The sequence below is a fragment of the Brevundimonas sp. FV1ye4L genome (assembly GCF_058681255.1).
In genome coordinates, this window is the sequence record NZ_CM178734.1 from 1,743,977 (window position 1) to 1,800,180 (window position 56,204).

At 68.2% G+C, this 56,204-nt stretch carries 51 protein-coding genes, 1 tRNA gene and 1 riboswitch (2 of these 53 running past the window's edge); of the genes, 30 read left to right on the forward strand and 22 right to left on the reverse strand.

Annotated elements, in window-relative coordinates; translation table 11 throughout:
- From ACW17X_RS08445 to ACW17X_RS08460, 4 genes are all read left to right on the forward strand, one after another.
- Positions 1-674, forward strand: partial view of an ABC transporter ATP-binding protein gene (locus ACW17X_RS08445; protein WP_492096738.1) — the 3' portion only. Its footprint begins 94 nt before the window's first position; 674 of the gene's 768 nt are visible here — the last part of the coding sequence; the start codon falls outside the window, past its left edge; its stop codon occupies positions 672-674.
- Positions 671-1,426: an ABC transporter permease gene (locus ACW17X_RS08450; protein ID WP_492096739.1), complete on the forward strand. Its 756-nt coding sequence runs from the start codon at positions 671-673 to the stop codon at positions 1,424-1,426. The genes ACW17X_RS08445 and ACW17X_RS08450 overlap by 4 nt, the downstream gene beginning before the upstream one ends.
- A 64-nt stretch (positions 1,427-1,490) precedes the next feature.
- Positions 1,491-2,363, forward strand: a complete 873-nt coding sequence (locus ACW17X_RS08455) for a hypothetical protein (protein WP_492096740.1) — start codon at positions 1,491-1,493, stop codon at positions 2,361-2,363.
- Positions 2,360-3,475, forward strand: a complete 1,116-nt coding sequence (locus tag ACW17X_RS08460) for a DUF2336 domain-containing protein (protein WP_492096741.1) — start codon at positions 2,360-2,362, stop codon at positions 3,473-3,475. The genes ACW17X_RS08455 and ACW17X_RS08460 overlap by 4 nt, the downstream gene beginning before the upstream one ends.
- A 229-nt stretch (positions 3,476-3,704) precedes the next feature.
- Here the strand turns inward: ACW17X_RS08460 and ACW17X_RS08465 are convergent, their stop codons facing one another.
- The 5 genes from ACW17X_RS08465 to ACW17X_RS08485 form a co-directional block, all read right to left on the reverse strand.
- Positions 3,705-4,133 carry a Ros/MucR family transcriptional regulator gene (locus tag ACW17X_RS08465; RefSeq protein ID WP_492087890.1) on the reverse strand — a complete coding sequence of 143 codons (429 nt, stop codon included), beginning with the start codon at positions 4,131-4,133 and terminating at the stop codon, positions 3,705-3,707.
- A 148-nt stretch (positions 4,134-4,281) separates the two neighbouring features.
- Complete coding sequence (locus ACW17X_RS08470; RefSeq protein WP_492096742.1) at positions 4,282-5,499, reverse strand: DUF2336 domain-containing protein; 1,218 nt, start codon at positions 5,497-5,499, stop codon at positions 4,282-4,284.
- 52 nt (positions 5,500-5,551) lie between these two features.
- Positions 5,552-6,532, reverse strand: coding sequence for a cysteine synthase A (cysK, locus tag ACW17X_RS08475; protein WP_492087892.1), 981 nt, complete (start codon positions 6,530-6,532; stop codon positions 5,552-5,554).
- Positions 6,533-6,656: 124 nt separating this feature from the next.
- Entirely contained in the window at positions 6,657-6,782 is a 126-nt protein-coding gene (locus tag ACW17X_RS08480) for a hypothetical protein (RefSeq protein WP_492096743.1), read from the reverse strand.
- A gap of 59 nt (positions 6,783-6,841) precedes the next feature.
- Positions 6,842-7,603 carry a LytTR family DNA-binding domain-containing protein gene (locus tag ACW17X_RS08485; RefSeq protein WP_492096744.1) on the reverse strand — a complete coding sequence of 254 codons (762 nt, stop codon included), beginning with the start codon at positions 7,601-7,603 and terminating at the stop codon, positions 6,842-6,844.
- Between the two features lie 161 nt (positions 7,604-7,764).
- Between ACW17X_RS08485 and ACW17X_RS08490 the strand changes: the two genes are divergently transcribed.
- On the forward strand, positions 7,765-8,712 hold the full coding sequence (locus tag ACW17X_RS08490; protein WP_492096745.1) for an alpha/beta hydrolase family protein: 948 nt from the start codon (positions 7,765-7,767) through the stop codon (positions 8,710-8,712).
- A 1-nt stretch (position 8,713) separates the two neighbouring features.
- On the opposite strand, the gene ACW17X_RS08495 is transcribed toward ACW17X_RS08490, so the two are convergent.
- On the reverse strand, positions 8,714-10,627 hold the full coding sequence (locus tag ACW17X_RS08495) for a HAMP domain-containing methyl-accepting chemotaxis protein (protein WP_492096746.1): 1,914 nt from the start codon (positions 10,625-10,627) through the stop codon (positions 8,714-8,716).
- A gap of 147 nt (positions 10,628-10,774) precedes the next feature.
- Between ACW17X_RS08495 and ACW17X_RS08500 the strand changes: the two genes are divergently transcribed.
- Entirely contained in the window at positions 10,775-11,989 is a 1,215-nt protein-coding gene (locus ACW17X_RS08500; protein WP_492096747.1) for a carbohydrate porin, read from the forward strand.
- 4 nt (positions 11,990-11,993) lie between these two features.
- Here ACW17X_RS08500 and ACW17X_RS08505 read toward each other — a convergent pair whose 3' ends face one another.
- Positions 11,994-12,476 (reverse strand): Lrp/AsnC family transcriptional regulator, encoded by a 483-nt coding sequence (locus tag ACW17X_RS08505; RefSeq protein ID WP_492096748.1) that lies wholly within the window; start codon positions 12,474-12,476, stop codon positions 11,994-11,996.
- An 84-nt stretch (positions 12,477-12,560) separates the two neighbouring features.
- Here ACW17X_RS08505 and ACW17X_RS08510 point away from each other — a divergent pair, with 84 nt between their 5' ends.
- From ACW17X_RS08510 to ACW17X_RS08535, 6 genes are all read left to right on the forward strand, one after another.
- Positions 12,561-13,463, forward strand: a complete 903-nt coding sequence (locus ACW17X_RS08510) for an EamA family transporter (RefSeq protein ID WP_492096749.1) — start codon at positions 12,561-12,563, stop codon at positions 13,461-13,463.
- A 94-nt stretch (positions 13,464-13,557) separates the two neighbouring features.
- The gene (locus ACW17X_RS08515) at positions 13,558-15,258 is read left to right on the forward strand and encodes an FAD/NAD(P)-binding protein (RefSeq protein ID WP_492096750.1); all 1,701 of its coding nucleotides are present in this window, start codon (positions 13,558-13,560) and stop codon (positions 15,256-15,258) included.
- Entirely contained in the window at positions 15,258-15,764 is a 507-nt protein-coding gene (locus ACW17X_RS08520) for a DUF1543 domain-containing protein (protein WP_492096751.1), read from the forward strand. The genes ACW17X_RS08515 and ACW17X_RS08520 overlap by 1 nt, the downstream gene beginning before the upstream one ends.
- Positions 15,765-15,858: 94 nt before the next feature.
- On the forward strand, positions 15,859-17,202 hold the full coding sequence (fliI, locus tag ACW17X_RS08525) for a flagellar protein export ATPase FliI (RefSeq protein WP_492096752.1): 1,344 nt from the start codon (positions 15,859-15,861) through the stop codon (positions 17,200-17,202).
- 7 nt (positions 17,203-17,209) lie between these two features.
- Entirely contained in the window at positions 17,210-17,620 is a 411-nt protein-coding gene (locus ACW17X_RS08530; protein ID WP_492087902.1) for a flagellar export protein FliJ, read from the forward strand.
- A 202-nt stretch (positions 17,621-17,822) separates the two neighbouring features.
- Positions 17,823-18,839 carry an endo-1,4-beta-xylanase gene (locus ACW17X_RS08535; protein WP_492096753.1) on the forward strand — a complete coding sequence of 339 codons (1,017 nt, stop codon included), beginning with the start codon at positions 17,823-17,825 and terminating at the stop codon, positions 18,837-18,839.
- Positions 18,840-19,030: 191 nt separating this feature from the next.
- Here the strand turns inward: ACW17X_RS08535 and ctrA are convergent, their stop codons facing one another.
- Positions 19,031-19,732, reverse strand: coding sequence for a response regulator transcription factor CtrA (ctrA, locus tag ACW17X_RS08540; RefSeq protein ID WP_166622771.1), 702 nt, complete (start codon positions 19,730-19,732; stop codon positions 19,031-19,033).
- A 333-nt stretch (positions 19,733-20,065) separates the two neighbouring features.
- Here ctrA and ACW17X_RS08545 point away from each other — a divergent pair, with 333 nt between their 5' ends.
- Positions 20,066-20,455: a chromosomal replication initiator DnaA gene (locus ACW17X_RS08545; RefSeq protein ID WP_492096754.1), complete on the forward strand. Its 390-nt coding sequence runs from the start codon at positions 20,066-20,068 to the stop codon at positions 20,453-20,455.
- Between the two features lie 72 nt (positions 20,456-20,527).
- Positions 20,528-21,166: a DUF6456 domain-containing protein gene (locus ACW17X_RS08550; protein WP_492096755.1), complete on the forward strand. Its 639-nt coding sequence runs from the start codon at positions 20,528-20,530 to the stop codon at positions 21,164-21,166.
- A gap of 12 nt (positions 21,167-21,178) precedes the next feature.
- On the opposite strand, the gene ACW17X_RS08555 is transcribed toward ACW17X_RS08550, so the two are convergent.
- Complete coding sequence (locus ACW17X_RS08555) at positions 21,179-21,631, reverse strand: SufE family protein (RefSeq protein ID WP_492096756.1); 453 nt, start codon at positions 21,629-21,631, stop codon at positions 21,179-21,181.
- A gap of 240 nt (positions 21,632-21,871) precedes the next feature.
- Between ACW17X_RS08555 and ACW17X_RS08560 the strand changes: the two genes are divergently transcribed.
- Positions 21,872-23,488 carry a sensor histidine kinase gene (locus ACW17X_RS08560; RefSeq protein ID WP_492096757.1) on the forward strand — a complete coding sequence of 539 codons (1,617 nt, stop codon included), beginning with the start codon at positions 21,872-21,874 and terminating at the stop codon, positions 23,486-23,488.
- 63 nt (positions 23,489-23,551) lie between these two features.
- Positions 23,552-24,196, forward strand: a complete 645-nt coding sequence (locus tag ACW17X_RS08565; RefSeq protein ID WP_492096758.1) for a TrmH family RNA methyltransferase — start codon at positions 23,552-23,554, stop codon at positions 24,194-24,196.
- 39 nt (positions 24,197-24,235) lie between these two features.
- On the opposite strand, the gene ACW17X_RS08570 is transcribed toward ACW17X_RS08565, so the two are convergent.
- Complete coding sequence (locus tag ACW17X_RS08570) at positions 24,236-25,093, reverse strand: hypothetical protein (RefSeq protein ID WP_492096759.1); 858 nt, start codon at positions 25,091-25,093, stop codon at positions 24,236-24,238.
- A 56-nt stretch (positions 25,094-25,149) separates the two neighbouring features.
- Between ACW17X_RS08570 and ACW17X_RS08575 the strand changes: the two genes are divergently transcribed.
- Both ACW17X_RS08575 and ACW17X_RS08580 read left to right on the forward strand, forming a co-directional pair.
- A complete protein-coding gene (locus ACW17X_RS08575; protein ID WP_492096760.1) occupies positions 25,150-25,479 on the forward strand; it encodes a DUF1491 family protein in 330 nt (109 codons plus the stop codon).
- A gap of 104 nt (positions 25,480-25,583) precedes the next feature.
- Positions 25,584-26,144 (forward strand): phosphatase domain-containing protein, encoded by a 561-nt coding sequence (locus ACW17X_RS08580; RefSeq protein WP_492096761.1) that lies wholly within the window; start codon positions 25,584-25,586, stop codon positions 26,142-26,144.
- 8 nt (positions 26,145-26,152) lie between these two features.
- Here the strand turns inward: ACW17X_RS08580 and ACW17X_RS08585 are convergent, their stop codons facing one another.
- Positions 26,153-26,557 carry a winged helix-turn-helix transcriptional regulator gene (locus tag ACW17X_RS08585; RefSeq protein ID WP_492096762.1) on the reverse strand — a complete coding sequence of 135 codons (405 nt, stop codon included), beginning with the start codon at positions 26,555-26,557 and terminating at the stop codon, positions 26,153-26,155.
- A 111-nt stretch (positions 26,558-26,668) separates the two neighbouring features.
- On the opposite strand from ACW17X_RS08585, the gene ACW17X_RS08590 reads away from it, so the two are divergent.
- Positions 26,669-27,415 carry an SDR family oxidoreductase gene (locus ACW17X_RS08590; protein WP_492096763.1) on the forward strand — a complete coding sequence of 249 codons (747 nt, stop codon included), beginning with the start codon at positions 26,669-26,671 and terminating at the stop codon, positions 27,413-27,415.
- Between the two features lie 176 nt (positions 27,416-27,591).
- On the opposite strand, the gene ACW17X_RS08595 is transcribed toward ACW17X_RS08590, so the two are convergent.
- Positions 27,592-28,539, reverse strand: a complete 948-nt coding sequence (locus ACW17X_RS08595; protein ID WP_492096764.1) for an aspartyl protease family protein — start codon at positions 28,537-28,539, stop codon at positions 27,592-27,594.
- Between the two features lie 190 nt (positions 28,540-28,729).
- On the opposite strand from ACW17X_RS08595, the gene thrC reads away from it, so the two are divergent.
- Positions 28,730-30,106: a threonine synthase gene (thrC, locus tag ACW17X_RS08600; RefSeq protein WP_492096765.1), complete on the forward strand. Its 1,377-nt coding sequence runs from the start codon at positions 28,730-28,732 to the stop codon at positions 30,104-30,106.
- A gap of 131 nt (positions 30,107-30,237) precedes the next feature.
- Here the strand turns inward: thrC and ACW17X_RS08605 are convergent, their stop codons facing one another.
- A complete protein-coding gene (locus ACW17X_RS08605) occupies positions 30,238-30,546 on the reverse strand; it encodes a CsbD family protein (RefSeq protein WP_183196147.1) in 309 nt (102 codons plus the stop codon).
- A 213-nt stretch (positions 30,547-30,759) separates the two neighbouring features.
- On the opposite strand from ACW17X_RS08605, the gene ACW17X_RS08610 reads away from it, so the two are divergent.
- On the forward strand, positions 30,760-31,524 hold the full coding sequence (locus tag ACW17X_RS08610; protein WP_492096766.1) for an SDR family oxidoreductase: 765 nt from the start codon (positions 30,760-30,762) through the stop codon (positions 31,522-31,524).
- A gap of 166 nt (positions 31,525-31,690) precedes the next feature.
- Here ACW17X_RS08610 and thrB read toward each other — a convergent pair whose 3' ends face one another.
- The 3 genes from thrB to ACW17X_RS08625 form a co-directional block, all read right to left on the reverse strand.
- On the reverse strand, positions 31,691-32,647 hold the full coding sequence (thrB, locus tag ACW17X_RS08615; protein WP_492096767.1) for a homoserine kinase: 957 nt from the start codon (positions 32,645-32,647) through the stop codon (positions 31,691-31,693).
- Between the two features lie 3 nt (positions 32,648-32,650).
- Positions 32,651-34,387, reverse strand: coding sequence for an amino acid kinase family protein (locus tag ACW17X_RS08620; RefSeq protein WP_492096768.1), 1,737 nt, complete (start codon positions 34,385-34,387; stop codon positions 32,651-32,653).
- A 102-nt stretch (positions 34,388-34,489) separates the two neighbouring features.
- Complete coding sequence (locus tag ACW17X_RS08625; RefSeq protein ID WP_492087922.1) at positions 34,490-34,651, reverse strand: hypothetical protein; 162 nt, start codon at positions 34,649-34,651, stop codon at positions 34,490-34,492.
- A 169-nt stretch (positions 34,652-34,820) separates the two neighbouring features.
- Positions 34,821-34,933: riboswitch (SAM riboswitch) on the forward strand.
- 79 nt (positions 34,934-35,012) lie between these two features.
- Between ACW17X_RS08625 and metX the strand changes: the two genes are divergently transcribed.
- The 4 genes from metX (at position 35,013) to ACW17X_RS08645 (ending at position 37,834) form a co-directional block, all read left to right on the forward strand.
- On the forward strand, positions 35,013-36,053 hold the full coding sequence (gene metX / locus ACW17X_RS08630; protein WP_492096769.1) for a homoserine O-succinyltransferase MetX: 1,041 nt from the start codon (positions 35,013-35,015) through the stop codon (positions 36,051-36,053).
- A complete protein-coding gene (metB, locus tag ACW17X_RS08635; RefSeq protein ID WP_492096770.1) occupies positions 36,050-37,228 on the forward strand; it encodes a cystathionine gamma-synthase in 1,179 nt (392 codons plus the stop codon). Before metX ends, metB begins: the two co-directional genes overlap by 4 nt.
- 52 nt (positions 37,229-37,280) lie before the next feature.
- Positions 37,281-37,355, forward strand: a tRNA-Glu gene (locus tag ACW17X_RS08640).
- Positions 37,356-37,567: 212 nt separating this feature from the next.
- Positions 37,568-37,834 (forward strand): hypothetical protein, encoded by a 267-nt coding sequence (locus tag ACW17X_RS08645; protein WP_492096771.1) that lies wholly within the window; start codon positions 37,568-37,570, stop codon positions 37,832-37,834.
- Between the two features lie 4 nt (positions 37,835-37,838).
- Here ACW17X_RS08645 and ACW17X_RS08650 read toward each other — a convergent pair whose 3' ends face one another.
- From ACW17X_RS08650 to ACW17X_RS08665, 4 genes are all read right to left on the reverse strand, one after another.
- Complete coding sequence (locus tag ACW17X_RS08650) at positions 37,839-38,783, reverse strand: hypothetical protein (protein WP_492096772.1); 945 nt, start codon at positions 38,781-38,783, stop codon at positions 37,839-37,841.
- Positions 38,784-38,787: 4 nt separating this feature from the next.
- Positions 38,788-39,948, reverse strand: a complete 1,161-nt coding sequence (carA, locus tag ACW17X_RS08655) for a glutamine-hydrolyzing carbamoyl-phosphate synthase small subunit (RefSeq protein ID WP_492096773.1) — start codon at positions 39,946-39,948, stop codon at positions 38,788-38,790.
- Between the two features lie 100 nt (positions 39,949-40,048).
- On the reverse strand, positions 40,049-42,268 hold the full coding sequence (locus ACW17X_RS08660) for a glycoside hydrolase family 3 N-terminal domain-containing protein (RefSeq protein ID WP_492096774.1): 2,220 nt from the start codon (positions 42,266-42,268) through the stop codon (positions 40,049-40,051).
- Between the two features lie 231 nt (positions 42,269-42,499).
- Positions 42,500-43,279 (reverse strand): ZIP family metal transporter, encoded by a 780-nt coding sequence (locus ACW17X_RS08665; RefSeq protein ID WP_492096775.1) that lies wholly within the window; start codon positions 43,277-43,279, stop codon positions 42,500-42,502.
- Positions 43,280-43,346: 67 nt separating this feature from the next.
- Between ACW17X_RS08665 and proB the strand changes: the two genes are divergently transcribed.
- Together proB and ACW17X_RS08675 are read left to right on the forward strand one after the other, a co-directional pair.
- Positions 43,347-44,516, forward strand: coding sequence for a glutamate 5-kinase (gene proB / locus ACW17X_RS08670; RefSeq protein WP_492096776.1), 1,170 nt, complete (start codon positions 43,347-43,349; stop codon positions 44,514-44,516).
- On the forward strand, positions 44,513-45,775 hold the full coding sequence (locus ACW17X_RS08675; RefSeq protein WP_492096777.1) for a glutamate-5-semialdehyde dehydrogenase: 1,263 nt from the start codon (positions 44,513-44,515) through the stop codon (positions 45,773-45,775). Before proB ends, ACW17X_RS08675 begins: the two co-directional genes overlap by 4 nt.
- A gap of 97 nt (positions 45,776-45,872) precedes the next feature.
- Here ACW17X_RS08675 and ACW17X_RS08680 read toward each other — a convergent pair whose 3' ends face one another.
- A complete protein-coding gene (locus tag ACW17X_RS08680; RefSeq protein WP_492096778.1) occupies positions 45,873-48,305 on the reverse strand; it encodes a membrane-bound PQQ-dependent dehydrogenase, glucose/quinate/shikimate family in 2,433 nt (810 codons plus the stop codon).
- A 230-nt stretch (positions 48,306-48,535) separates the two neighbouring features.
- Between ACW17X_RS08680 and ACW17X_RS08685 the strand changes: the two genes are divergently transcribed.
- From ACW17X_RS08685 to ACW17X_RS08695, 3 genes are read left to right on the forward strand one after another with little or no spacing between them, the layout of a single operon-like run.
- Positions 48,536-49,963 (forward strand): NAD(P)-dependent oxidoreductase, encoded by a 1,428-nt coding sequence (locus ACW17X_RS08685; RefSeq protein ID WP_492100456.1) that lies wholly within the window; start codon positions 48,536-48,538, stop codon positions 49,961-49,963.
- A complete protein-coding gene (gene gltB / locus ACW17X_RS08690; RefSeq protein WP_492096779.1) occupies positions 49,960-54,471 on the forward strand; it encodes a glutamate synthase large subunit in 4,512 nt (1,503 codons plus the stop codon). Before ACW17X_RS08685 ends, gltB begins: the two co-directional genes overlap by 4 nt.
- A gap of 35 nt (positions 54,472-54,506) precedes the next feature.
- On the forward strand, positions 54,507-55,814 hold the full coding sequence (locus ACW17X_RS08695) for an ammonium transporter (RefSeq protein ID WP_492096780.1): 1,308 nt from the start codon (positions 54,507-54,509) through the stop codon (positions 55,812-55,814).
- Positions 55,815-55,882: 68 nt separating this feature from the next.
- Here ACW17X_RS08695 and ACW17X_RS08700 read toward each other — a convergent pair whose 3' ends face one another.
- Positions 55,883-56,204: the final stretch of an RNA methyltransferase gene (locus tag ACW17X_RS08700; RefSeq protein WP_492096781.1), read on the reverse strand. 488 nt of this gene lie beyond the right edge of the window; 322 of the gene's 810 nt are visible here — the last part of the coding sequence; its start codon lies off the right edge, out of view; it ends in the stop codon at positions 55,883-55,885.

A 56,204-nucleotide genomic window follows, 5' to 3' on the forward strand; every position in this document is an offset into this window, starting at 1 on the left:
AAATCCTGGCCCTGGTCGGCGCCTCAGGCGCGGGCAAGTCCACCACCCTGCGGCTGCTGGCCGGGCTTCAGCCCGCGAGCGCGGGCGAGGTGTCCCGCACGGCCGGCGCCGCCCGCACCGGTTTCGTCTTCCAGAGCCCGACCCTGATGCCCTGGGCCGACGCTCTGTCCAACGTCGCCCTGCCGCTGGAACTGGCGGGCATGGTCCGGTCCCAGGCCCGCGACCGCGCCGGCGCAGCCCTGGCGGCCGTCGGCCTGGGCGAGCGGCTGGACGCCCGCCCGTCCCAACTGTCGGGCGGCATGGCCATGCGCGTCGCCCTGGCCCGCGCCCTGGTCACCGGCCCCGACCTGCTGCTGCTGGACGAGCCCTTCGCCGCCCTGGACAGCGTCACCCGTCGTCGCCTGATCGAGGATCTGCACGCGCTTTGGGCCACGGCCGATCCACGCCCCGCCGTCGTCTTCGTCACCCATGACGTAGAAGAGGCCGTCTATCTGGCCCAGCGGGTCGTCGTGCTGGACGCGGCGACCGGGCGGCCCGTCGCCGACCTGCCGACGCCGGGCGCCCTGCCACGCCCCTCGCGCTGGCGCGCCGATCCCGCCTATCGCCAGATGGTCGAGGCGGCGGCGGACGCGCTGGAGGCAGCCATGGCCCCCCAGGCTGAGACGGCGGCATGAGACGCCTCGCCGATCTCGTCCCGCCCCTGATCCTGGCCGTCCTGCTGCTGACGGCCTGGGAGGCTGCTTGCCGCCTCGCGGACCTGCCCGTCTATTTTCTGCCGCCGCCCAGCGCCGTGGCCGTCGCCCTGATCCAGGCGGGACCGCGCCTGGCCGCCTCGGCCTGGATCACCTTCGGCATGGCGGTTCAGGCCCTGGTCCTGGCCGGTCTGGTCGGCGGCGGCCTGGCCCTGGCGGTGTCGCTGCACCCGGCGGCGGAACGGGCCATGCGTCCCCTCGCCGTGGCGCTTCAGGTCACGCCGGTCGTCGCCGTCGCCCCCCTGGTGCTGATCTGGGCCGGCCTGGATCACGCCGATCGGGCGGTCGTGGCTCTGGCGGCCATTGTCGCCTTCTTCCCGCTGTTCTCGGGGATTCTGACCGGGCTGAAATCGGCCGATCCGGACCTGGAGCGGCTATTCGACCTCTATGGCGCCACGCCCCTGCAACGGCTGTGGCGACTGCGCCTGCCCTCGGCCCTGCCCTTTGCGCTGGAAGGCCTGCGGGTCGCGGCGGGTCTGGCCGTCATAGGCGCCGTGGTGGCCGAATTCGTCTCGGGCTCGGGCGCGACACAGGGTCTGGCCTGGCGGTTGTTGGAGGCCGGCAACAGGCTGCGCACCGCCGAAATGCTGGCCGGGGTCCTGTGCCTGACCCTGCTGGGCCTGGTTCTGAACGCCGCCGTCGGCGGGATTGGGCGATTCCTGCTGCGCCGTTAGCGGCGGGTTAAGCGATGACCGCCTAGCGTGTGGGCTGTCTATCAATCGCGTGAGAACCGCTCCTTTGCGACGCGTCCTGATCCTGTCGAGTGTCCTGTTCGCCGCCTCTGCGACGTCGGGCGCCGCCATGGCTCAAGCCCAAGGTCAAGCGCAGACCACGGCCAATGGCCTGCGCTACCTGTCCTGGCCGGGCAAGGTTATGACCGGACAGGCTGCCGCCCCGCGCGCTGCGGCGCCTTCGCCGACCCCGGTCGTTCGGTCGATTCCCCTGCCCCGGATCGCCACGCCGGCGCCGGCCGTCTCCTCGACCCGTCGCGGCCTGACCCCAGCCAGCGACTGGACGACGCCGCCAGCCGCCGCATCCAGCGCGACGCTCCAGCCCTATGTTCCGTCGCGCGAGCCAGCGGCCCATGCGCCGACGCCGCCCGTCCACGCCCAGACCGCCACCGCCCCTTCTCCTGCCCCCAGCGCCCTTCCGGAACAGGTTCTGGTAGAGGCCCAAGGTCAGGCCGAGGTCGCATCGGCCGCCGCCGCCTTCGACCCGATGGCCCCTCGACGCGACGCGCCGATCTTCCGGCTGCAGGCGCAAGCGCAGCCGACCGTAGAAGCCCCGCGCCCGACCGTATCCGAGACGTCTGGCTCCAGTTCGGCTCCCGCGCCTGCCCAAACCGGCGCCCAGCCGCAGGTCGTCCAGGCCGCGCTGTCTTCCGCCCCCGTCCTGGGCGCACGCTTCTATTCCGTCCACCGTCAGGCCGGCCGCAAACCCGACCCGATCGCCCCGGCTCAGCCCGTCTATCTGGACGCTCTGCCGGTCGAGATGACCCAGACCCCGTCGTCCGCTGACCTCGCTCGACCCGACGGCCCGCCGGCCCTGCTGCGCAACAACGACGGCACGGTCCGCGCCGCACCCCAGACCCAGGAGGACGATCTGCCGTGACTGACGCCTCCTCTTCCGAACAAGAAATCATTCAGGCCTCGCGCCTGCCCGACCTCATCGCCCTCGCCAACGAGACCTCCAGCGAGAAGCGTCGGCTGCTGCTGCGTGAACTGTCCGACCACTTCCTGGGTGGGATAGAGCATAGCGCCGCCGAGACCGAGCTCTACGGCTCGGTGTTGGAAACCCTGTCCGACGAGATGGAGACGGCCGTCCGCGCCGAATTGGCCGCCCGGTTCGCCACCGCGCCCAATGCTCCAGCCAACCTGATCCGACGCCTCGCCGAGGACGACATCGAGGTCGCCGGACCGGTGCTGCGCGGCTCCACCCTGTTGACGGACGCCGACCTGATTGGCGTGGTCAGCCGCCAGGGCCAGGACCATATGCGCGCCGTCTCCGGCCGGATCGAAGTTTCCGAGGCCGTATCCGAAATCATCGTCGAGCGCGGCGACGATCAGACCCTGGGCGTCCTGCTCCGCAACGACGGCGCCCAACTGTCCCGCGCGGCGTCCGAAACCGCCGTCGAACGGGCCAAGAGCAATCCCGAGCTTCACGCCCCCGCTGTCGAACGCAAGGGCCTGCCCGCCGACCTGCTGAACGACATGTATTTCGTCGTCGAGGCCCGGCTGCGTCAGCAGATCCTCGAACAGAACGCCCAGATGGATCCGGAGCTGCTGGAGGCGGCCCTGGCCGCCGGCCGCACCCGCGTGGCCACCGACGACGGCGCCCTGCCGCCCGACTACGCCGACAGCCAGGCCTATGTCGAAGAGCTTTACGCCGCCGGCCAGCTGACGCCGCAGATGCTGATCCGCTTCCTGCGCTCTAAGGGCCGCACCCCGTTTCTGATCGCCCTGTCGCGCCTGTCGGACGTGGATTTCCACACCGCGCGCAGCATCGTTGATCGTCGCGACCTGGACGCCCTGTCGATCATCTGCAAGGCGGCCGATATCGACCGGGCCATCTTCCTGACCTATGCGGTGTCGCTGCTGGGCGCCGACTCCAACCCCATGGGCAAGGCCGCCGCCTATGGCCGGATGTACGGCGAACTGACCCGCGAGGCCGCCATGCGCACCCTGCGCTTCTGGCGCATGCGCCGCCTCGCACAGGCGGCTTAAGGCGGATCTCCCTCCCCTTCATGGAGAGGGGCGGGGCGCAGCGACGGGGTGGGGCCCGAAGGGGCGCGAGCGGGCGCCTGTTTCTACCTACAAAAACGATCAGCGCGCCTCTGACGGCCCCACCCGGGCTGCGCTTCGCTTCGCCGTCCCTCCCCATACAGGGGAGGGAGAACAAAGACGCCCGCCTCCTTGCGGAAGCGGGCGTCTTCTTACCGGTAAAGACCGGGTCTTACTTCTTGGCGCGCGCGGTGCGGGCGGGTTTGCGGCCGCCCTGACCCAGGCCCATCTGCTTGGCCAGTTCCGAACGGGCCTTGGCGTAGTTGGGCGCGACCATCGGATAGTCTTTCGGCAGACCCCATTTGGCGCGGTAATCTTCGGGGCTCATGTCGTACTTGGTGCGCAGGTGACGCTTCAGCGACTTGAACTTGCGACCGTCTTCCAGGCAGATCAGGAAGTCCGCATTGATCGACTTGCGGATCGGCACAGCCGGCTCTTTGGGCTCGGGCTCGACCTCAACGGGACCATTCGAAACGCCCGACAGCGCGGCGTGAATATTGGCGATCAGCGCCGGCAGGGCTTCAGCCGTGACGGTATTGTTGCCGACATAGGCCGACACGATGTCGGCGGTCATTTCGAGCAGTTCGGGCTTCTCTTCCATTCGCGGCGTCTCTTTCGTGATCTATTTCATTCGACTGAAACGCCAGTCGAACTTTGACGTCGGGTCTTAGGGTTGTTTGGCATCAAAAGCAATCCAGCGAAATACGGGCATTTCGCATCAGTGTCGCAACACTTCCTGTGGTGCTGATCTAACGCCCGAAGTCTTCGGCCAAGGCCATCATGGCCGCTCGCTCAGGCGCCGAATATTCATCAACCGCGTCATCCTCGCCCTCGCGGATCGCGCGCAAGAGATTTGGAGTCAGCGCTGACGACAGAGACCAGTTCCAGTAACGCAATACGGTCTGCGCCCGATCCACCGCCAGAATTTCATAGGTGATCTGCACTCGATCCAGATCCGGGTGCACCGTGCCTTCGGCCGTCGTCTCGGGCCGACGCATCGAGCGCCAGAGGTTGAGCAGATCGACACGCGATAGCCCCGTGGCCTTGCACAGGATTGCCAGGGGCTCGCCACCCGGGTCGCCCAGGATCTTGGCTCCCGTCAGCGGCTTCACCCCCGCCAGGAAGGCGATCTCCGACGCCACCTCGCGCGACAGCCCGTCCTGAGCGGCGACGGCGATGGCGTGCTCCAGTCCGTCATACGGGCTTTTCTCGATCGCGGCGCGGTTGCGTTGCCTCCGTTCGATGAACTGCAGCGCCTTGCGCGACACCGGGTCCGACCAGGCCTCGTCCGCCGCCATGGCGAAGACGTCCTCGGACACCTCCTGCATCAACTCCCGCGACACGGCGAAACGCTGCAGGATGACGCGTCGATCCTCAGCCCCGCACCACCAGAACATCACATAGGCGCCCGACGGCCTCAGCTCGGGCCGTTTCAGCAGCAGGCCGCACAGCCGCGGCTGTTTACGGCTCAGCGCGACCACCGACTCTATTCCCACCTGGGACAGTCGCGCGCTGGAATTGCGCAGGACCGCCTCGATGGTCTCGACCTCGCCGAAGCTGAACAGAGTCTCGGTGACGATTTCGGACAGGCCGCGACGACCAGCCATGATCAGCCGATGTTCGGGCCCGGCGTCCCGTGCGCAGCCGACCAGATCGGCGTCGCTCAGGGCGGCGCACTGCTCGATCAGCAGGCCCGCGATCTCGGGCGCATCGCGCAGCAGCAGCCGCGCCACACTGTCGGGCAGCTCGGCCAATGGCGTCAGCCGCGCCGCGACGCGCCGACGCTCCTGCGGCGAGGCCTGACGCAACATCTCAACCAGCAGATCGCCGGTGACGGCCCGTTCGAAGGCGTTGATCCGGCTGGCCGGAAGAGACACGACGTCGGCCAGGCGTTTCAGCAGGGCGTGCCGCGCCTTCAGCGCCGGCGGCGCCGCCTCGTCGTCATCCAGGGCTGTCGCCTCGTTCATGGCTCCAGACTAGGGCGGCGCGGGTTAACCCGGCGTATCGCCGCCACGGCCGTCAAAGGCCTTCGAACAGGGCCGTGGACAGATAACGTTCGGCGAAGGACGGGATGATCACCACAATGGTCTTGCCCGCATTCTCGTCGCGCGCCGCCAGGCGGAAGGCGGCGGTCAGGGCCGCGCCCGAGCTGATGCCGACAGGAACGCCCTCAACGCGGGCGACCTTTCGCGCCATGTCGAAAGCGTCGTCGTTAGAGACCTGCTCCACCCCATCGACCACCGAACCATCATAGATGGCGGGGACAAAGCCGGCGCCTATGCCCTGAATCTTGTGCGGCCCCGGCGCCCCGCCCGACAGGACCGGCGAGGCCTCGGGCTCGACCGCGATCATCTGGATCGAAGCCTTGCGGGCCTTTAGCGCCTGGCCGACGCCCGAGATGGTGCCGCCAGTCCCGACGCCGGCCACGATCATGTCCACGGCGCCGTCCGTGTCGTTCCAGATTTCCTCGGCCGTGGTCGCGCGGTGAATGGCCGGATTGGCCAGGTTCTCGAACTGCGACGGGCTGACGGCGTTCGGCGTCGAGGCCAGCAGCTCCTCCGCCCGGGCGATGGCGCCCTTCATCCCCTTCTCGGCCGGCGTCAGCTCCAGCTGCGCACCCAGAAGGGCCAGCATCTTGCGCCGCTCGATGGACATACTCTCCGGCATGCACAGGATCAGCTTCAGCCCCTTGGCGGCCGCCACGAAGGCCAGGGCGATGCCGGTGTTGCCGCTTGTCGGTTCGATCAGCACCGTATCGGCCTTGATCTTGCCCGCGTCTTCCAAAGCCTCGACCATGGCCACCCCGATCCGGTCCTTGACCGAGGCGATGGGGTTGAAGAACTCCAGCTTGGCCAGCACCGTCGCCTTCGCTCCATACTCAGCCGACAGACGCGGCAACCGCACAATGGGCGTGTCGCCGATGGTGTCGATGATCGAATCATACACCTTGCCCCGCCCCTTCTTCAGATGGCGGGACGCGTCGTAGCTGAAGTCGGACATGGGGGCTCCGGTCGGTTCGGGTTGTTCAGGGTGCGTAACAGATAGGCGGCGAAGTCGATCCGCAAGGGGGCGACGGCGATGATTTCTATCCGCCCCGCCCAGATCCGGCGCCGCCAAGGCCCGCCTAGCCGAAGAAGACGCCGGACAGGGCGATCCCGAACAGCACCACGATACTGACAAACGAAACCCCGGCGGCGACTGCGCCGAGCCCGAGCACGATCATCAACAAGCGGTCGCCCTTATTGGCCATTGGCCCAGCCTAGCGGCGAGATACCGAAGCGTCGAGCGCGCGCGCCGATCCGGCGCCCCCTAAAACCACCCCTCCGCCCGCAGCGCCGCCACCCGCGCCCGCGACACCGGCGCCGTCAGGCCGCCCTTCAGCCTCAGGCTCAGATTGCGGCCGTTCTCCGCCGCGCCGACGACGGCCGCCCGCGCAACCCACCAGGACCGATGGGTCTGACGCCCCTCGACACCCGTCAGCCCTGCCATGGCCTGTGACAACGACATCAGCACGAGGTCAGACCCCAGGGGCGTGTGTACGCGCACATAGTGATCCTCCATCTGCAGACAGATCACCTCGCGCCCCAGATGGACGGGCAGTCGGTCGCGCGGATCGGCCGACAGCGGCGCTGCCGCGGCCGTCCCGGCGGCGGCGGGCGGGCGGGACATCAGCCATACGATGGCTCCGGTCGCCACGGCGCTGACGATCAGGCTCTGGCCGAACCATTCCAGCAGCCCGACCTCGAAAGTGCGGCCCCAGACCATCTGCGCCAGGGCGCGACTGATCAGCGTCATCGGAGCCGCCAGCAGCACGACCGAAGGCGGCGCCCACAGCCACGGCGACAGCCCCCGCCGCATCGCCTGTCTGGCTAGCAGGGGCAGGGTCAGGCCGAACAAGACCCAGCCGGCCCAGAGGCAGGCCACCCAATACAGTATCCGCGCCGGCGCCGCGCCGTTCATATAGGAGCCGAAAGGCCCGACCAGACCCAGCAGCACGCCAAGACCGGTGGCGACGGCCAGCCCCAGCCGCGCCGCCCGTCCGACGCCCCATCGCGAATCCCCGATCGTCATCCCTCGCTTCTAGCCGTTCGGCGGCCGCTGCGGAATCGCCTCGGCTCTCCTCCGTTCGCCGGATCGCGAACCCGTTCGCCCATTGGCGCAAACCCGGTGGCGCGCCGGGTTCGGCGCACGGCAGGAAGACGGCTCCCGCCCCCCCGACAAACGAGGCTTCCATGTCCCTGACCGCCGCCCTCAATCTCGCCCTGGCCGCCCTGAACCTTCAGGCCGCGCCGCTGCCTGTCGCCCTCCCGGCGTCGCCGGTCGTCGCCGCCCAGACCGTGGACTTCGCCCGGCTGGAGATCCCGGACGGCGCCGGCCCCGCCATAGAAGCCGGGGTCTGGACGCCCCCCTCGAAGGCCGGGACCCGCCGGCCGCTGATCGTCATCTCCCACGGCAACGGCGGCGATTTCCGCAGCCACGAAGCCACCGCGCGCGCCCTGGCCCAGGCCGGGTTCACGGTCGCCGCCCTGACCCACACCGGCGACAACTGGCGCGATCAGAGCCAGGCCACGAACGTCGCCCAGCGTCCGCGCCAGCTTCACGTCCTGATCGATTATCTGGTGAAGGACTGGACGGGGCGCGACGCCATAGATCCGGCTCGCGTCGGCGCCTTCGGCTTCTCCTCCGGCGGCTTCACCGTTCTGACGGCCGCAGGCGGCGAACCCGATCTGGGACGCGTCCTCGATCACTGCCGCGCCCATCCCGAATTCTACGACTGCGGCCTGGTATCGTCGCACGGCGCGCCGCCGTCTGTCATGGACCAGACCTGGGTGCACGACGCGCGGATCAAGTCGGTCGTGGCCGCCGCCCCGGCCCTGGGCTTCACCTTCACGCGCCAAGGTCTGTCCGGCGTGACCCAGCCGGTCCAGCTATGGCGCGCCGAGGGCGACCATGTCCTGCCCAGCCCCTTCTACGCCGAGCCGGTGCGCGACGCCCTGCCTCGCCCGCCCGAGTATCACTCGGTTCCGGTCGCCGACCATTTCGACTTCCTGCCGCCCTGCTCGTCCCGTTTGGCCGCGCTCGCGCCGGTGATCTGCACGCCGACGCCCGGCTTCGACCGGGCGGCTTTCCAGACCGACTTCAACCGGCAAGTCATCGCCTTCTTCAGCCGGACCCTGTGATCTAAAAGGACTCCCACCCGTCAGCGTCCGGGGCGGAAGCCGGCGCCGGCGCTGCGCCGCCCCTGCCGACCGTCTTCAGGGCGGCGACAGGCCGGTGCGTGGGCGCAGCCACGACGCGGGCCGGCTTGGCGGCGCCGCCCACCTGGAACCGGGACACGGCGGCGGCCAGCCCGTCGGCTTCCTGCGACAGCGAGTGGCTGGCGGCGGTGGATTCCTCGACCATCGCCGCATTCTGCTGCGTCATCTGGTCCATCTGGTTGACCGCCGTATTGACCTGCTGAAGACCCGTCGCCTGTTCGGCGGCCGAGGACGAGATCTCCGTCACCAGACCTTCGATCTGGGCGACATGGGCCACGATCCGGTCCAGCGCCTGTCCGGTCTCCGTCACCAGCTTCACACCCGATCCGACCTGCACCGTCGACTGGCTGATCAGGGCCTTGATCTCCTTGGCGGCGTCGGCGGACCGTTCCGCCAGGGCCCGCACTTCCGAGGCGACGACCGCGAAACCGCGACCGGATTCGCCGGCCCGCGCGGCCTCGACGCCCGCGTTCAGGGCCAGAAGATTGGTCTGGAAAGCGATCTCGTCGATCACTCCGATGATCTGGTTGATCTGGGCCGACGAGCGTTCGATCTCGCCCATGGCGGTGACGGCGTCGCGGACCACCGCGCCGCTCTTGTCGGCGTCCGTGCGCGCCGCCTGGACCACGCCGGCCGCCTGGACCGCGCCCGAGGCGGTGGCGCGGACCGTGGCCGTGACCTCTTCCAGGGCGGCGGCGGTTTCCTCAAGGCTGGCGGCCTGTTGTTCGGTGCGACGCGACAGCTCGTCGGCGGCCTTGGCGATCTCGGCGGCGCCGGCGTTGATCGCGCCCGTATTGGCGGCGATGGTGCCTATGGCCTCCTGCAGCCCCTCGACGGCGGCGTTGAAATTGGTCCGCAGCTGTTCGTAGACGGGCGAGAAGGCGTCGGTGATGCGCACCGTCAGATCGGCCTGCGCCAGGGCGTCCAGCCCCCGGGTCAGACCGGAGACGACGACGGCCTGCTCGCGCGCGGCGGCCTCGCGCGACTGATCGCCGACGGCGCGGTCCTGCTCTTCCTTCGTCCGACGTCGGTCCGCTTCCGCCGCCTCGGCCTGGGCGCGGGCGACGATCAGGGCTTGGATATCAACCACGGCGCGGGCGATGTCGCCAACCTCGTCCTGGCGGCGCGCCTCGCCCTGCTTCACATCGGTCTGGCCCTGGGCCATGGCCCGCAGGTCGACGGTCAAGCGTCGGATCGGGGCGACCACGCCGCGCGACCCGGCGACCATCACGCCGATGCTTATGGCCAAGGCGGCCAGAATGGCGGCCATCATCACCAGTCGGCCGGTCTCCGCTGCAGCGTCGGCGGCGATGCGGTTCTTGTCCGCCGTGGCCTCGATCTTGTCGGCCGCCGTGCTCATGGCGGTTTCCAGAGCCGTGAACTGGACCTGAAAATCCGCCATCTTTCCCTGGGCCGCGACGACGTCGCTCTCGGCCAGTTCGACGATCTCGCTCGCCGCCGCGATATAGGTGTTCAGCGGCGCCTCGACCGCGCCCAGCGCCGCCTGCATCTCGGGGTCCGTCGCCAGCGCCCTGTTCTCGGTCAAGGATTTCTCAAAGCTTTCGCGATGTTCGGCCAGGTCGGCCTTCACCGCCTCGATCGAAACCCCATTGGCGGGGTTCGGCGCCAGCATGGCGCCGAACACATCCGACCTCAGGGCGTCATGCATCATGTCGGCCTGCATGTGATTACGCAGAATCGCAGATGAAATTGACGCGCGGTGCAGGGCGTCGCCCAACTGCTGGTTCATGACCAGGCCGACGCTCGCCGTGCCGACCGACAGCAGTAATACGGCGATTCCGGTCGCCGCCACCTTATTGCTGATCGTCAAACGCATGCCGCCGCCCCCCCTCGACCTTATCCGAACACCGGTAGGCGAACAGGGTTAACGCGACGTTTGCACACGCCTACGTCGTTTCCCCACGCCACCCTAAGGACGATTTTCACGGGTCGGAACTAGCTTTGCCGTGGAACAGGACGGACCATGGCCATGCAGAACGCTCAGCCGGAAAAACTGAAATCTCTCACCGCCGCCATCATCGGCGCGACCCTATTCATTCTACCGGCCGTGGCGCGGGCGGCGGATGCCGAGCCGACCTGGACGGTGTCAGCGGAATATACGTCCGACGTCTCGGGCGTCGTTTCGGGCGGGACCAAACGGGCCGGCCGCTATCTGGACAATCTGAGCGTCGAACTGGACGGCGACCTGGAACAGGCCTGGGGCTGGCGCGGCGCGCGGCTGCATATGTCGGGCCTCTACAACGGCGGGGGCGAGCCCAACGGCCTGGCCGGCACCCTGCAAGGCGTCGACAATATCGAGGTCGGGGCCCAGGGCGCCCGCCTGTTCGAGGCCTGGATCGAACAGGATCTGGGCCGATCCGCCACGCTTCTGGCCGGCCTGTACGACCTCAACAGCGAATTCTACGCCACCGAGGCCTCGGGCCTGCTGATCTCGCCGCCGTTCGGCATCGGCTCCGAACTGGCCTCGACCGGCCCCAACGGCCCGGCCATCTTCCCCTCCTCGTCCCTGGCGGCGCGTCTGCGGGTCGGCGACACGGGCAAGACCTATGCCCAGGTCGCCGTCGTCAACGCCGACGCCCGCACCTTCGGCGATCATGGCGGGGTGGACACGGACCTGGATCACGGCGTCCTGGCCATCGCCGAGTTCGGCAGCCGCGCTCCGGTCGGCGCCGCCCCCATTCGCTACGCCTTCGGGGTCTGGCGCTACAACCAGCGTCAGGATGACATCCGCGACCTGACCCCCGCCGGCGACCCCGATCGCAGCATCGCCCAAGGCGCATACGCCCTGGCCGAAGGTCAGATCTGGGGCGCCGCCGCCCCCGAGGGCGCCCAGGTCGACGCCTTCGCCCGCCTGGGCGTGTCCGACGGCGACACCACCGACTTCAAGGGCGGCTGGCAGGCCGGGATCCTGGTGCGCCAGGTCTTCGCCGCCCGCCCCGACAGCCAGCTGTCCTTCGGCGTCCACCAGGGCTGGCTGTCCGACAAGGCCCGCGCCAACCTGGCCGATACGCCCGCCGACCCTGCCCGCTACGAAGAAGGTCTGGAACTGACCTACGCCGACCGCATCGGCCGTTTCACGATCCAGCCCGACATCCAGCTGATCCGCTACCCCGGCGGCCTGAAGGACGCCGACGACGTGGTGGTGGTGTCCCTGCGCGTGATCACGCCGCTGTTCTGACCCTCTAGCGTTGCAGCGCCACGCGAGCGGGATCGAAGCCCACGACTTCACGGATCACGATCATGCTCTTGAAACCGCGCACGCCCTTTTCAGGGATCAGTTCGCGGATGCCGAAGGTCTCGTAGTCCTGCATCAAACGGACGGCGACGGTCAGCAGATAGTCGGTCTCGCCCGTGACGTCCCAGGCGCCCTGGACCTCGGGACTGGCCCTCATGGCGCGCTGGAAAGCGTCCATCACCTTGCGGTCCTGGGTGTTCATCTCGACCTGGACATGCAGGACGATGCGCGGCTCTACGCGGGCGGGATCGATCACGGCGACATCGGCGGCGATGACGCCCTCGGCGCGCAGCCGACGCAGGCGGCGCAGCACGGCGGATTCCGACAGGCCGACCGCCTCGGCCGTCACCCGCGCCGGCTCCAGATTGTTGCGCCGGACCCGCGCCAGCAGCCGATGGTCAAAATCGTCCAGAGTGACGAAATTCGTCATTACGTGCCCTTTCATGACGATTTCAGGCGCACTCAAGCGGAAATTCTCCGGGAAGCGCAAGCCGGATTATATTAGGTTCACGCCATGACCGCCGTGGCCCTGAAACAGCACCTGACCTCGCCGCTCGCCATGCGCCTCATCCCCTATCTGGCGCTGTTCGCCGGCATGGTCACGCTGGCCGGCGGCACCTCTTTCGCCAAGACCCTGTTCCCGGTCATCGGAGCGGAGGGGACGTCGGCCTATCGCGTCGGGATCTCCGCGGTGCTGCTGGTGGCCGTGTTCCGGCCATGGCGGTTCCGGCTGAGCCGCGCGGACCTGGGGGCCATCGCGCTTTACGGCGTCGTGCTGGGGGCGATGAATCTCAGCTTCTACATGTCGCTGCGGACCATTCCGCTGGGCCTGGCCATCGCCATCGAGTTCATGGGGCCGCTGACCTTGGCCCTGATCCATTCCAGAAAGCCGATCCATTTCGTCTGCGTCGGTTTCGCAGTTCTGGGCCTGGGCCTTCTGCTGCCGCTGAAATCCGGAGCGGGGGCGCTGGATCCGGTCGGCATGGCCTTGGCCGCATTCGCCGGCCTGTGCTGGGCGCTGTACATCGTGTTCGGCAAGCGGCTGTCGCATATCCATGCGGGCCAGTCGGTGGCTTTGGGCATGAGCGTGGCGGCCATGGTCGTCGTGCCTTTCGGCGTGGCCCATGCCGGTGCAGCCCTGCTGAACCCCGCCATAATCCTGGCCGGCCTGGCGGTGGCGATCTTCTCCAGCGCCCTGCCGTATTCGCTGGAGATGGTGGCCTTGCGCGGCATTCCCAAGCGCACCTTCGGCGTGGTGCTCAGCGCCGAGCCCGCGGTCGGCGCCCTGGCGGGTCTGATCGTGCTGCACGAACACCTGACCGGCCAGCAGTGGCTCGCCATCGCCGCCATCGTCGTCGCCTCGGTGGGCGCCATCGCGACGACGCGGGAAGAACGGGTTCGTCTCGAGCCGGCCTGAGGTTTCCTCAAACGGATCCGGCTCCTGGGTCCGCCGATTTGAAATAAAACACGACGGCTGCGGCGCCATATTCGGGCAAGCGCATTTGGCTCGAATGACGTTATCGATTGCGTTCGTCGGCGCCGGTCCGACCACCCTCTACACCTTGGCGGCGCTACTGACTGCGGCCCGGCCCGGACTGGCGATCACGGTCTTTGAAGAGGCGGCGACGGCCGGGTTCGGCAGCCCCTATCGTCCCGGCTGGAACGACGCCGCCATGCTGTCGAACATCGCCAGCATCGAAATCCCTCCCGTCGGTGAAACCCTGCTGTCCTGGCTGCGTCGTTTACCCCGGCTCGAGTGCGACGCTCTCGGCCTGGACCCCGACACGGCCGATGAGCGGACCTTTGTCCCGCGCGTGGCCCTGGGCGCCTATTTCCGCGACCAGTTCGCCGTCTTGGTCGAGGGACTGCGGGCGCGAGGCGCTGAGGTCGAGGTTTTGACGGGGGCCCGCGTCATCGACGCCGCCATCCTCGAGGCCGGGATCCGCCTGACGGTCGCTACGCCTCAGTCGCCCGCCCAAGACCGCGTATTCGATTACGCCGTTCTCGCGACAGGTCATCAGTGGCCCAGCCGCCAGCAAGCGCGACCGGGCTATTTCACCAGCCCCTGGCCCGCCGCCGGCTTGTCGGAGATCGGTCCTGTCGCCGTCGGCGTCCGCGGCTCGTCATTGACCGCCATCGACGCCGCCGTCGCGGTCGCCGCCGCCCACGGACGGTTCGAACGTAGCGGCGACCGTCTGGTCTATACGTCCAAGGCGGGCGCCGAGGGTTTCGGCGTCACCATGATGTCCCGAAAGGGACTGCTGCCCGAAGCCGACTTCTTCTTCCCCCTGCCGCATGCGCCGCTGTCAATCCTGACGCGCCAGGCGGTCGGCGCCCTGACGGCCCAGGCCGACGAAAGACTGCTGGATCGGGCCTTCGATCTGTTCAAGCGCGAGCTGATGTGGGCGGACCCCGCCTATGCCAGGGACATCGGCCTGCCCGACGCGGATCTCGAAACCTTCGCCGAACGCTATTTCCAACGCCGAACCGCCGTCGATCCTTTCCGGTGGGCCGAGGCGAACCTGGAGGAGGCGCGGTTCAACCACGCGAACCGCATCACCGTGGCCTGGCGCGACGCTATCTTGCGCATGCACGAGGTGATGGCCGCCATCGCGCCGCATCTGACCGGCGTCGCCTTCGAGCGGTTCAACAGCCACCTGAAGCCGGTCTTCGTCGACAACTACAGTTCGGTTCCCCATGAATCGATCGAGCGTATGCTGGCGCTCCACCGCGCCGGTCGGCTGGAGGTCCTGGCTCTGGGCGACGACCACCATATCGACACCCGCCCGTCCGAAGGCGGCGCCGTGCTGACGCGGGGCGACGGCGAGAGACGACACTTCCCGGCCTTCATCGAGGCCACCGGCCAAAGGGCGCTGTCCGGCCTGCAATTCCCTTTCCTAACCTTGCTCCAACAGGGCGTGGTCCAGGACCAGGTCGAGGACGAGGGCGCGCCGGCGACGCGGGGGATCCGCATCGACGCCCAGTTCCATCCCGTCGCGGAGTCGGGGTCTGTCGACCGCCTGTTCTGCCTGAGCCTGCCCTTCATCATGGGCCGTCATCCCTTCGTTCAGGGCGTCACCAGTTCGCATCACATCGGCCGTATCGTCGGGGCGACGCTGACTGCGATCGTTGCTGGGATGGAGGCTAAACGTGAAATTGAGATCGGGGCCGAAATTGGCGCATCGGGCCCCCTCACGGTAGAGGCGGCCTGATGAAACTGTTTGCGATCTACATCGGCGGCGAACATCCCGGCGCCAATATCGAGGTCCACGACATGCGGTTCGTGGTCGCCCAATCCATTGAAGACACCTACGACGCCCTGCGGCGCCAGTGGTGGGGAAAACCGGGCAGCCTCCACATCGACTGCTGGTCCGAAATCAGCCACGCCGACGGCTATGAGGTCACCTTACGCTCCACGCCGTTTCAGGGGGACGCCCGCCTCTACTACGTCAATCTGGGCGGCTATGACGGGATCGATTTTGCGGAGAAGCACCGCAATGTCTTCGTCGTCGCCGACACCCTGGCGAACGCTAAGACCCGCGCGATCAAACGGGCCAAGGGTTGGGACGCCCCTCACCGTGACGAGATGTTCGAGGCGGAACAGGCCTTCGCCCTGGACAACGCCGCCGCCGCCGAACGGCTGTACATCCACCTGACCCCCGCCGCCCTGACGCAGGACCCGCCCTTCACCTGCCGTTACACCCCGATCCGGGCCTAGGCGTGTTTCCATCGCCGGCGCGGTCTTTGGCCTGCGTCAACACGCCGTTAACCATGATGCCCCATTTGGTTAACACCTGTTCCTGGGGTCCGTCTTGCACAATCTCGTCGCCGCCGTCGAAGCGATCGACCCGTTGGTCGTCACCGGCAAGGTCGCGGGCGTCTCGGGCCTGCTGATCGAGTCGCGCGGCGGCCTGTCGCGTCTGGCCGTCGGGGCGCGGGCCGAGATCAGCCGGCGCGGGCTGGCGGCCCTGCCGGCCGAGGTCGTGGGATTCCGCGATGCCAAGGCCCTGCTGATGCCGTTCGGTCCGGTCGAGGGCGTGGCCCCCGGCGCCGAGATCCGCATCATCGACCAGGCCGCCAGCGTCCGCCCGACCACGGCCTGGCTGGGCCGGATCATCGACGCCTTCGGCCAGCCCATCGACGGCAAGGGCCCCCTGCCCCAGGGCCAGGCCCCCTATCCGCTGCGCGCGCCCCCGCCCCCGGCCCATTCGCGCGGCCGGGTGGGGGAGCGGCTGGACCTGGGGGTGCGGGCCATGGACGTCTTCACCACCACCTGCCGGGGCCAGCGCCTGGGCATTTTCGCCGGTTCGGGCGTGGGCAAGTCGGTGCTTCTGTCCATGCTGGCCAAACAGGCCACCTGCGACGCCGTGGTGGTGGGCCTGATCGGCGAACGGGGCCGCGAGGTGCGCGAGTTCGTGGAAGAGACCCTGGGCGAAGAGGGACTGAAACGCGCCGTCGTCGTGGTCGCCACCTCGGACGAGCCGGCCCTGAAACGCCGCCAGTCGGCCTATATGACCATGGCCATCGCCGAGTTCCTGCGCGACCAGGACCTGGAGGTCCTGTGCCTGATGGACAGCGTCACCCGCTTCGCCATGGCCCAGCGCGAGATCGGCCTGGCGGCGGGCGAACCCCCGACGACCAAGGGCTATACCCCCACTGTCTTCACTGAACTACCCAAACTGCTGGAGCGGGCGGGGCCGGGTCCTGTGCGGCCCGACGGCACGACGGCGGCGCCCATCACCGCCCTGTTCACCGTCCTGGTGGACGGCGGCGACCATGACGAGCCCATCGCCGACGCCGTGCGCGGTATTCTGGACGGCCATATCGTGATGGACCGCAAGATCGCCGAGCGCGGCCGCTTCCCCGCCATCGACGTGTTGAAATCTGTCAGCCGCACCATGCCCGCCTGCCAGACCCCGCCCGAGCGCGAACTGAACAAGCGCGCCCGCCAGTCGCTGTCGGCCTATGCGAACATGGAAGAGCTGATCAAGATCGGCGCCTATCGCACCGGGGCCGACCCCATCGTGGACCGCGCCATCGCGCTGAACCCCGCGCTGGAAGATTTTTTGACCCAGGACAAGGACGACGCCACGCGTCTTACCGATTCCTTTACCCGGCTCGAGCAAATCCTGAACCAAGGCATGATCAGGGAGTGAATACGAAATGACCGCTTGGGCCCAATCCCTGATCCGCATCTCCAACTATGAGGTCGAGACGCTGCAAAAGCGCCTGGCCGAGATCACCGCCCGTCGCGCCACCGCCGAGATGCGTCTCGCCGTGCTAGACGCCGAGGTCGAGATCGAACGCGAGCGCGCCCGCACCGACGCTGACGCCGGCATGATGCTGGCCGCCTATCTGAACGGCTGGAAGGCCCGCAAGGCCGCCGCCGAGGGTGATCTGACCGTGGTCGACGCCGAAGAGGCCGGCGCCCGCGACGCCCTGACCGGCGCCTTCGAAGAGCTGAAGAAGTTCGAACACGTCGCCGAAACCACCCGCCTGAACACCCTGCTCGCCATCGCCAAGCGCGAAACCGCCGCCTTCGACGAGCTGGGCCTGCGGAAACGGGCCGTTTGATCCTCTTCCTTCTCCCCTTGCGGGAGAAGGTGGCCCGAAGGGCCGGATGAGGGGTCACACTGCGGCCAACGGGAAAACTCGAGTGACGAAGACAACCCCTCATCCGTCTCGCTTCGCTCGCCACCTTCTCCCGCAAGGGGAGAAGGCGTGGTCCCGCCGCACCCTCCTCGCCTCAGGCCTCGCCCTTCCTCTGGCCGCGCCCTTGGCCGCCTGCGACCGCACCTCGGCCGAACCCGCGCCCCTTAACGTCCCCCCGCTGAAATCCGCCGCCCCCTGCCCTTTCGGCACGGCGATCAAGGCGATCCAGCTCGACGCCCCCGACTGGGTCGCCCTGGCCCGCGCCAATGTCTCCCAACTGACGCCCGAGTGGGAGATGAAGATGGAATATGTCCTGGCCGACGGCCTGGACCGACCCCGCTTCGACCGCACCGACCGCATCGCCGCCTTCGCCGCCACCAACGGCATGGCCCTGCACGGCCACACCCTGATCTGGTACGCGCAAGGCAAGGAAGCGTTCGAGGGCCTGTCCGGCGCCGCCTTCGACCGCGCTTTCGACGGCTATATCGCCGCCATGGCTGGCCGGTATCGCGGCAAGGTCCGCAGCTGGGACGTGGTCAATGAGCCGATCCTGGACGACGGCTCGGCCCTGCGCGACTGTCACTGGAGCGCCCGTTACGGCCAGGACGGCTATATCCTGCGCGCCTTCGAGAAAGCCCGGATCGCCGACCCCGACGCCGTCCTGTTCCTCAACGAATACAATCAGGAATCCGTGCCGGCCAAGGGCGCCCAGTTCCTGAAACTGGTCGAACGCCTGCTGAAGGCCGGCTGCCCGCTCGAGGGGCTGGGGCTTCAGTCCCACCTATGGATCGACGTAAAGGAAGGCGTCATCGCCGCCTTCATGCGCGAGGCGGCCCAGTTCGGCCTGCCGATCCACGTCTCCGAACTGGATTGCACCCTGCGCACCGAAAACCGGCTGGATCTGCGCAATCAGGCCGACCGCCTGGCCCTCCAGACCGCCCGCGTCGCCGAGCTGGCCGAGGCCTTCATGACCCTGCCCCCGGCCCAGCGCTTCGCCTTCACCGTCTGGGGCCTGCGCGACACCGACAGCTGGTATCGCCAGGGCGAGAAGGACGACGGCCGCGACAAGCCCCTGGCCTTCGACAGCTTCAGCCGCCCCAATCCGATGGCGGCGGCGTTGGCGGCGGCGTTCTCCAACTAATCTCCCTCCCCCGCAGGGGGAGGGACGGCGAGGCGCAGCCGAGCCCGGGTGGGGCCGTCAGAACCTCGCTCACGCCCCTTCGAACGCCACCCCGATCGCTGCGCGATCGCCCCTCCCCATGAAGGGGAGGGAGAAAACGAAAACGCCCGCCGTTTCCGGCGGGCGTTTCAAACTTGCAGAACCTCGAAAGATCAGGCGGCGACGCTGTTGCCGGCCTCGGCCGGGTCGCGCAGCACATAGCCGCGGCCCCAGACGGTCTCGATATAGTGTTTGCCGTCGGCGGCGGTGGCCAGCTTCTTGCGCAGCTTGCAGATGAAGACGTCGATGATCTTCAGCTCGGGCTCGTCCATGCCGCCGTACAGGTGGTTCAGGAACATTTCCTTGGTCAGGGTCGTGCCCTTGCGGAGCGAGAGCAGCTCCAGCATCTGGTATTCCTTGCCCGTCAGGTGCACGCGGTGACCGTTCACCTCGACCGTCTTGGCGTCCAGGTTCACAGCGATCTCGCCGGTGTGGATGATCGCCTGGGCGTGACCCTTGGAGCGACGGACCACGGCGTGGGTGCGCGCGATCAGTTCGTCTTTGTGGAAAGGCTTGGTCAGGTAGTCGTCGGCGCCGCCGCCGAAGGTCTTGACCTTAGTTTCGATCTCGTGGCTGCCAGACAGGATCATGACAGGCGTATTGATCTTGCCGACGCGCAGCTGGCGCAGAACCTCAAGGCCGCTCATGTCCGGCAGGTTCAGGTCCAGCAGAATGAGGTCGTAGTCATAGATCTTACCCAGATCGATGCCTTCTTCGCCCAGGTCGGTCGTATAGACATTGAAGCCTTCCGACTTAAGCATCAGCTCGATGCTTTGGGCAGTTGCGTGATCGTCTTCAATCAACAGGACGCGCATTCGTGCCCCTCCAGGCAAAAGCTTTGCGGTAACCACCCAGCCGCACGACCGGGTAACCTTGTTCGCAGGTTAAGACCCGAAAACCTTAAGAAGGGTTAACGCCGGGCGATTGAGTCGTTCCTAAGCTGATTTGCGAATCGCCGTCGAGAGTCCGGAGTCAATGATTCGAAATTTATTAACCATGTTCGCCGCCCGCCGCTCCTGACCGCCTCCCGGTCCGGCCCGGCCAGCGCTCAGACTCCCCGATCACAACCTCAAGCCCGCAAAGGCCGCACGACCGCTTCTGACGTTTGTTAGGACAATATTCCTATCACAGGCGCCCACCGACCTAGGATGGCGCATCGGAAGTTTGTGACGGGAGGCAAGGAGATGCTGGAGGAATACAGGGCGCCGGTCGGCGACGACGATCGGCGCAAGGCGGGGCTGGCCATCCATCTGGTGGCCGTCCGCACAGGGGCGCTGCCCGAGCGGATGACGGCGCGTGGGCGGCTGGACCCGCTCAGCTCCCGCGCCCGGCGCATGGCCATGTACCTGTCCCATGTCGCCTTCGGCTGGACGCTGGAGCGGGTGGGCCATGTCTTCGGCGTCAACCGCGCCACCGCCGGCATCGCCTGCCGCTGGGCCGAAGACGAGCGCGACGCGCGCGAGGTCGATGACCTGCTGAACCAGCTCGAGGCCTGTATCTCTGGCCTCTACGCCGCGCGCGCGGAGCCCCGGCCATGAGCCGGTCCGTCGAACGCGCCCGCGCCCTCCTGGACCGATCCGGGGCCTGGCTGGCGGCCGAGAACGGGGTCTATGCGCTTCGACTGGGCCCCCGATCGACGCGGCCGCGTCAGCCTGACCCTGGCCGAGCCCGAGTTCCGCGCCCTGATCAACCGCCCCGGCCTGCGTCCCCGCCCCCAAGGCGGATGGACCGCTCGCCCCACCGCGCCCGATCCCGTCGTCAGCCCGCCGCCGGGCCGCCCCGGCGTCATCGACGGCCAACGCGAACTGGTCGGCCCCGACGGTCGCATGATCCGCCACGCCGCCAATCTGGGCGAAAGCCCGATCGCCTGGCTGGCCCGCCGCAAGGACGCCATGGGCCGCCCCTGGCTGACCCCGGCCCAGGTCGCCGCCGGCGAACGCCTGCGGGCAGAGGTCGAACAGGCCCGGTCCGGCCCCTCCCTGACCATGCGCTGGGACGCCCTGCCCCGCGCAGGGTCCGGATCGGCCGAACGGTTCGAGCCCGGCGACCGCACCCTGAGCGCCGCCCGCCGCGTGGAAGAAGCCCTGCGTGCCGTCGGCCCCCGCCTGCGCCCGATGCTGACCCGGATCTGCATCCACGGCGACAGTCTGACACTGGCCGAAACCGGCCTCGGCCTGCGCCGCCGCCAGGGCAAGACTCTCCTCAGACAGGCGCTGGAAGCCCTGGCCGAGCACTATGGGATCGGGTGAAAGGCCCGCCAGTCACCCGGCCGTCGTGCCATTCGCCTCCATCGCCGCCTCGCGGATCCGGCCCACCATGCTGTTCAGACCGTTGGCGCGTTGGCGGGTCAGGGCCGAGGGCAGGCCCAGTCGGTCCAGGGCGGCCTTGGCGTCGAACGCCAGGATCTCGGTCGGGGTGCGGCCGGAATAGAGTTTCAGCAGCAGGGCGATATTGCCTTTGGACAGAGCGCTGTCGCTGTCTGCAGTGAACCACAAACGCCCCCCGTCCGACGCGGTCGCCAGCCAGACCTGGGCCGCGCAGCCCGGCACCTTGTTGGTTTCAATCCTGTCGGCGTCGTCCAGCGGGACCAACCCCCTGCCCAGTTCGATCACATATTCGATCCGCTGTTCCCAGTCGCCCAGCAGGTCGAAGTCCTCGGCCAGCTCCGCCAGAGTCTGGTCCAGATTTTCGGTCGGAGGCGTGCGATCGGTCATGACCGCCAGATAGGCCGCGCCGCCGTTAACGACAACCGGCCGTTTTGTCCCCCGATATTCATGGTGAACGCCGATCAGGATATCCCCTGAAACGGGAGCGGCCTCGCGCCAGCTTGCCCTGGAGGCTAGAGTCTGGGCCAGAAAAACGGCTTCACGCGCTTGCACGTCCACAACCAACAACCTCGGCAAAGCCTGCCCACGACGGACGCCCCGCATCCGTCGACGGCGCCGCCGTCGCCGTTGGCCCCGGCCTTACTGGCCATGTGGCACGCCTGTTGGGCGGTGGCGGTCTGTATCACGGCCTTCGTCGGCGAAAGCCTCGGCGGTCTGCAGGGCGAGGTTCTGGCCGCGCTGTTGATCATGACCCTGCCCGGCGTCGGCGGGGTGGCTCTGATGCTGCGGGATTCCGTCGGCCTGCGCTTCACCCTGATGGCGGCCTGGCTGCTGGCCTCGGTGGCGGCGGCGGGTCTGACGGGCGGCGCGACCGGCGCGGTCCCGGGCCTGCTGGTCATGCCGCTGGCGGCGGGGATCGCACTGGATCATCCCCGTATCGGCGACGGTCGTCTGACCAAGGTGGGAATCGCCGCCCTGACCCTGCCGCTCGCGTCGGGTCTGATCTCGGCCCTGCTGAACGGCGCTGATCCCCAGCCCCCGGTTCTGGCGGCCCTGTCAGGCCTTCTGGCCCTGGCCGCGACCGCCGCCGCCATCCGCCTGACCTGGGGTCAGCGCCAGCTTCGACTGACCGCCGCCGAGGCGAGCAGCGACCGTGTCGAGGCGGTGCTGAACGCCCAGCCCGGCCTCACCCTGCTGCTCGATCCCGCCGGCCGCGCCGTCGCAGCCTGGGGAACGCCACCCCCATCCCTGTCGGTCGAGGCCCTGTTCGACCAGGGTCTGATCGCCGCCGTCCACGCCCCAGACCGTCCCGCCGTCGGCGCCGCCTTGCAACGCGCCCTGGCCGGCCAGCCCGCCGAGATCCTGTTCAGCCCCCGCGTCGCCCTGGACCGTCGCGTGGTCATGATCCTGCGCCGCTTCGACCATGCGGGGGACCGGCCCCAGTTGATCGCCCAGGCCTTCGACGGCACGGCCCAGTTCGCCCGCGAACTGGGGCTGGAGAGCGCCCGCGTCGAGGCCGAGGCCCAAAGCGCCGGCAAGACCCGCTTCCTGGCCAATATGAGCCATGAATTGCGCACCCCGCTGAACGCCGTGATCGGTTTCGCCGACATCATGCGCGAGCGACTGTTCGGCCCCCTGCCCGACCGCTACGCCGGCTACGCCGACTCGATCCACCAGGCCGGCGGCCACCTGCTGGACCTGATCAACGACGTTCTGGACCTGTCGAAGATCGAGGCCGAACGCTACGAACTGTCGCTGGAAAACCTGGACTCGCGCGACCCCGTCTCGGCCGCGGTGGCCCTGATCCGCGTCCAGGCCGACGAAAAGGGCGTCGACCTGGCCCCGGTCCTGCCGCCCACCCCCCTGATGGTTCAGGCCGACGCCCGCGCCCTGAAGCAGATGGCCCTGAACCTGCTGTCCAATGCGCTGAAGTTCACCCCGTCGGGCGGCTCCGTCACCCTGACCCTGGACGGGGTCGGGCCGTACCTCGAGCTGGTGGTGTCCGACACCGGCGTCGGCATCGCCCCGGAAGACCTGCAACGCATCGGTCGCCCGTTCGAACAGGCCGGCGACGCCGACCAGAAGGCGCGCGGCACGGGCCTGGGCCTGTCGCTGGTCCGCTCCCTGACCGAACTCCACGGCGGCCGCATGACCATCGACAGCACCCTGGGCGAAGGCACAGCCGTCATGATCCGCCTGCCGGTGATCCCGGTGGTTCCGGCCGTCGACGAGGCTCAGATCTGAGATTTCAAAGGAGCAGCTTAATAGAGGTGGCAACTCGACATTGAGCAGCGGTAAGAAGTTCGGATGGAAGAAGCAGCTCAATCAAAGAGGTCGGTTCGGGCGCGCGCCGATGCGATCAAACCGTTTCGATGCAAGAACCTCATCGCTGTGATCGAAAATCCGACCGACGTGAAAAACATCGGCACAGTGATCCGAAACGTAAACGCCTTAGGCGTTGAGAAGGTCTATGTGGTCGATAGTCGAGGTTCCTTGCCGGATGACTGGCAAGAATTACGCGATGCCAAAGCTGTGTCAAAGACCTCCGTATCGGCGGTAAAATGGACGTTTGTGAAACGGTTCGACAGCACGGATGCCTGTTTCGACTACCTTGAATCCAAGAATTTCACGTCAATCGTCACGTCCCCTCACGTCAAAGGAAAAACGTCCATATACTTGAATGAAGGCGACTACACGGTTCACCACAAACTCGCTGTTTGGTTTGGAAGCGAGGCCGTAGGAATCAGCGACCGAGCGGTCGAACGGAGCGAAATGTGCGTCAGCATTCCGATGTTCGGCATGATCGAAAGCCTTAACCTCGGCACCAGTTCAGGAATTGTCCTTTACGAGGTCGCCAAGCAAAGACGCGAATATCAAAGCAAATATAGGTGGCGCGATCAGAGGGGAGAGCGCCCGATCCCTTTGCCGACAGTCATGCTTCCGAGCGACTAGAGACGCATCCGTCGTTGATCATCTGAACGGACTGCCGACCTAAGTCCGCCCCATCGACAAAAACGCGCGGCCGGCGGCGAAGTCGCCGGTCTCGAAGCTCGAACGGGCCACGCTGCCGTCGCGGAACAGGAATTCGACGACGAATATCTCGCGCGGATCCAGGGCCGAGACGGCGTCCGCCGCCGCAGCGGGGAACAGCCAGACCTGCCCAGCCTTGCGTCCCTCGACCAGCAGGCCGGCGTCAGCCGCCTCAACCCCCGCCGCCCAGATCGAGCGACGCTGCGAAACCGGCGGAAGTTCGCGCGCCAGCCAGGGCCGGGTCGCCACATTGGCGTCGCGCAGGATGATCCGCACTGCGGTCGGGCGCGACCGCCCCTGCCAGGACACCACCGCCGCCATCTGATCCGGGCGGTCCATCCTGCCGATCACGCCGAACCGCACGGGCGACACGCCGGTCCGCGCGCCCTGCATCAACCGCCAGGTCGGCCGGGCATAGGCCGCGCGATCCGCGCTCCAACCCGCCCGCTCGCCGGGGAAATTCATCCGCGTCACACGCGACCAGCCGGCGAAGGCGTCGCGCACCCGGCTGCTGACCGTCTTCAGATCGGCGGAATCGCACCGCGTCGTCGCCGCTCGCGTCCGGGCGCGCTGCGCCGTCTCGGCCAGATCGGGGGCATTGCCCCCCGCGCGCAGCGCCGCGCCACGCGCCTGCCAGGTGGCGGCGGTCAGGGCGGCGGTCAGTTGCGGCTGGAACAGACCACACCGCGCATTGGCCGCCAGCACGAAACTGCGCTCGTAATAGCGATCGACCGGCGCCGCCCCCGCCAGACTCGGGGCCGCGATCAGCGCAGCGGCGATCAGGGCTTGGGTTCGCCGGGGGGAAAGGCCTATCCTCATCTCCGGACCTTGGCACGTCCCGCCTTTGGGTTTGGTTTCCGTACAGGGTTAGCGAATTGCTTCTATCCAGCGACCTGTGGGTCAGCGCCCTGATCCGCCGGGCGGAGATAGAGGGCGCCTATGCGACCGTGGTCAAGAAGGGCGACGACCGCGCCGGCTCGGTCATCGTCAAGGCCTACGACACCTCCACCCGCACGGCCAAACTCTACACCGAGGCCTTCGGGACCGACGGAGAACGCCTGTGGATCCAGCCCTTATCCAGCGACAGCGAGTCCGAACTGGACGCCTACATCGCCCGCCAGCGCGGCTACGACCCCGACCTCTGGGTCGTCGAAATCGAAGACCGCCAGGGCCGGCATTTCATTACGGAGAAGGTGCAGGGGTAAAAGAGTGACCCCCTAAGGAATGGTCCCGACTTGTTCGCCGCCGACGCCGGGCGCAGCCAAGGGGGCAAGACCGAAAAACAGGCCCTAAGGGCGGGAGATTGGCGTTGAAGACTTGGCTCCTGTCGGCGCTGGCGGCGGTCGCCGCCCTCCTCGCCCTGACCATCGGCTACGAGACGGGATTGTTCAGCTCCGGCAATCTCCACCGCCTCGACGCCGAAGCCTTCCGATCCGCCCAACCGACTCCGGAACGTCTGGCGTCCATCCAGGCGACCTATGGCATTCGCAGCGTCATCAACCTCAGGGGCGAGAACACCGGCGCCGCCTGGTACGATAACGAAATGGCCGCCAGCCGCCGCCTCGGCCTGGTGCACATCGACTACCGGATGAGCGCCAAGGACCGGTTCGACACGAAGCGGGCGGCCGAACTGATCGCCGTCATGCGGGCGGCGCCCAAGCCCGTGCTGATCCACTGCAACGGCGGCGCCGACCGCAGCGGCCTCGCCTCAGCCCTCTATCTCGCCGCCATCGCCCATCAGGGACACTTCCGTTCCGAGTTGCAGCTGTCCCCGCTCTACGGCCACATCCCCCTGCCCTTCCTGCGAGCCTTCCCGATGACCTCGTCCTTCGAAGGCCTGGAACACTGGCTGGGCCTGTCGGACGACTGACGCCCGCCCTATGCCTTCTTCGCGTCGAACGCCGCCCGCGCCGTCTCGATCCGGTCGATGTTCGTCTCCGCCCAGGTCCACACCCCGCAGAAGGCCTCGGCCAGGGTGAAGCCCAGGTCGGTCAGTCGATATTCGACCTTGGGCGGGATGACCGGATGGACCGTGCGCACCACCAGGCCGTCGCGCTCCATCTGGCGCAGGGTCTGGGTCAGCATCTTTTGACTGATCCCTCCGACCAGTTCGCCCACGCGCGTGAACCGCGTCTCGCCGTGTTCGGCCAGGACCTCCAGGATCAGCATGGTCCACTTGTCGGCCACCCGGCCGATCACCTCGTTGACCAGGGCCTCGACGCGTGGATCGGCGACCTCGCCGGTCTCGGGGTGTGAAATTCTCGCGGGCGGAACAGCCGTCATATCCATTTCTTTCCTTGTGGTAAGTATGGCGGTTTCCAGTGCCTACTTTCCAATAGAGAGCGACCGACATACCTGAGCTTCCGCACTGACGCACCCCCTGAGGAGAGCTCCATGAACATCAGCGGAAACACCATCCTGATCACCGGCGGCGGCACCGGCATCGGCCGCGCCCTGGCCGAGGCCCTGCACGCCCGCGGCAATCAGATCATCATCACCGGTCGTCGCGAAGACGTGCTGAAGGACGTCGCCGGCGCCAACCCCGGCATGGCCTGGGCCACTCTGGACGTCGCCGACCCCGCCGCCGTCGCCGCCTTCGGCGAACAGATCGTCAAGGACCACCCGACCCTGAACGCCGTCATCCTGAACGCCGGGATCATGAAGCCCGAAGACCTGAAGGCCCGCCCCTTCGACTTCGCGACCGTCGAGGCGACCATCGCCACCAATCTGCTCGGTCCGATCCGCCTGACAGCGGCCCTGCTGCCCCATCTGCAGGCCCAGCCCGCCGCGACGATCATGACCGTCACCTCCGGCCTGGCCTTCATCCCCCTGGCGGCGACCCCGACCTACAACGCTGCCAAGGCGGCCATCCACTCCTGGACCGAGTCCCTGCGCCATCAGCTGCGGGACACCGCCGTCGAGGTGCTGGAGCTGGCCCCGCCCGCCGTCGCCACCGACCTGATGCCGGGCCATGCCGAGAACCCCGCCTCCATGCCCCTGGCCGACTATACGGCCGAGGTGATCGGCCTGATCGAGAGCGGCAACACCCCGCGCGGCGAAATCCTGGTCGAACGGGTCAAGCCCCTGCGCTTCGCCGAGGCGAACGGCTACGAAGCCGTGTTCGAGATGCTCAACGGCTGACGCATTCTCCCTCTCCCTCCCCCTGCGGGGGAGGGGGGCGGAGGCGGAGCCGAAGCCGGGTGGGAAGGGCCGGGCGACGCATCACAGCTTGCAAAAACAGGTGCGCCCGCGCCCTGCCGCCCCCACCCCGTCGCTGACGCGACGCCCCTCCCCCGCAGGGGGAGGGAAAGTTCAGCTCACCGCCCCACCGTAATCTCCATCGGCCGTGACATGAACAGCCGCACCCCGCCCAGGTCCAGCGCCAGCCGCCGGTCCTCGAACGCCCCCATGCCGATCAGCGCCTTGGGAAAGCCCGGCACAGGCACGTCGTCATAGATGGCCACCTCCGCATTCCGATACAGCTCGTCGCCGAACGTCAGTGTACGGACCGTCACCGCCTCGGCCCGCACCACCCCGCCCAGCACCAGGCTCTGCCCCGGCCGCCGTTCGCGTCCGTCCAGCAGGCCCGCGGCCTGAGCCGTCTCGCGCGTCACCGCCAGAACGGCCGAGGCGCCGGTGTCGATCACCGCCTCCACCGTCGCCCCCTCGACCGTGATCCCCGCCTGCAGAGCCTTGCCGGCCTGCGTCACCGCGACCGGCGCCATGTCCGGCGTCGGCGTCCAGGCCTCGCGCGCCACAAACCGCATCCGCCGTCGCCCCGTATCCAGTTCCAGCACCAGTTCGCGCAACACGTCCTGCCCGAGGATCAGCGGCGCCTCCAGACCCTGCTCCCCGGCCAGCGGCCCCAGTTCCAGGATCGCCGCCCGCAACCCGTCCAGCCTCAGCCCCCCGACCGCCACGTCCAGCGCCGTCCCCCGGCCCATCTGCGGTTCGCCCCCGACGCCATAAGCCACCATCGGAATGCTGAAGACGTCGGTCAGGCCCAGCCTCTGCACCAACGACCGGTCGATCACCGAATACTGCGCCCCCGAATCCACCAGGGCCCGCACGCCCACGCCATTGACTGTCACCGCCACCGTCGGGGTCGGCGCCCGCCGCTCGGCATAGTCCAGCCAGCCGGACGAGCCTTCCGCCGCGAACCCCACGGACGGCCCCTTCCACAGCACATTGTCGCGCAGCCACCAGGCCCCGCCCACCCCGCCGGCGACCAGGCCCAGCCGGATCAGAAGATCGCGTCGTCTCATCCCTCAGACATGGACTGTCCGGCGCTCAGGCGCCAGCGGGGACGATGGTCGCAGGGGGTAGGCACGAACCAGACCCGCATGAATTTGTCGCACAAGCCCCCCCCACCCGTCGCCGCGCCGACAATTTCCTCCCCCGAACGACCAGAAACCGGGTGACGCCGCCGCTCCGGCTGGTTACGACCAGACCATTATGAGCACCTCCAGCGCCCGTTACGTCTCCACCCGCGGCCAAGCCCCCGAGACCGATTTCACCGACGCCCTGCTGCGCGGCATCGCCCCCGACGGCGGCCTCTATATGCCGACCGCCTGGCCCACGCTGTCGCCCTCGGCCTGGGACGCGACCGCCGACTACAAGTCCATCGCCCTGCAAGCCGTCGCCCCCTTCATCGGCGACGCCCTGCCCGCCGGCGCGCTCGACCGCGCCCTGGACCGCCTGACCGCCGGCTTCGCCCACCCCGCCGTCACCCCCCTGGTGGAGCTTGAGCCCGGCCTGTTTGTGCTGGAACTGTTCCACGGCCCCACCGCCGCCTTCAAGGACCTGGCGATGCAGCTGGTCGCCGCCCTGACGGACGAGGCCTTGGCCGCCTCGGGCGAGCGCCTGACCATCCTCACCGCCACCTCGGGCGACACCGGCGCCGCCGCCGTCCGCGCCTTCGCCGGCGCCAAGTCGGTCGATCTGGTCGTCCTCCACCCGCTGGACCGCGTCTCACCGGTTCAGCGCAAGCAGATGACGACGGTCCAGGCGGACAATGTGCTGAACCTGGCCGTGCGCGGCGACTTCGACGACTGCCAGCGTCTGGTGAAGGGACTGCTGGCCGAGGAGTCGCTGCGCGAACGCGGCCGCCTGTCCTCGGTCAATTCGATCAACTGGGCGCGGCTGGCGGGCCAGATCCCCTATTATGTCTCGGCCACGGCCCAGCTGGGCGGCCCGGCGACCTTCGTCGTCCCCACCGGCAATTTCGGCGACGCCTTCGCCGGCATCGCCGCCACGAAAATGGGCCTGCCGTCGAACGGCTTCGTCGCGGCGGTGAACCAGAACGACGCCCTCGCCCGCGCCATCAACGACGGCGTCTATTCGCGCCGTCCGGCGGTGGAAAGCGGCAGCGTCTCCATGGACGTCCAGGCCCCTTCCAACTTCGAACGCCTGGTCTATGAGGCCACCAGCCGCGACGGCGACCGCACCCGCGCCGTGTTCGAAACCTTCGCCCGCGACGGCGCTGTCGCCTTCGATCCGGATCTGCTGACCGCCCTGCGCGCCGCCGTCTCGGCCGTCTCCATCGACGAGTCCGAAACCCGCGCCGAGATCGCCCACGCCTTTGAGGCCTGGGGCCGCGTCGTCTGCCCCCACACGGCTGTTGCGCTGGCCCCCGCCCGCCGCCTCGACCGCTCGACCGGCCCGGTCGTCGCCCTGTCCACCGCCCACCCGTCCAAGTTCGGCGCCTTCGTCTCCGCCGTCCTCGGCTTCGAACCCGAACCCGCGCCGGTCATCGCCGCGCTGGGCGACCAGGCGGAACGGATGACGGTCATCGACGGCACGATGGACGCAGCCCTGGCGGCGATCCGCTAATTCTCCCTCCCCTTCATGGGGAGGGGCGGCGAAGCCGGGGTGGGGCCGTCAGAACAACTCGCTCGCGCCCTAACGGGCCCCACCCTGATCGCTGCGCGATCGTCCCTCCCCATGAAGGGGAGGGAGATTACCTACCGCCGACGCGTCAGCATCCCGACCAGCATCAGGCCGACGCCCGCCACCGACAGGGTTGTCACCAGCGGCCGCTTACGCGCCTCGCCCGCTACGGCCCGCGCCTTGTCGCGATAATCGACCGGGGCCTTCTCAACCAGCCGATCCACCGCGTCCATCGCCTTGCCGAAGGTATCCAGCGACCGGCCCTTGGCGTCCTCGAACGCCCCTTCGACCTGCAGCTTCTGGTCGCCGACCAGCTTGCCGAAACCCTTTTTCGTCTTACCGGTCGCCTGATACGCGGCGCCCTCGATCCGTTCGTCGGTCATGTCTCTCATCCTCGGGGAGCACGGCCCTCATGGCCGCGTGACCAAGAAAAATCCCGGAACCCGCTTCCGTTCCAGCGACAAGGCGGCGCAGGCGCGGCTGTTCGGCTTTTCGATCCGACAGCCGGTTCCCGCCAGCCTTCGCAATGCGCTCGGGGCAAAATCCAGTTGCCCCGACGACTGCGGGGCAGCCTTCATTTGCAACGGGAATTCCCCATGTATCACCTCAAAGACAAAGTCGCCGTCGTGACGGGCGCCAGTTCGGGCATAGGTCACGCCGCCGCCCGACTGTTCGCCACGCTCGGCGCCAAGCTCGTGGTCTCCGGCCGTCGTGACGCCGAACTCGCCGACCTGGTCACGATGATCGAGGCCGAAGGCGGCGAAGCGGTCTCGGTCGTCGGCGACGTCCGTGACGAATCGACGGCCGTCGCCATGGTCCAGACGGCAAAGAACCGGTTCGGCGGCCTGGACATCGCCTTCAACAACGCGGGGATCCTCTCCGAGATGGCGCCGACACCGGACCTGTCCGTCCCCGGCTGGCGCGACGCTCTCGACGTCAACCTGACCGGCGCCTTTCTGTGCGCCAAGCATCAGATTCCCGCCATGCAGGCGCGCGGCGGCGGGTCGATCATCTTCACCTCGACCTTCGTCGGCCACACCGTCGGATTTCCGGGCATGGCGGCCTATGCCGCCTCCAAGGCCGGACTGATCGGTCTGACCCAGGTCGTCGCAACCGAATTCGGTGCGCAGAAGATCCGCGCCAACGCCCTTGTTTGTGGCGGCGCAGACACCCCGATGGGCCGCAGCGTTGCCGACACACCCGCAGCCCTCGACTTCATATCTGGGCTCTACGCCCTCAAACGGATCGCCCAACCCGATGAAATCGCCCGCGCGGCCGCCTTCCTCGCCTCCGACGCCTCCAGCTTCATGACCGGAACGGCGACCTTGGTGGACGGCGGCGTGTCGATTTGCCGGACCTGACCGGGCCCGTGTTGATCGCCTCTCCCCGTCAAGGGGAGGGGCTGCGCCCGCAGCCGCCCCGGCGAACTTGCACTCTTTTGCACGTTGCACCGTCTTTTCCGCCCGGTGCAATTTCACCGCCACGCGAAACACTAGACGAAAATAGACTCCATTTTTTTGAGTCTAATCACGCCGTCTCCAGCGCCCGCCAGTGGTCCATGCGACGCAGGAAGACCGCCGGGTCCTTGGGCGTGACCAGTTTGGACGGGTCGTGGAAGATGCGGTCGTGCAGGCGGGTGACGGTGAACCTCAGGGCCGCCGCCTCGCCCAGTCGCGGCAGGGCCGCGCGCTCGGCCTCGCTCAGCGGCCGCACCGCCTCATAGCCGCGCTGGAAGGCGGCCAGGGCCTCGGGCATCGGCCGGCCCTCGGCGTCGAAGCCCCAGGCCGACAGGGCGACGGCCAAGTCATAGACCAGCGGCCCGGTGCAGCCGAAGTAGAAGTCGATCACGGCGGAAACCGCCCCCTCCTCGAACAGGATATTGTCGGGGAAATAGTCGGCATGGATCGCCCCGACCGGAAGATCGTCCGCAAACGGATCACCCAGCCGCGCCAGCGCCGCCTCAACCTGGTCCAGCAGCACCCGATCCTCGCCCGAGGCCCCCGCAGCGCACCGATCCGCCAACCGCCGCCACATGGCCGGCCCGACCGGGTTGTCGCGCCGCCCGGCGAACCCGGACGCCGTCTGGTGCAGCCGCGCCAGCACCGCCCCCGCCGCCGCCTGATCAGCTTCTGACGGGGTCCGCAGCCAGGCGCCGGTCTTCCACTCGATCACCGCCGCCGCCCGGCCGTTCAGCCGTCCCAGCCAGCCGCCCGACCGGTCCTCGATCGGCGTCGGGCAGGGAAAGCCGCGCCCCGCCAGATGGGCCGTCAGCCCCAGGCAGAAGGGCAGCGACGCCTCGTCCGTCCGCGCCTCGAACAGGGTCAGGACGAACCGCCGCCGGGCCGAGCCGGCCTGGGTCTCCAGCCGGTAGTTGGTGTTCTCCACCCCCTCGGCGATGGCGGTCAGCTCGACCGCCTCGCCCAGGTCGTAGCCGGCCAGGAACCGCCTGGCCTCGTCGAACGATACGGGGGTGAAGACGGCCATGGCCTAGTTCAGGCCCGCGTCGGCGCGGCGCGCGCGCACGATCTCGGCTAGGTCGGCCATGATGCTCTCGGTCGTGGCCCAGCGGCCGGCGCCCCGGCCCCGGCAGCGCCACACCCGCCCGTCGGCGCCGTAAACCTTCAGGGCGTTGCCCTCGCCGCGCAGGCCGGAGAACAGCGGGTCGCCGTGCTCGGCCGTCAGCTTGACCGAGGGCGCGATGACCCCGTCCTTCAGATGGGCGGCGCCGATCTGGCGCACCCCGCCGTCGGCCGATGTGGCCTCGGTCAGGTGGTCGCGCGGGACCTCGCCGTCGGGCGAACGACCGAAGGCCTCGTGGCACAGCAGCCGCACCTTGGCGGCGGCGTCCAGGCCCTCCAGATCCGCCGACGGATCCTCCTCGGCAAAGCCCGCCGCCCGGGCGTCGGCCAGGGCCTCGGCGAAGGCCGCCCCGTCGCCCAGCCGCTCCAGCATGAAGTTGACCGTGCCGTTCAGCACCGCCTCGAACCCGACCACCTCGCCGGCGGCGCGGGCCGCCCGCACCGTCTCGATCATCGGCGCGCCGCCCCCGACCGAAGCCGACCAGAAGATCCGCCGGCCATGGGCCTTGGCCAGGTCCTGCAAGCCGCCGGGATCGCGGCTGACCGCCTGCTTATTGGCGCTGGCCACGTCGCAGCCGGCCTCCAGGGCGGCGCGGATGACCGCATGGCCCGCCTCGCCTTCCGACAGGGCCTCCAGCACGATATCCGGCTTCTTGGCCCAGAGGACGGCCGGGTCGGCGGTGAACAGGGACTGGGGACAGGCGACGTCGCGAACCTTCTTCGGATCGCGCACCAGCACCCCGACCACGTCATAGCGCGGGTCGCTGAGCAGCCGGGCCAGAACCCCGCCGCCCACCACGCCGCAGCCGGCGACCGCCACCTTCAGCGGCGGCAGGGCCGGGGCCGGCCCGGGCGGGGCTGACTTCTTGCCGATGACCGTGCCGTCGGCCCGGTCCAGGGCCGCGACCTCGATCTCCACGCCCCGGCTCTCGCCCAGGTCGATGGCGTCGTGCTGCACCAGGGCGCCGCCCAGTTTGCGCGCCACGTCCCAGGATGCGCGGCGATAGCGCAGGGCCGGCGCGGTCCGGTCGTTCGGATCATGGTCGTACAGGCCGTCGACGTCCTTCACCAGCCGCACCTTCTTCAGGCCCAACTCGGCCGCCAGGAAGACCGCCGTCAGGTCCGATCCGCCCCGGCCCAGCAGGGCGATCCGCCCGTCCGGCCGCACGGCGCCGAAGCCGGGCACCACCACCACCTCGTGCCGGTCCAGCGCCTGTTTCAGATGATCGGGCCGCAGGCCGCAGGGGCGCGAATGCTCCGGCTCCCCCTCGGCGACGATGCCCAGCTCCCGCACCGACAGGGCGCAGGCCTCCAGGCCGATCCGGTCGCAGGCGATGGCCACCAGGGCCGCCGACTTCTCCTCGCCGAGCGCCACATAGCCGGGCAGCAGGTCGTTGGAATGGGCCAGGCCCAGCGCCCGCGCCTCGCCCAGCATCTGGTCCGTCGCCCCGCCGAAGGCCGAGACCACCGCCACCACCTTCCGCCCCGCCCGCACATGGCCATAGACGGCCGAGGCGACCAGCGGCGCCTCCGCCGGGCTGCGCAGGATCGACGACCCGAACTTCAGCACCACCACTTCGGTAGCAGGCTGACTGCTGGGATCGAGGCTCTCGGATTTCTCTACGACGGCGAGTGAGGCGGACATTGGGGTTTCTCGGGAATGTTCGGAGGGGGTGGGGTGAATAGAAAAACCCCGCCAGGCGGACCGGGCGGGGTTCGGGTTCTGCGGTTGCCGGGGTTCGGCGCGCTAAACTCGTCCCGCCCGTGAGGGCATGGTGGTGGTGGTGCCGGTGGTGCCGCCAATAATCGAGCCGCCGAGGGTCATGCCGAGACGCGTCGCGGCGAGGCCGGCGGCGGTCGAAACTTCGGCGATGATCAGGCGCTGTTGCACAGGGCTGGTCCGGTTCAAATCTGAGCCTAGGGTGCTTGGATCACCCCCGCAGTGTCAAGCCGCATTGGATGATTTTTTCACGACAACGCACTTTTGGTCCGTTTCAGGCCCATTCGAACCACCCCGGCCGCCCCATAGGGTCGAATTTTTCTCTTGACCGGCGCCCTGGGTTTGATCAACGTAAGATCACTCATCAAGACCGGCTGAGGGATTAGGCCCTTTGACGCCGGGGCAACCATCGGGTTCCGCCCGAAACGGTGCCAACTCCTGCGGGGTCCTTCGGGCCGCGAGAGATGAGTGGAGCATCGACGAGGCGACGCTCCACGATCTGTCACCGCATCGAGCCTTGCTGAGGCGAGAACGATGCGGACGACGATTGATGACCCTGGCTGAAACATCCCTGCTTGAAGAGCCCTTCTGTCGGCCCCAGCCGGCCTCGACGCCCGTGCGAGAGCGCGGCGGCGCCCGCGACGTCATCGTCCCCATCCCCGCCGACTTCCGCCTGGCCTCGGGCGAGCGGCTGAACCAGCCCAACATCATCGGCCGCATCCACGGCCGCGCCGGCGCCCCGGTCGTGGTAGTCGCCGGCGGCATCTCGGCCGGCCGCTTCGTCCACCGCACCGAGACCAACGGCCTGGGCTGGTGGTCGGGCGCCGTTTCCGTGCGCGGCCCCATAGACCTGTCGCGCCTTCAGGTCCTGGCCGTCGATTTCGCGCCGGGTCAGGAGTTTCAGGACACCCCCGTCACCATCACCACCCACGACCAGGCTCGCCTGCTGGCCCTGGTGCTGAACTACCTGAAGGTCGAGCGGGTCGCCGCCTTCGTCGGCTGTTCCTACGGCGGCATGGTCGGCTTGGCCTTCGCCGAACTGTATCCCGACTGGGCCGAGCAGCTGATCGTCGTCTCGGCCGCCCACCGCGCCCATCCGCAAGCCACCGCCTGGCGCGGCATCCAGCGCCGTATCCTCCAGTTCGCCGTCGCCGCCGGCCGCCCCGAGGAAGGCGTCGCCCTGGCCCGCGAGCTGGCCATGACCACCTATCGCACGGCCGAAGAGTTCAACGACCGGTTCGAAACGACGGCGCCCGAGGCCGTCGGCGGCGCCTATCCCGTCTGCGACTATCTGACGGCGCGGGGCCAGGCCTACCGCACCCACACCACTCCGGCCCGCTGGCTGTCGATGTCCGACTCGCTGGACCGCCACAGCGTGACGCCCGAGGCCATAACCACCCCCGTCACCCTGATCGGCTTCACCTCCGACCGGCTGGTGCCGATCGACGACATCCGCGAACTGGCCGCGCGGTTGCCGACCCTGTGGCGCTTCGTCGAAGCGCCCTCCCTGTATGGCCACGACGCCTTTCTGAAGGAGGACGCCTTCGTCGGCGACATCCTCCGCGCTGCTTTCAAGGACATTAAAGCATGACCCGTATCGCCAACCCGCACACGATCGCCGCCCGCACGGGCGTGGATTCGGACACGGCGCATGGCGCGGTCATGCCGCCGCTCTATCTGTCGTCCAACTATTCCTTCGCCGGCTTCGAGCAGAAGCGGAAGTACGACTACAGCCGCTCGGGCAATCCGACCCGCGACGTCCTGGCCGAAACCCTGGCCGAGTTGGAAGGCGGCGCCGGCTGCGTCATCACCGCCACCGGCATGGCCGCCGTCGATCTGCCCCTGGCCCTGCTGGAGCCGGGCGACCTGCTGATCGCGCCGCACGACTGCTACGGCGGCACCTGCCGCCTGCTGAACGCCCGCGCCAAGAAGGGCCATTTCGAGCTGCTGCTGGTTGACCAGGGCGATCCCCAAGCCCTTGAAGCCGCCCTGGCGCGGAAGCCGAAGCTGGTTCTGGTCGAAACACCGTCCAACCCCCTGCTGCGCCTGGTCGACGTCGCCGACATCTGCACCCGCGCCCATGCGGCCGGCGCCAAGGTCGTCTGCGACAACACCTTCCTGTCGCCGGCGCTTCAGAACCCGATCAAGCTGGGCGCCGACTTCGTCGTCCACTCGACCACCAAGTTCATCAACGGCCATTCCGACGTGGTCGGCGGCGCCGTCGTCTCGGCCGACGCCGAAGATCATCAGACCCTGGCCTGGTGGGCCAACTGCACCGGCGTGACCGGCTCTCCGTTCGACGCCTATCTGACCCTGCGCGGCGTCCGCACCCTGTTCGCCCGGATCGAGCGGCAGCAGGCCACGGCCGGCAAGATCGCCGAAAAGCTGGCCGCCCACCCGGCGGTCAAGGTGGTCCACTATCCCGGCCTGAAGTCGCACCCCAACCACGCCCTGGTCGCCACGCAACAGGCCGGACCCGGCGCCATGCTCAGCTTTGAGCTGGAAGGCGGAACCGACGCCGTCCGCGCCCTGGTCGAAACGCTGGAGATCTTCACCCTGGCCGAGTCCCTGGGCGGGGTCGAAAGCCTGATCGCCCACCCCGCCACCATGACCCACGCCGCCATGACCCCGGACCAGCGCGCTACCGCCGGCATCGGCGACGGCCTGGTCCGGCTCTCGGTCGGGCTGGAGCATGTCGAGGACCTGATCGCCGACCTGTTCCCGGCTCTGGACGCCGTCGTCCCGGCGAAGGCGGAAGCGGCGTAAGTTTTTGCTTGCAGGAGGGACCGATCCGGGGCAAATGCGCCGCCCCGGCCGCGGTCCCTTCGTCTATCGGTTAGGACGTCAGGTTTTCAACCTGAAAAGAGGGGTTCGACTCCCCTAGGGACTGCCACCGGCGCCGATGATCGGCTGGATGAAGAGGCGTGTTGAGCAAGCGCTCCGCCTCCGGATTAAGATTTCAGTAAGTATTTTGTTTGGATTGGGACGCCAAACCCTTCGATTCACGGACTTTTTTTGGACGCACTCAGGAACTATCCACAGACGCTGTGGTTAACTAGCCGTTACTCGGCGCAGAAGCGCCTCTCCCTCCTGAACCGAGACATCATGTTTATCGCCATCGCCCGTCCGGCGGTGGAGCCCCAAGGCCCCGACGCCGTCGCCGTCCCCGGCTCTCCCGCCATCGTCGAACTGTCGCCCCGCGCCCTGCACGCGCGCCTTCTGGAAAACGCCGCCCTCAGGCGGATGCGCGGCTTGGAGCGCCGTCGCGAGCTTCGGCTGGACGACGCCGAATACTGGCTGCACGCCGCCCCGATGGCGGTGCAGAAGGCCAGCGCGCTGCGCGAGCATACGAGCTTCGCGCCCCTGCCCTAAGGGCCTAACGCAGTTCCGGCGTCCGTCGGCGCAGCGACGCCTTCAGCTTGGCCAGCCTTTGGCCCGCCGACTTCGGCCGGACCCGCTTTCGATGCTCGAAGCCGCCGCCCCAACGGTCGTGGACGGCGGTTGCGAGGTGGGAGTGCCGATCATGCTGGTGGACGATAGGGCTGACCGTCCCGTCCGGATTGACCACGCGGCCTTCCTCGAAGGCCAGATCGTCCCCCGACGTGAGGCCCAGGGTCGCCACCCGGCCGTAGTTGGGCTGAGTCGCCGCCGCTGTCAGTCCCTGGTGGATCGCCATGTTGAAGGCGGCCTGGTCGGCGCCGAAGGCCCCGCCGATTTCTGACCTGGGCGTCGCCGCGAGTGACAGAATAAGCCGTGACAGACGCGCGACCTCGGCTCGCGGTCCGACGATCGTCCCAACGCACAGGCAAGGTTGGTCAGCCAGTTGTTCCGCTTGAGCCTCGCCGAACAGGGCGCGCAGATATTTCATGTTGAAGGCGTGTTCGGCCAAAGGCGCCTCGGCCTCGATGAAGGCTTCAAGCCGGGCCGGAGCGGGTGCGAACGGCGCGTCCTGGAAGATCACATCGCGCACGTCGCAGGCCAAGGCCGCGCCTGGCCGGTCGCCCAGCAGACCCGCGAAGGCGACGAACCTCTGCATCACCGGATGGGGCGCCCAGCCGCGCCAGACCGGCGCATCGACGGCGGTCACGTCATTCTGGGCCAGAAAGGCGCGCAGCTCTGGGTCGGCATCCACCACCAAAGCGACAGAACCGTCAAAAACGGCCCGCAGCGACAGCACGAAGGGTGCAATATCGGCCGCATCATAGCCGGTGGCGTAGCCGACCACCGCGTCCCCGTCGGGCAAGGGCGCGGTCCGTCGTCCGACCTCCAGCGCCTGGGCCAGCCAGTCCAGATAGTTCGACCGGACCGCCCCCTGTTTCATGGTGTCAGCGCGTGCCCATCAGATCGGCGAACCGGTCGAACAGATACAGGCTGTCGGCCGGGCCCGGCGAGGCCTCGGGGTGGTGCTGGACGCTGAAGATCGGCTTGTCCTTGACGGCGATGCCGCAGTTGGTGCCGTCGAACAGGCTGACGTGGGTCTCGGTCACGGCGTCGGGCAGGCTGTCGCGATCGACGGTGAAGCCGTGGTTCATCGACACGATCTCGACCTTGCCGGTGGTCAGATCCTTGACCGGATGGTTGGCGCCATGGTGGCCCTGTTCCATCTTCACCGTCTTGGCGCCCAGGGCCAGGGCCAGCATCTGATGGCCCAGGCAGATGCCCATCAGGGGCTTGCCGCTGGCGACCAGTTTCTGAATCTCGGGCACCGCGTATTCGCCGGTCGCGGCCGGATCGCCCGGCCCGTTCGACAGTACGACGCCGTCGGGATTGCGGGCCAGAACCTCTTCCGCCGTCGTCGTCGCCGGCACCACGGTGATGCGTGCGCCGGTCGAGGCGAGGGCGCGCAGGATGTTGCGCTTCACCCCATAGTCGATGACGACCACGTCCTTGCGACCTTGCGTCTTCGGGTGGCCTTCCGGCCATTCCCACAGGCCTTCGTCCCATTCAAACGCTTGCAGCGTTGAGGCGGGCTTGGCAAGGTCCAGGCCGACCAGGCCGGTCCAGGCCTTGGCCTGCGCCACTAGGGCGTCGAGGTCGAACTCGCCGTTCGGGTCATGGGCGATGACCGCGTGCGGCGCGCCGTTGTCGCGGATGATCTTGGTCAGGGCGCGGGTGTCCACGCCGGCCAGACCGACAACGCCGCGCCGCTTCATCCAGTCGTCGAAGCTGGCGTCTGACCGATAATTGGCCGGATCGGTCGGCACGTCACGGAAGATGGCGCCTCGCGCCGAAGTGTCCGAACCGCCGCCCATCTGCTCGATGTCTTCGACATTGGTGCCGGTGTTGCCGACGTGCGGGAAGGTGAAGGCCAGGATCTGGCTCATGTAGGACGGGTCGGTCAGGATTTCCTGATAGCCGGTCATGGCGGTGTTGAAGACAACCTCGCCCAGAGCCGAGCCGACAGCGCCGACGCCGATCCCTTGCAGGATCGTGCCATCGGCGAGCGCGAGGACGCCCGTAGCGCCCGGAAGAATCTTGGTCGTCATGGGCGCGCTCCTACACACGAATCCCGCCCATATGGAGGCGGAAGACAAACGGCGGGGTCGTTAAGCCCTGCCGTGCGCCGGGTCAACGACCATCCGCATTCTAAGCCGGGCCGATCAAGCGGAACTGGGCCGTCGAACCGCCCTGGGCATGGGGCGCCAGCCACAGATCGAACAGACCCGGCTCGATCCGATAGGTGTTGTCCTCGCCGATGAAGCCCAACTGGCGGGCGTTCAGGGTGAAACGCACAGTCTCGCTCTGGCCCGGCCGCAGCGTCACCCGCTTGAAGTCCTTCAGCAACCGACCCGGCTGGGTCAGGCTGGCTACCCGGTCGTGGATATAGAGCTGCACCAGTTCCTCGGCGACATGGGCGCCCTGGTTGGTGACGGTCACGGCCACGTCCAGCGTCCCGGCCCAGGCCAGTTGATCGCTCGCCATCTCGACAGGACTATAGGCCACGTCGCCATAGGTCAGGCCATAGCCGAACGGATACAGGGCCGTATTCGTCGTCTCGCGATAGCGGGCCTTGTACTCCTCGACCTCCAGCGCGGGGTTGGCCGGACGCCCCGTGTTCTTGTGGTCGTAGGAATAGGGCTGCTGGCCCGACTTATGCGGGAAGCTGACCGGCAGACGCGCCGAGGGGCCGTGATCGCCGAAGATGACGTCGGCGACGGCGTTGCCCATCTGCTCGCCCAGGAACCAGGTGACGACGATGGCCTGGGCGTTCTTGACATTGCCTTCCAGAGCCAGGGCTCGGCCGTTGCGCAGCAGGATGACCATGGGCTTGCCGGTGGCGGCCATGGCATCGACCAAGGCCTGTTGCGGGGCCGGAACGACGATCTCGGTGCGCGACTGGGCCTCGCCCGACATCTTCTGGCTCTCGCCGATGGCCAGGACGATGACGTCAGCGTTTGCGGCGGCGCGAACGGCCTCTTCGATACCGCCGGCCAGCGGGGTCTCAATGCCCGAGCCGCGCGCGACGGTCAGGCCCTGAGGATCGCTCATGGCCGCACGGAAACCGGCCTCCAGCGAGACGCGACGCTCAGGCGCGCCCCAGATGGTCCACGGTCCCCAGACATTGTCCACGTCATCGGCGAACGGGCCGATCAGGGCGATCTTCTGGCTCTTGTTCAGCGGCAGAAGCTGGTTGTCGTTCTTCAGCAGAACTACCGATTTGCGGCCCGCCTCACGCGACAGTTCGATGTGTTCACGCGAACCGACCACGGCCTTCTCTCGCACCGGGTCCGTGCCCCGATACGGGTCATCGAACAGGCCCAGGGCCGCCTTGGTGGTCAGAAGACGACGCACCGCCTCGTCCAGCCGGGCCATCGACACTTCGCCGCTCGCCACCAGGCTAGGCAGGTGCTCGAGGTAGAGACCCGACACCATCGAGACATCGACCCCGGCGTTGAAGGCGATGCGAGCGGCGTCACGGCCGTCCTCGGCGAAGCCGTGGGCGACCAGTTCCTGTTCGGAGGTGTAGTCGGAGACGACGAAGCCTTCGAAGCCCCATTCGCCGCGCAGGATGTCGGTCAGCAGTTTGCGGCTGCCCGAAGCAGGCACGCCGTTCACATCGTTGAAGGCGCTCATGATCGACAGGGCGCCGGCATCCACCGAGGCCTTGAACGGCGGCAGATAGACCCCGCGCAGCGTCTGTTCGCTCATGTCGGTGGTGTTGTACTCGACCCCGCCTATGGCGCCCGAATAGGCGGCCATGTGTTTGGCGGTGGCCAGAACGGCGTCGCGGTCGTCCAGTCCCTTGTCGCCCTGGAAGCCGCGCACCCGGGCGGCGGCCAGCAGGTTGTTCAGCAGCACGTCCTCGCCGGCGCCTTCGACATTGCGGCCCCAGCGCTGATCGCGGGCCACGTCCACCATGGGGGCGTAGGTCTGGTGCACGGCGGACGCCGCCGTCTCGACCGCCGCCGCACGCGCGGTGCGTCGCGCAAGTTCGGTGTCGAAGGCCGCCGCCTCGGCCAGCGGCACGGGGAAGATGGTGGACAAGCCGTGGATCACGTCCGCCGCGAACAGCAGCGGAATCTTCAGACGCGACTCCTCGACCGCAACCTGCTGGATACGGCGGCCGGTCTCAGCGCCGATGCCGTTGAACAGGGAGCCCACCTTGCCCTCGCGGATCATGGCGGTGACGCGCGCGGGATCGCCCGTGCCGTCCAGCGGGTTGACCGCGGTGGGCATCCAGCGGAACGGATCGGCCAACAGGTTCAGTTGTCCCGCTTTCTCCTCGACCGTCATCGCCGCGATCAGATCCTCGATCCTCTGGCGGTGACGTTGAACGGTGCGCGAGATTTCAGCGGAAACAGGCATAGGGAAGACTCCGGCGCCCATCAGGGCGAGAAGCCCCAGGCCAGACAAGAAGTTTCGACGGGAAGCCGAAGGCTTTATAGGTCGCGTCTTAATGGGGCGCTCCTTCGGAAAGTTCAGGCGGGGAAGACCGGACTGCGAGGTTCGTGGCCTAACCTCTGGCGACGGGCGCCGTCCAGACCCGCGCCGGATGTAAATGATGTAACTGCCCCTTGGGCGAGCGCGAGAAGCGGCTCAACCCAGGGCTATATCCAGGAACATCATGCCCACCAGGCCGATCATCAGCCCGATCATCGAGCTGTCGCCCTTGGACTGTTCGCGGGTCTGCGGAATGATCTCGGCGGTCACCACATAGATCATAGCCCCGGCCGCCAGACCCAGCCCCCAGGGCAGGGCGCCGGGCAGCATCCCGACGACGCCGGCCCCGATCAGCCCCCCGATCGGTTCGACAAGACCCGAGGCCAGCGCGCCCAGAAAAGCGGGCCCGCGACCATAGCCCAACGACGCCATGGCGGCCGAGACCGCCAAGCCTTCGGGCATGTTCTGGATACCGATGCCCAGGGCCGTGGCCAGCCCCTGGTGCATGTCGCCGCCGCCGAAGCTGACGCCTACAGCGGCGCCTTCGGGGAAGTTGTGCAGGGTGATGGCGATGATGAACAACCAGATGCGCCGCGTCAGATGTTTCGACTGGGCCGGGCCGATGGCCAGCATGTCCACCGGCGCAAACCGGTTCATCAGACCGATGGCCGTGGCCCCGATCAGCACCGCCGCCGCCATTGTTCCCGCCGCCCAGGCCTGGGACGCGCCGCCGGCCTGAAGCACGTCCACGCCGGGAATAATCAGCGAAAAGAACGAGGCCGCCAGCATGACCCCCGCGGCGAACCCCAGAAGCACGCTCTGGGTCTGCTCGCTCGGTCTCTTCAGGAACAGCATGGGCACGGCGCCGACCGCCGTCATCATGCCGGCCGCCAGACTGCCCAGGGCGCCGGCCGCGATCGGGGAAAGGGATTCCATCATTCGCCTGCTGTGGCGGTCGATACGGCAAGAGACAAGCCCGAACAGCCGCGTTAGAGAAACCTTCATGTCCCAGGTCGCCTCCCCCGCCCCGCGCCCAGACTCTGCAACCGACGCCGCTTCCGCCCTGGCGGCGGCGCGCCGGGTCGTGGTCAAGATTGGATCCTCGCTGCTGATCGACGCCGAGACGCGGCGGCCGACGCATGACTGGCTGGCGGCCGTGGCGCGGGATCTGGCGGCCTTGAAGGCGCAGGGACGCGAGGTCATCGTCGTCTCGTCCGGCTCCATCGCCCTGGGGCGGGGCCGTCTGCCGAACCTGGGGACACGGCTGGAGGACAAGCAGGCGGCGGCCTCGGTCGGTCAGTCCCTGCTGATGGCCGCCTGGTCCGAGGCCCTGGCGCCCCACGACTTGGTCGTGGGCCAGGTGCTGCTCACCCGCGACGACACGGAACGCCGCCGTCGCTGGTTGAACGGTCGCGCCACCGTCGAGGCCCTGCTGGGCCACGGCGTCATCCCCATCGTCAATGAGAACGACACCGTGGCGACGGAAGAAATCCGCTATGGCGACAACGACCGGCTGGCGGCGCGGACGGCCCAGTTGGCGCGGGCCGATCTGTTGATCCTGCTGTCGGATGTGGACGGCCTGTACACCGCCGATCCGCGCCGTGATCCGGGCGCCGCCCACCTGCCGCTGATCGAGAGCCTCAGCCCCGACATCATGGCCATGGGCGGCGGCGCCAACGCCCAGGCCGGGGTCGGGACCGGCGGCATGGCGACCAAGCTGGCGGCGGCCCAGATCGCCCGTTCGGCGGGCTGCGCCACCATCATCGCCTCGGGCCAGACGCTGTCGCCCTTGGCGGCCATAGCGGACGGCGCGCGCGCCACCCTGATCACCGCCCCTGACGGACCCATGGCCGCCTACAAGCAGTGGATCGCAGGCAGCCTCTCGCCGGCCGGCGCCCTGACGCTGGACCCCGGCGCCGTCACAGCGTTAAGGGCGGGAAAAAGCCTGCTGCCCGCCGGGGTGACAGCCGTCGCCGGCGATTTCGAAAAAGGCGACTGCGTGCGCTTGATCGACGCCGACGGCGGCGCGGTTGGCGTTGGCTTGGCCGCCTATGCCGCCGACGAGGCCGCCCGAATCCGGGGCCGCCGCAGCGATGAAATCGAGGCGACGCTCGGCTATCGCGGCCCCTCTGTTCTGATCCACCGCGACGACATGGTTCTGGACGACCGATGACCGATCTTGAGACCCGAATGTTAGACTTGGGCCAGCGCGCCCGCACCGCCGCTGCGGCCCTGCGTGAAGCGCCGGCCGCCGCCCGCACCCGCGCGCTGGAGATCCTGTCCGAAAAGCTGACGGTCGCCGAAGCCGACATCCTGGCCGCCAACGCCCGCGATGTGGACGCCGCCCGCGCCAACGGCATGACTGAGGCCCTGATTGACCGGCTGTCGCTGACGCCTGCGCGCGTCGCCGGCATGGCGCAAGCGGTCGCGACCATCGCCGCCGTGCCCGATCCCCTGGGCGTCGAGACCGAACGCTGGACCCCCGCCAACGGTCTGGACATCGCCCGCGTCCGCACCCCCATCGGGGTGCTGGGCGTGATCTATGAGAGCCGCCCCAACGTCACCGCCGACGCCGCCGCCCTGTGTATCCGTTCGGGCAATGCGGCCATCCTGCGCTGCGGATCGGACTGTCTCCAGTCGTCCCTGGCCATCGCCGGCCTGATCGGCAAAGCCTTGGCCCAGGCCGGTCTGCCCGCCGATGCGGTGCAACTGGTCGATACGCCGGATCGTGAGGCCGTGGGCCTTATGCTGGGCGGGCTGGACGGCGCCATCGACGTCATCATTCCGCGCGGCGGCAAGAGCTTGGTGGCCCGTGTCCAGGCCGAGGCCAAGACGGCGGTGCTCAGCCATCTAGAGGGGCTGAACCACACCTATCTGCATGAGGACGCTGATCTGGACGACGCCCGCGCCATCGTACTGAACGCCAAGATGCGGCGAGTGTCCGTCTGCGGCGCGACCGAGACCTTGCTGGTGGATCGCGCGGGCGCCGAACGCCTGTTGCCCTTGGTCGCCGCCGACCTGATCGCCGCCGGATGCGAACTGCGCGGCGACGCCGAGGCCGTCGCCATGGTTCCCCAGATGACGCCGGCCGTCGAGGCCGACTGGACCACGGAATATCTGGCGCCGATTTTGGCGGTGCGGATCGTCGATGACCTGGAGGCGGCGACAGCGCACATCGCCCGTTATGGCTCAGGCCATACCGAGGCCATCGTCACCACCGACGCCCAGGCCGCCGAACGCTTCGCCGCCAAGGTCGATAGCGCCATCGTCCTGATCAACGCCTCGACCCAGTTCGCCGACGGCGGCGAGTTCGGCTTCGGCGGCGAGATCGGCATCTCCACCGCCCGCCTGCACGCGCGCGGCCCCGTGGGGGCGGAACAGCTGACCACCTACAAATACGTCGTGCGCGGCCAGGGCCAGACGCGGCCGTAAAATAAGGAGCCGGAGGCGTTTCCGCCTCCGGCTCCTCTTCATTTATCTCATTCGGACCTCAAGCAGCGCGAAGCGCGATAGGTCCCAGCAAGGAAGCTTATGCTCTGCCCTCGGGCAGAGCATAAGCGATCACATAGTCGCCCTTTGGCGTTTCCATGAAGTGGTGGCCGCCCGCCATGATGACGAGATACTGACGGCCGTTCTGCTCATAGATCATCGGGTTGGCCTGACCGCCGGCCGGAAGCACGTCCGACCAGACCGTCTCACCGGTCTCGATGTCGATGGCGCGGATCAGGTCGTCGGTCGCTGCGGCGATGAAGATCAGGCCGCCGGCCGTGACCACCGATCCGCCGTTGTTCGGCGTGCCGATCTCCAACGGCAGGTGCGAGGGAATGCCCCACGGTCCGTTCTTGCGCGCGGTGCCGAACGGACGGTCCCACAGCGTCTTGCCGCTGCGCATATCGACGGCGGTAATACCGCCGTACGGAGGCTCCTTGCACAGCAGCCCCGTCCATTTCACGCGCCAGCCGGCGTTGACGTCGATGGCGTAAGGCACGCCAATCTGCGGATCGCCCGCCCCTTCGCCCTTGGACAGGCTGCCGCCGCGCACGGTCGCCTCCTCTTGCTGGGCGATGTAGCGAGGATCGTCGCGCGGGAACCAGCCCTTCTCGTTCGCCTCTTCCCGCGGCACCAGACGGTTGTAGTTGGGCATGTCGTTGTAGTTGGCGATGATCACGCCCCGCACCGGATCAACCGCCACGCTGCCCCAGTCCGAACCGCCGTTGTAGCCCGGATAGTTGATGTAGTGGTTAGTCGAAGGCGGGGTGTAGTAGCCCTGGTAGTCGGCCTTCTTGAAGTTGATGCGGCACAACATCTGGTCGATGGGGGACATGCCCCACATGTCGCGTTCCGTCAGGTTCGGCTTGCGCAGAGTGGCGAAGAGAGAGAAGGGCTGGGTGGGCGCGCGCTGGCCCTGTTCGGCGCCGCCCGTGGTCGGGACCGGCCGTTCCTCCACCCCGTGCAGCAGTTGGCCCGTGGCGCGGTTGAAGACGTACATGTCGCCCTGTTTGGTCGGCAACAGCAGCGCCGGCACGACCCCACCGGCCGAGGGGAAATCGATCAGCGTCGCCTGCGACCCCAGGTCGAAGTCCCAGACATCCTTGTGCACCGTCTGGAAATGCCAACGCGGCTTGCCCGTCGTCACATCCAGCGCCACCAGGGCGGTGGAATATTCGTTCTCCTGCGGTCGGCGTGAACTGGACCAGTAGTCCGCCGATGAATTCCCCATGGGCAGATAGACCAGGCCCAAGGCTTCGTCGCCGGTCGCCGTTGTCCACATATTGGGCGTGCCGGGCGTATAGGTCTCGCCCTCCGGCGGCAGGCCGTCGCGGTCAGGACGCATCATGTCCCAAGCGAAGCTGAGCTCCCCCGTCTCGACATCAAAGCCTTGGATGACGCCAGAGGCGTTCCAGCGCTTCTGACCGTCCAGCACCTGGTGGCCGGTGACGATCACGCCGCGAACAACCACGGGCGGCGAGGTGATCGACACCATGCCGGGATAGGGATCGCCCATGCCCCGCTTGATATCTACCGCTCCATTCTGACCGAAGGCGGGACAGGGGCGGCCGGTGCGTGCATCCACGGCGATGATGCGGCCGTCCAGGGTGCCTTCGATGATCTTGGTCGCGCAGGGTTGGGCCGGATCGGCGTCGGCGCGCACGTGGTAGGTCACGCCCCGGCAGGCGGCCGTATAAGGGATGTTCTCGTCGGCGACCTGAGGATCATACGCCCATTTCTGCTGGCCGGTGGCGGCGTCCAGCGCAAACAGCTTGTTGCGAGCGGAGCAGAGATAGACGGTGTCGCCGATCTTCAGCGGCGTGGTCTCGGCGCCCCAGCGTTCTTCCGGCAGATCGCCGGTTCGGAAGGTCCAGGCCCGTTCCAGCCGACCCACATTGTCCTTGTTGATCTGGGTCAGCGGCGAATAGCGCTGCGCGCTGTCCGTTCCGCCCCAGGCAGGCCAATCCGCCCCGGCCTTCAGCAGGGCCGGATCATTATAGGCGCCGCGCGCGCCCGGCAGCGGATTTTCGACCTGCGCCCGGTTGGCCTGGGCGACCGCCACGCCGAACACGACCGTCAGAACCGCCAATCCGAGAGCACCGCCGCCTGCCAATTTGCCGCCGCCGCGCCGCTTCAACACGGGCAGGGTCGCGAGGACCAGGAACATCAGCACCAGCGGGCCGACCAGACGCGGCACCTGGGCCCAGCCGTCTAGCCCCTTTTCCCACAGCGCCCAGACCAGGGTGAAGACAAAGGCCGCGCCATAGACCCAGGCGCCCTTGATGTCGCGGAACGCCAGCAGCGCGCCTGACGCGATCAGCATCAGGCCGACCACCACGTAGTACCAGGAGCCCCCCAGACTCACGAGTTGAACGCCACCGGCCGCCAGCACGGCTCCGATCACAGCAATCAAAAGGCCCAGAAGCAGCGTAAGCCATCCTCCCAGACCTGTTGGCGTCGTCCATCGTGGCATCGGAGCCCCCGTTTTAACTTTGGATGAAGTTCAGCCAACGAGCCGCAGATCAGGCGGTTCCAGTTTCCACCTTCTCCGAGGCTTCAAACCGTTCCACCAACAGCCGCCGAGTCACACGTTTTTACCCAAAAGCCTTCCGCAAACGGATGTTCTTTGCGAATTTTCCAGCTGAGAACCGCTCACAGCAATAATATTTGCCTCAACTGTGCCGATTGCGGCATATGCCCGTCATGCATAAGACCCTGAAGCAAGGCGGGACTTTCGTCGTAGAGCCGCGCCGCCTATCCAAGGCCTCAGCCGAACTGCGCGCACGCGGGTTCGGAGAGATTACGATTCCGCCCTCGACCGAGACGGCGGAGAAACAGGCGTCGCGCTGCACCGACTGCGGCGTGCCCTTCTGCCAGAACGCCTGCCCGCTTCAGAACAACATCCCTGACTGGCTGCGCCTGTCGGCCGAGAACGAGCCGCGCGAGGCGTGGCGCGTCGCCTCCCTGACCTCGACCATGCCCGAGATCTGCGGCCGCATCTGCCCGCAGGATCGGCTGTGCGAGGGGGCCTGCACCCTGAACCAGTCCGGCTGGGACGCCGTGACCATCGGCTCGGTCGAGGCCTGGCTGGGCGACCAGGCCTTCGCCAACGGCTGGGTCGAACCGATCCGGCCGGCGGCGGAACGCGGCGAGAGCGTCGGCATTGTGGGCGCGGGGCCGGCCGGCATGGCTGCGGCCGACCGCCTGCGCAGCGAAGGCTATCAGGTCACGGTCTATGACCGGCATGACCGGGCCGGCGGCCTGCTGATCTACGGCATCCCCGGCTTCAAACTGGAGAAGCACGTCGTCCAGCGGCGCGTGGACCGTCTGACCGACGGCGGAGTCCAGTTCGTCCTGGGCTGCGAGGTCGGCAAGGACGTGACCCTGACTGAACTGCGCGAGCGCCATGACGTGGTCCTGCTGGCCATGGGCGTCTACCAGCCGCGCATCCTGTCTGCGCCGGGCCGTGGGCCGGATTCGACCGTGGCGGCCCTGTCCTATCTGACGCACCAGAACCGGCGCGACCTGGGCGACGCCGAACAGGACGGCTGGCACGAGGCGCGCGGCAAGCGGGTGGTCGTCATCGGCGGCGGCGACACCGCCATGGACTGCGTCCGCACCGCCGTCCGTCAGGGCGCGGCATCCGTCACCTGCCTGTATCGCCGCGACCGCGAGAACATGCCCGGCTCGGCCCGCGAGGTCGTGAACGCCGAAGAGGAAGGCGTCGTCTTCGAATGGCTGGGCGCGCCCAAGGCCCTGCTGTCGCAAGGCGACACCGTCACCGGCGTTCGCGCCGCGCGGATGCAACTGACCGAAGCGGCCCCTGGCGAGCGGCGCGACATCGTGCCCGTCCCTGGCGCCGACTTCGACATTCCGGCCGATATCGTCATCGAGGCCCTGGGCTTCTCGCCCGAACCGTTCGCGGCGCATGAGCCCAATCTTCGCCTGCGCGACGACGGCACCATCAAGGTCGGCTCCGTCAGCTTCGCCACCAGCCTGCCCGGCGTCTTCGCCGCCGGCGACGCGGTGCGCGGCGCCTCGCTGGTGGTCTGGGCCGTCCGTGAAGGCCAAGACGCCGCCGCCGAGATCGACCGTTATCTGAAGACCCGCACCGAGGAGGTCGCGGCATGACCGATTGGCTGGACAAGTACGAAGAGACCCGCGACCGACTGGAAGCCGGCAACGCCTATGATCGCGCGTCAGAGCGCGACGCCTGTGGCGTGGGCCTGGTCTGCTCCATCGACGGCACGCCGCGCCGCGACGTGGTCGAATATGCGATCCGCAGCCTGAAGGCCGTGGCCCACCGGGGCGCGGTCGATCCTGACGGCCTGTCCGGGGACGGCGCCGGCGTCATGTGCGAACTGCCGCAAGGCTTCTTCGCCGACCAGGTCGCCTCGATCGGCCAGTCCCTGCGTCCGGGCCCGATCTGCGTCGGCCAGGTCTTCCTGCCGCGCACCGATCTGGGCGCCCAGGACCGCGCCCGCGCCATCGTCGAGACCGAGGCCCTGCGCGCCGGCTTCTGGATCTATGGCTGGCGCCAGACGCCCATCGACCTGTCGGTGGTGGGGACCAAGGCCGGGGCCACCCGGCCCGAGATCGAACAGATCATGCTGGCCCCGCCCCTGGACGACGCCGGTCAGCCGCTGGACGGCGAGGCGCTGGAGCGCGAGCTGTATCTGTGCCGGCGCCGCATCGAGAAGACGGTCAAGACCGAGAACCTGGCCGCCGTCTATATCTGCACCCTGTCCGCACGCTCCATCGCCTACAAGGGCATGGTGCGAGCCGAACTGCTGGGCAACCTGTATCCCGACCTGGAAGATCCGCGTTTCGTCTCGGCCTACGCCGTCTTCCACCAGCGCTATTCGACCAACACCTTCCCCGAATGGAAGCTGGCTCAGCCCTTCCGCATGCTGGCCCACAACGGCGAGATCAACACGCTGAAGGGCAATCTGAACTGGATGAAGTCGCACGAGATCCGCATGGCCGCCCAGGCCTTCGGGGACCGCGACCGCGAGGTGAAGCCGGTGGTTCAGCCCGGCGGGTCGGACTCCGCCGCCCTGGACAACGTCATGGAGGTGCTGGTCCACGCCGGGCGCCCCGCGCCGATGGCCAAGGCCCTGCTGATCCCCGAGGCCTGGGCCAAGGACGACGTGGTCATGCCGCCCGAGCACCGGGCCTTCTACGCTTACTGCAACGCGGTCATGGAGCCCTGGGACGGCCCGGCCGCGATCTGCGCCGCCGACGGCCGCTGGATCGTGGCGGGCAAGGACCGCAACGGCTTGCGCCCCCTGCGTGCGGTCGAGACGGTCGACGGTTTGCTAATGGCCGGGTCGGAAGCCGGTCTGGTGCCGATCCCCGAGAGTCGGGTAAAGCGCCGTCTGCACATCGGCCCCGGCAAGCTGATCGCCGTCGATATGAAGCACGGCCGTCTGTACGACGAGCACGAGGCCATCGATGCGCTGGCCGCCGCCCACCCCTATACCGAGTGGCTGGACAATATGGTCGATCTGGAGCCGATCATCGGCCCCGGACCGGAACCCCGCTCGACCTCGGGCGAGGATCTGACGCGTCGCCAGATCGCCGCCGGCTACAGCCGCGAGGACCTCGACCTGCTGCTGGACGCCCTGGTCCGCGACGGCAAGGAGGCAGTCGGCTCCATGGGCGACGACGCCCCGCCAGCGGTGCTGTCGGCCCTGCCGCGCCCGTTGAGCCACTATTTCCGCCAGAACTTCAGCCAGGTCACCAACCCGCCGATCGACCCCCTGCGTGAAGCGGGGGCGATGAGCCTGAAGACCCGGTTCAAGAACCTGGGCAATATCCTGGCCCAGGAAGAAGCCCAGACCGACGTCTTCGTGCTGGACAGCCCCGTCCTGACCAACGGCATGTACGAGCGGATGGTCGCCACCGTCGGCGCCGGTTCGACCGTGATCATCGACTGCAGCTATGACACCCCCTCGGAAGACGCCCGTCCCGGCGCCGGCCTGCGCGCGGCGCTGGACCGGATCATGGACGAGGCTGAGGCCGCCGCCCGTGACGGCGCGGCCCTGATCGTGCTGACGGATCAGCAGGGTTCCGCGACTCGTCTGGCCGCGCCGATGATCCTGGCCACGGCTGGGGTTCACGGCCGACTGACCGCTGCGGGTCTGCGGACCTATTGCTCCATCGTGGTTCGCACGGCCGAGACGCTGGACCCGCACGGGTTTGCAGTGCTGGTCGGGGTGGGCGCCACCACCGTCAACGCCTGGCTGGCCCAAGACCTGTTCCAGGAACGTCTGGACCGGGGCCTTTATCCGGGCCTGACGCTGCGCGACGCCTGCCTGAACTACAAGCACGGCATCGAGGCGGGCTTGCTGAAGACCCTGGCGCGCAAGGGGATCAGCGTCATCTCCGCCTATCGCGGCGGCTGCGAGTTCGAGGTGCTGGGCCTGTCCCGCGCCCTGACGGCCGAGTTCTTCCCCGGCGCCCCGTCGCGCATCTCCGGCATCGGCCTGGCCGGTCTGGAACAGGCGGCGATGAAGCGGCACAAGGTGGCCTGGGGCGAGGCCCTGCCCTCGCCCGCCATCGGGGGCTTCTTCAAGATCCGCTCAGGCGGCGAGGCTCACGCCCACGAGGCCAAGACCATCCACCTGCTTCAGGACGCCTGTAACAGGGGCGACTATCGCCGCTTCAAGCAGTTCTCGGAGGCCGTCCGCAATCAGCCGGACCTGAGCCTGCGCGACCTGCTGGACTTCCGCGAGGGCGTCGCCATCCCGGTCGATCAGGTCGAGAGCGTGTCCGACATCCGCCGCCGCTTCCTGACCCAGGCCATGTCCCTGGGGGCGCTTGGCGCTGAGGCGCACGAGACGCTGAACATCGCCATGAACCGCATCGGCGCCCGCTCGGTCTCGGGCGAGGGCGGCGAGGATCCGGAACGCTATCACCCGCGCGCCAATGGCGACGACGCCAACTCGGCGGTCAAGCAAGTCGCCTCGGGCCGGTTCGGCGTCACGGCCGAATATCTGAACCAGTGCCGCGAGATCGAGATCAAGGTAGCCCAGGGCGCCAAGCCCGGCGAGGGCGGGCAACTGCCCGGCTTCAAGGTGACCGAGTTCATCGCCCGGATGCGCCACGCCGTGCCCGGCACCACCCTGATCAGCCCGCCGCCGCACCACGACATCTATTCGATCGAGGACCTGGCCCAGCTGATCTATGATCTGAAGGCCATCAACCCCGACGCCAAGGTGACGGTGAAACTGGTGTCCGCCTCGGGCATCGGGGCCATCGCATCGGGGGTCGCCAAGGCCAATGCCGACGCCATCCTGATCGCCGGCCACAACGGCGGCACCGGCGCCTCGCCCCAGACCTCGATCAAGCATGCCGGTCTGCCGTGGGAAATCGGCCTGGCCGAGGCCCACCAGGTGCTGACGCTGAACAATCTGCGCGGCTCGGTGACGCTGCGGACCGACGGCGGGGTCCGCACCGGCCGCGACGTGGTCATCGCCGCCATGCTGGGCGCCGAGGAATACGGCGTCGGCACCGCCGCCCTGATCGCCATGGGCTGTCTGATGGTGCGCCAGTGCCATTCGAACACCTGCCCCGTCGGCGTCTGTTCCCAGGACGATCGGCTGCGCGAGAAGTTCACCGGCACGCCCGACAAGGTGGTCAACCTGTTCACCTTCATCGCCGAGGAAACGCGCGAAATCCTGGCCTCCATCGGGGCCCGGACGATGGACGAGATCATCGGCCGCACCGACCTGTTGCGTCAGGTCCGGCGCGGCGGGTCGCACCTGGACGACCTGGACCTGAACCCCCTGCTGGTTCGGGTGGACGAGGGCGCGGCCGGCAAGTGGGCGGACAAGGTCAGAAAGCCCATCGCCGACAGTCTGGACGCGCGGGTGCTGAAGGACGCGGTGCGGTTCCTGGATCGCGGCCAGACGCTGGAGCTGTCCTATCCGCTGAACAACACCCAGCGCACCGTCGGCGCCGCCGTCTCGTCCGCCATCGTGCGGCGCTTCGGCGCCCAGGGCCCGGCCGGTCGTCTGAAGCTGCGTCTTGAAGGCATCGCCGGCCAGAGCTTCGGCGCCTTCGCCGCCAAGGGTCTGGAACTGCACCTGACGGGCGAGGCCAACGACTATGTCGGCAAGGGGCTTTCGGGCGCCGAGATCTCGGTCCGCACGCCCGAATGGCGCGAGGATCAGCTGATCTGCGGCAACACCACCCTGTACGGCGCCACCTCGGGTCGACTGTTCGTCGCCGGCGCGGCGGGCGAGCGGTTCGCGGTGCGCAACTCGGGCGCCGAGGCGGTGGTCGAGGGCCTGGGCGCCCACGGCTGCGAGTATATGACCGGCGGCCGGGTCGTGGTGCTGGGCGCAGTCGGCTGGAACCTGGCGGCGGGCATGAGCGGCGGCGAGCTGTTCGTACTGGACCAGCCCGGCTTCGCCGAACGGGCGCTGAACGGCGACCTGGCCGGAGTGGCCGACATCGACACGGCGGCGGCCGAACGGCTGCGTGGATTGGTCGAGGCCCACTTCGCGGCGACGGGTTCTCCCCTGGCGCGACGCCTGCTGGGCGACTGGGAAGCCACGCTTGACCGTTTCGTGCGGATCCTGCCGCTCACGGACATTGTCAGGGCGGAGGAACGGCTTAAGACTTCAGCCTGAGCCGTTCCTCACCTCTCCTCCCCGAGACGCCTGAAATGACCCGAACCGCCGCCCTTTCCGCCGTCGCCCTAGTCGGGGCGGCGGTCGCCTCTCCAGCCGCCGCCGCGCCCCTGCTAGCCCATCAGGCGCCCCTGGTGATCGACAATGCGGCGACGGCCTGGATCCTGACGTCCACCGCCCTGGTGCTGCTGATGACCCTGCCGGGTCTGGCGCTGTTCTATGGCGGCATGGTCAGGAAGAAGAACATCATCAGCGTCATCGCCCAGTCGGCGGCGGCCTTCGCCATCGTCTCGGTGCTGTGGTTCCTGGTCGGCTACAGCCTGTCGTTCGGCAAGGGACCGGATGCGATCAACGGCTTCGTCGGCGGGGTCGAGGCGGCCTTCCTGAACGGGGTCACGATGCAGACGGCGCACAGCCTGTTGCCCGGCCTGCCGGAACTGCTGTTCGTCAGCTTCCAGATGACCTTCGCCATCATCACCCCGGCCCTGATCGCCGGCGCCTTCGCCGAGCGGATGAAGTTCTCGGCCAGCCTGCTGTTCTTCGCCCTGTGGCATCTGATCGTCTATGCGCCGATCTGCCATCAGGTCTGGGGCGGCGGCTATCTGGGCGGGATGGGCGTGCTGGACTTCGCCGGCGGGGCGGTCGTCCACGTCAATGCGGGCGTCGCCGGCCTGGTCTGCGCCCTGGTGCTGGGTCCGCGCCACGGCTTCGGTCGCGACAATATGGCCCCCGCCAACCTGGTCTATAGCGCCATCGGCACCGGCCTGCTGCTGGTCGGCTGGATCGGCTTCAACGCCGGATCGGCCGGCGCCGCCGACGCCCTAGCCGCCACCGCCGCCTTCAACACCATCCTGGCCGCCGGGGCTGCGGCCCTGAGCTGGATGACCATCGAATGGTTCGACCGCAAGCGCCCCACCCTGCTGGGCCTGCTGTCGGGCATCGTCGGCGGCCTGGTGGCCATCACCCCGGCGGCCGGCTTCGTCGATCCCAAGGGCGCCTTCTTCATCGGCCTGATCGCCGGTCCGGCCTGCTATGCGGGCGCGGTCTGGCTGAAACATGCGCTGAAGTACGACGACAGCCTGGACGCCTTCGGGGTTCACGGGATCGGCGGCATCGTCGGCGCCCTGCTGACCGGCGTCTTCGCCACCACCAGCGTCAACGCCCTGTCCGAGGGCGCGACGGTGTGGAAACAGGCGCTCGGCCTGGGCGGCGCCATTGTCTGGAGCGCGGTCGGCACCTTCGTGGTCCTGATGATCTGCAAGTTCACCACGGGCCTGCGCGTCACCAAGGACGAAGAGGTCGAGGGGCTGGACTATACCCAGCACGGCGAAGCCATCCACTGAACGATCGGCCCAGCCTCATCCTCGCCAGCCTCATCCTTGTCTGTTGACGAAGACCAGGGGCGCCAGCCCTATTCGTCCGTCTTCCCCTTCTCCGCCCGCCCGGCCGCCAGCTTGGCCAGGACGCGGCCACGCCCCTTGGCCAGGGCGTGGATGGCGCCGCGCATGGTGGCGACTTCCTGTTCGGAGAAGGCGGCGCGGCCCAGCATGACGCGCAGGTTCTGGCTCATCGAGCGCTTCTTCTCGGGCGGATAGAAGAAGCCGCCGAGCTCCAGCTCCGCCTCCAGATGTTCGTACATCCCGAGCAGCAGGTCGTTCGACGCCGGCGGCTCGCTGTCGCGAAAGCGGGGCGGCGGGGCGTCCAGGATCAGGGTGCGCCACTCATAGGCGTTG

What these genes read in the sequence shown, in the direction of transcription:
- ACW17X_RS08450 (WP_492096739.1), top strand. Translation starts at nt 671, where the DNA reads ATGAGACGCCTCGCCGATCTCGTCCCGCCCCTGATCCTGGCCGTCCTG.
- ACW17X_RS08465 (WP_492087890.1), bottom strand. Translation starts at nt 4,133, where the DNA reads ATGGAAGAGAAGCCCGAACTGCTCGAAATGACCGCCGACATCGTGTCG.
- ACW17X_RS08470 (WP_492096742.1), bottom strand. Translation starts at nt 5,499, where the DNA reads ATGAACGAGGCGACAGCCCTGGATGACGACGAGGCGGCGCCGCCGGCG.
- cysK (WP_492087892.1), bottom strand. Translation starts at nt 6,532, where the DNA reads ATGTCCGACTTCAGCTACGACGCGTCCCGCCATCTGAAGAAGGGGCGG.
- ACW17X_RS08480 (WP_492096743.1), bottom strand. Translation starts at nt 6,782, where the DNA reads ATGGCCAATAAGGGCGACCGCTTGTTGATGATCGTGCTCGGGCTCGGC.
- ACW17X_RS08485 (WP_492096744.1), bottom strand. Translation starts at nt 7,603, where the DNA reads ATGACGATCGGGGATTCGCGATGGGGCGTCGGACGGGCGGCGCGGCTG.
- ACW17X_RS08490 (WP_492096745.1), top strand. Translation starts at nt 7,765, where the DNA reads ATGTCCCTGACCGCCGCCCTCAATCTCGCCCTGGCCGCCCTGAACCTT.
- ACW17X_RS08495 (WP_492096746.1), bottom strand. Translation starts at nt 10,627, where the DNA reads ATGCGTTTGACGATCAGCAATAAGGTGGCGGCGACCGGAATCGCCGTA.
- ACW17X_RS08500 (WP_492096747.1), top strand. Translation starts at nt 10,775, where the DNA reads ATGGCCATGCAGAACGCTCAGCCGGAAAAACTGAAATCTCTCACCGCC.
- ACW17X_RS08505 (WP_492096748.1), bottom strand. Translation starts at nt 12,476, where the DNA reads ATGACGAATTTCGTCACTCTGGACGATTTTGACCATCGGCTGCTGGCG.
- ACW17X_RS08510 (WP_492096749.1), top strand. Translation starts at nt 12,561, where the DNA reads ATGACCGCCGTGGCCCTGAAACAGCACCTGACCTCGCCGCTCGCCATG.
- ACW17X_RS08515 (WP_492096750.1), top strand. Translation starts at nt 13,558, where the DNA reads ATGACGTTATCGATTGCGTTCGTCGGCGCCGGTCCGACCACCCTCTAC.
- ACW17X_RS08520 (WP_492096751.1), top strand. Translation starts at nt 15,258, where the DNA reads ATGAAACTGTTTGCGATCTACATCGGCGGCGAACATCCCGGCGCCAAT.
- ACW17X_RS08530 (WP_492087902.1), top strand. Translation starts at nt 17,210, where the DNA reads ATGACCGCTTGGGCCCAATCCCTGATCCGCATCTCCAACTATGAGGTC.
- ctrA (WP_166622771.1), bottom strand. Translation starts at nt 19,732, where the DNA reads ATGCGCGTCCTGTTGATTGAAGACGATCACGCAACTGCCCAAAGCATC.
- ACW17X_RS08545 (WP_492096754.1), top strand. Translation starts at nt 20,066, where the DNA reads ATGGCGCATCGGAAGTTTGTGACGGGAGGCAAGGAGATGCTGGAGGAA.
- ACW17X_RS08550 (WP_492096755.1), top strand. Translation starts at nt 20,528, where the DNA reads ATGCGCTTCGACTGGGCCCCCGATCGACGCGGCCGCGTCAGCCTGACC.
- ACW17X_RS08555 (WP_492096756.1), bottom strand. Translation starts at nt 21,631, where the DNA reads ATGACCGATCGCACGCCTCCGACCGAAAATCTGGACCAGACTCTGGCG.
- ACW17X_RS08565 (WP_492096758.1), top strand. Translation starts at nt 23,552, where the DNA reads ATGGAAGAAGCAGCTCAATCAAAGAGGTCGGTTCGGGCGCGCGCCGAT.
- ACW17X_RS08570 (WP_492096759.1), bottom strand. Translation starts at nt 25,093, where the DNA reads ATGAGGATAGGCCTTTCCCCCCGGCGAACCCAAGCCCTGATCGCCGCT.
- ACW17X_RS08585 (WP_492096762.1), bottom strand. Translation starts at nt 26,557, where the DNA reads ATGACGGCTGTTCCGCCCGCGAGAATTTCACACCCCGAGACCGGCGAG.
- ACW17X_RS08590 (WP_492096763.1), top strand. Translation starts at nt 26,669, where the DNA reads ATGAACATCAGCGGAAACACCATCCTGATCACCGGCGGCGGCACCGGC.
- ACW17X_RS08595 (WP_492096764.1), bottom strand. Translation starts at nt 28,539, where the DNA reads ATGAGACGACGCGATCTTCTGATCCGGCTGGGCCTGGTCGCCGGCGGG.
- thrC (WP_492096765.1), top strand. Translation starts at nt 28,730, where the DNA reads ATGAGCACCTCCAGCGCCCGTTACGTCTCCACCCGCGGCCAAGCCCCC.
- ACW17X_RS08605 (WP_183196147.1), bottom strand. Translation starts at nt 30,546, where the DNA reads ATGACCGACGAACGGATCGAGGGCGCCGCGTATCAGGCGACCGGTAAG.
- ACW17X_RS08610 (WP_492096766.1), top strand. Translation starts at nt 30,760, where the DNA reads ATGTATCACCTCAAAGACAAAGTCGCCGTCGTGACGGGCGCCAGTTCG.
- thrB (WP_492096767.1), bottom strand. Translation starts at nt 32,647, where the DNA reads ATGGCCGTCTTCACCCCCGTATCGTTCGACGAGGCCAGGCGGTTCCTG.
- ACW17X_RS08620 (WP_492096768.1), bottom strand. Translation starts at nt 34,387, where the DNA reads ATGTCCGCCTCACTCGCCGTCGTAGAGAAATCCGAGAGCCTCGATCCC.
- metX (WP_492096769.1), top strand. Translation starts at nt 35,013, where the DNA reads ATGACCCTGGCTGAAACATCCCTGCTTGAAGAGCCCTTCTGTCGGCCC.
- metB (WP_492096770.1), top strand. Translation starts at nt 36,050, where the DNA reads ATGACCCGTATCGCCAACCCGCACACGATCGCCGCCCGCACGGGCGTG.
- ACW17X_RS08645 (WP_492096771.1), top strand. Translation starts at nt 37,568, where the DNA reads ATGTTTATCGCCATCGCCCGTCCGGCGGTGGAGCCCCAAGGCCCCGAC.
- ACW17X_RS08650 (WP_492096772.1), bottom strand. Translation starts at nt 38,783, where the DNA reads ATGAAACAGGGGGCGGTCCGGTCGAACTATCTGGACTGGCTGGCCCAG.
- carA (WP_492096773.1), bottom strand. Translation starts at nt 39,948, where the DNA reads ATGACGACCAAGATTCTTCCGGGCGCTACGGGCGTCCTCGCGCTCGCC.
- ACW17X_RS08660 (WP_492096774.1), bottom strand. Translation starts at nt 42,268, where the DNA reads ATGCCTGTTTCCGCTGAAATCTCGCGCACCGTTCAACGTCACCGCCAG.
- ACW17X_RS08665 (WP_492096775.1), bottom strand. Translation starts at nt 43,279, where the DNA reads ATGGAATCCCTTTCCCCGATCGCGGCCGGCGCCCTGGGCAGTCTGGCG.
- proB (WP_492096776.1), top strand. Translation starts at nt 43,347, where the DNA reads ATGTCCCAGGTCGCCTCCCCCGCCCCGCGCCCAGACTCTGCAACCGAC.
- ACW17X_RS08675 (WP_492096777.1), top strand. Translation starts at nt 44,513, where the DNA reads ATGACCGATCTTGAGACCCGAATGTTAGACTTGGGCCAGCGCGCCCGC.
- ACW17X_RS08680 (WP_492096778.1), bottom strand. Translation starts at nt 48,305, where the DNA reads ATGCCACGATGGACGACGCCAACAGGTCTGGGAGGATGGCTTACGCTG.
- ACW17X_RS08685 (WP_492100456.1), top strand. Translation starts at nt 48,536, where the DNA reads ATGCATAAGACCCTGAAGCAAGGCGGGACTTTCGTCGTAGAGCCGCGC.
- gltB (WP_492096779.1), top strand. Translation starts at nt 49,960, where the DNA reads ATGACCGATTGGCTGGACAAGTACGAAGAGACCCGCGACCGACTGGAA.
- ACW17X_RS08695 (WP_492096780.1), top strand. Translation starts at nt 54,507, where the DNA reads ATGACCCGAACCGCCGCCCTTTCCGCCGTCGCCCTAGTCGGGGCGGCG.